Genomic DNA, 55,984 nt, shown 5'->3' with positions numbered 1-55,984 from the left:
ATATTTTCCGGGCATTGGGGAGGATGCTTCGAGATAAGGAAATCGATTTGTTGAAGGAGGACCTTAGTGGTATTCATACACTATGCCTGCTTATTTGGGGAAGGCATGACCGAGTGGTGCCTTTGAGTATTGGCGAAAGGCTCCATGAAGACCTTCCTAATTCCGAGCTTGTTGTCATTGAGGATTCCGGGCACCTCCTTCCAGAGGAGAAACCGGAAGAAGTGTATCAATTAATTAAGGGGTTTCTTGGGGTGGCCACCCTAACGTAAACTCACGAGTAAAACAGCAAAACTCTCGAGTAAAGAGCAAAAAAAAACCGTAAAAAAGGTGCCCCTGATTTCTGGGTACACCCTTTGTCACCTTTAGATCGAACAGCTGGCATCATTCTTAATGATCAGCAGCTTTTGAGCAATTTCCAGGCACTTATCCATCTGAACGGATTCATCGAACGAGAACTCGTAAATGGATTTTATCTTTTCCGCCAGTTCCTTTGGATCATCTATATTCCGGATTGCTACGACCGTATCGGCAATTTCCGGCTCATATAGATCCCATCCTATCTTGAAAGGGTCCCATTCTTGCAAAACGGCAACCAATGCTAAATTCATTTGCTGTGTATCCATAAAATCATCACCTGCTCAATATTTTCAAAGAACATGATATCATAGTATCATAACAACAGGCTTTTCGCGAAGACGACAAATTTTATTCGGTGGTGGATATTTTGAACAAGTCAATATTTGAAGAACAAATCAACAGGGAAAATTCAGGGTCTGCAAAATGGGATAAAAACTTCCTCACATCCTTATATGGGCGCGAGGATGTTCTGCCAATGTGGGTTGCCGATATGGACTTCCCATCTCCTGAGGGCATTCAAAAGGCATTGATGGAACGCTTGAATCATCCGATTTTCGGTTATACCGTCCCTTCTGAAACGGTCTTCACTGAAATCCAAGGCTGGCTTAGAGACCGGCACTCCTGGCAAATCGATAAAGATTGGATTTCATTCAGCTCCGGCGTAGTTTCCGCAATCGGTACAACGATCCAAGCATTCACGAACCCGGGCGATAAAATATTGTTACAATCTCCCGTTTATACACCATTTTTTGATATGATCAAAAATAATGACCGGGAAGTGGTCAATAGTCCCCTTATCATTGAAAATGACCGCTTTGAGATCGATTTCACTGATTTTGAGGACAAGCTGAAAAGCGGAGTGAAACTATTCCTTTTTTGCAGTCCGCATAACCCCGGCGGACGCGTTTGGACAAAGGATGAACTCTTACGGATCGGGGAGCTATGTGAAAAATATGATGTAGTCATAGTCAGTGATGAGATACATGCTGATTTATTCCATACAACATCAAGGCATTATCCGATCGGCTCGCTTTCAGAAAAATTAGCGGACATAACCGTTACATTGATGGCGCCAAGCAAAACATTCAATATTGCCGGCCTTCAGGCTTCATTCCTGATCACAAGTAATGAAAAATTGCAGAAGCTTTTGCAAAAGGCTCAAACGAAACTGGCCTTCCATGGTCTTAACATCTTTGCCTTAACAGCAATGGAAGCTGCGTATCGGGAGGGCTTGGAATGGCTTGAAGACATGATTGGCTACATTGAGGAGAATATAAAAGTGGCAGAGGAATTCATTGCAGCCGAAATTCCTTCACTGCATGTCATGCATCCGGATGCCTCTTACCTTTTATGGATTGACTGCCGTGACCTTGGATTGACCGACAAGGAAATCAAGGATCGACTTATCCATCAAGGGAAGCTCGCATTGGAGCCTGGTTCTAAATACGGACCTGGCGGAGAAGGTTTTGTCAGAATGAATCTCGGTTGTTCACGCAGCGTTCTGATGGATGGGCTAAACCGTTTGAAATTGGCTTTTTCTTAAATAAAAAAAGAACCAGGCTTAGAATCCTGGTTCTTCTTTTTCAATCTTTTTCTTCATCCACATAAGGATCATGCTCATATCGGGGCAAATCCCCAAATGAGGTTTGGATATTTTCTTCAAAAAGTTCTTCCTTCAATTCTTCATATTGCGAGTTCGGATAAACCGTTATCTCTTTACCGTATATATCCACACCAACGAAATTTTCATAATTTTCGACATAGCCGACATTTTCCTCGGACTCCACATACATATCTTCATAATCGTTTGGCGGATTTACAAAATCGGAAGGCGATTCAGATGTTCCATAACTGGCAACATCCTGCCAAGAATCCTCCGCGTCGTACGCAACTGATTCGTGACGGTCGTCAAAATCAAACCTTCCAAACGGCGGTCCCAAAACTTCCTCTTCGACCGGCCGATTGTCCGAAGTTTCCTGTGATGGGGTATGCTCGACACAATAAGTCGTAGTAGGGATGGCGTTCAAACGTTCAAGAGGTATTTCCTTTGAACAAACCTGGCATTTTCCATAATCACCTGTCTTGATGGCAGAAAGCGCCCTTTCAATATCCCTTATTTCATCCCGATCATGCTCGGAAAGGGCCAAATCCTTTTCCCGTTCATATAACTCGGTTCCTTCATCTCCGGGATGATTATCGTAACTCGATAACTCACCAGTCGAATCCTCCAGGCTTCTTCTTAAATCATAGTTGCCTGAATCATTTAATCGCTCTTCCAACTCTTGCTTCGTTTGCTGCAATTGCTGTTGAAATTCTTTAAGCTGCTGATTGGATAGCATGTGCAACATCCTTTCAAATCGTTCTTCCCTCTAGTATTTCTCTCTTCCCGCCATTCCATAAAGGTACTTTTTACCTTAGGAATAATTTAATTCAGATAACAGAAGCTAAATTAGAAATTTTAATTTCAAGGAGGGCTTCCATTTGTATTTCTATAAGGAAGATTTAATCAATATGATCGTTCCCGATAAGCCTGATCCGAATGCAGCAAAAGTACTTCAGGAAACACTTGGAGGCCAATTCGGTGAAATGCGGACGATGATGCAGTATTCTTTCCAAAGCGCCAATTTCCGTGGCAAGGCTAAACAATATCGTGATTTACTCCGTGGTGTTTTCTTGGAAGAAATCAGCCACGTTGAACTTGTCCAATCAACCATCAACCAGCTGCTGAATGGTGCTGGCGGGGATATGCCTGGAGATGTCGCTACCGACGGCGCCCCATTGGATGAAGTCATCAAAGGCGGCGCAAACCCTCACCATTTCATCATCGGAGCAAAAGCCTCCCTACCTGTCGATGCTGGCGGCAATCCATGGAATGGATCATGGGTTTATGATCACGGTAATCTTGTGGCCAACCTTTTGAACAATGTCATGCTTGAATCTACTGGTGTCCTGCAAAAGTCCAGGATTTATGAAATGAGTTCCAATAAAACAATGCGCGAAACACTGGCATTTTTAATGGTTCGCGACAATGCCCACCAAAATGCATTTGCCAAGGCATTGGAAACACTTGGGGTCGACTGGGGGAAAATCTTCCCTGTACCTAATTATGATTTGAACAAATATCCTGAATGCCGCAAATATGTGGATTTAGGCTACCATAATGCCCAATTCAATTTCAGATTGGATCCAACTCAAATCGGCGATATTTTCAAAGGGGAAACACCGAGCCGAAATGGCGGAAACCTTGCTGTTACAGAGCCGCCAAAAGGATTCCCGGTCCCTGAAATGCCGGATATGCCAAATGAACATAGCCCTGGCTTGAGTGATTTGAACAATTAAAAAAGAAGGCGGACACATCATACTGTGTTCGCCTTCTTTTTTAATTATTGATATATTTTTCAAAAACAAAGCCAAAATCTTTCACATGGTACTTTTTCCGGCTGTCCATCAACCATTCGAAAGCTGCGGAATTAATTTCCTTGAAGCTCGCAGCCATTTGGCTTCCATCAGTGCGAACCTGGTTCAAAGTGGAAGAAGCAAGGTTTACGCTTTGTTGGGCGTATTGAAGGGCAAACTCATTCTCATGGCAAATTTCCGATATTTTCACGAGTGATTTGAACAAGTCCTTTAATTCTTCTATGAATTTCTTATGAACATCAATGGAGAAAGTCTTTGCACCGATCGAAAACTTAATTTCCGCATCCAAATCCACGGTCCCTGCGGTTTCAAGCGTGGCATTTGATATAGTATACTGGCTGTAGCTATATCTTGTAAGTGTACGCTTTTTGCTTATCGCACTAGTGCCGTCCAAATGTATGAACGCTTGATTCGTAAAACAGTACTCATCCGTTTTTGATTTAATCAGGAAATAAATTTTTTCCCCATCTTCATGCATGATATAGTCATCTGCATCTACCTTGTCATAATCAGCAGGACTAATCACACTTCCAATATCACTAAGACCAAGGGCATCTGCCGCCATTTTCTTGAACATCCCTATTCCCCCTATCAATATCCAGGTGAATTACACCTTTTTATAAGTATTTCTCCAGTATTATCTCGTCTCGGATCGGAATTCCATCAAAACTGTAAAATGGAATCTCCGGCTTGATTTTCCGTGATTCTTCCACGGCATTTTTAACGACTTCCGATATGACATAACCACGCTTTTGAAAAAACTTCAATGCCTTTAAATTATCGTTCGTTGTAATCGCTTTAATAGTATGGCAATTTTTTTCCTTAGCGATATTTTCCATCACATAAAGCAATGATGAGCCAACACCTTGATTCTCATGCTCACTGTTCAAAGAGATGATCTGACATACATGGTCGGATAATTTGTAAGTTCCCAACCCCGTGATTTTTTCATTCTCGTCCATTACCCCAAAGCCCTCAAGTTCCGCATAATGAAACAAGCCTCTTGAAAAAACGACTTGGGTCGTCTCCCAGTGCTGAATGAAAAAATCCTTGACCGTATCTGCCGCAATCATTCTTTTAGCTACGATTTGCATAACCAATTACGCCCCCAAAATTTCTCTCTATGCTTATAGTATAAAATGCTTATGCTGATAAGGGAACATTTAATTCTTTACGCCCTTCTAACAAAACATAATACCATTCATATTCAGATAATCAATATTCAAAAAACGGGGCACCCTAGTGATGCACGGCATCTTCCGGGTTCAAGAGATGGTATCATCCTTTAAACGCTGGTTCCTTTTGGTGACCTCATCTTCGAATTGCTTCGTTTTCATTTCTTCCTTCTTTGAATATCTTATAATTGCCCTCATCGTAAAAACGGCTGCCACTAAAAAAATGAAGCAAGTTATACCAGCTGAGATATATTCAGTCTTGTCTTCCGGAAAGTAAAGAAACAAACCTAGTAAAGCATGATTGAGAAAATCCATCCGATACATCCTTCCTGATAGGGAATTAAACTGCATTATCCCATTATATCAATTACCAGAACAATCCACTAGTGGGCTTAATCCACTAAACCCCGAAAAAAAAGAGAGGCACTGAGCCCCTCGCTTCTCTTTTATTTATAAAATGGTGATCCCTTTTATGACCACGTCCACTGCAGGCTTGTCTCCCGCAACTGTCTCCACGTTAGCAATCGTATCAACAACGTCCATGCCTTCGACCACTTGTCCAAAGACAGAGTGTTTATGATCCAGCCATGGTGTGCCGCCTTGCTCCATATAAGCACTGATGATTTCTTCCGGATAACCGGCTTGCTTCATTTGCTCACCCATCCTGCTGTCTACATGCTGGGCTTGTACGACGAAGAATTGGCTGCCGTTTGTTCCCGGGCCTGCATTTGCCATGGAAAGAGCTCCGCGCAAATTGAATAATTGCATGGAGAACTCGTCCTCAAATGGAGTTCCCCAGATACTTTCTCCACCCATTCCAGTGCCTGTCGGATCTCCGCCTTGTAGCATGAAATCCTTGATGACACGGTGAAAGATGATTCCTTCGTAATAACCGTTTTCAGCATGTGTCAAGAAATTCTCCACTGTCTTCGGAGCCAGTTCAGGGAATAGTTTAATTTTAATATCGCCCATCGTCGTTTGCATGATGACCGCTTTTTCATTTTCCAAAACTTCACTTGTTAATTGTGGAAAGTTTGTCATTGTTCATAACCTCTTTCTTTTTAAAATTAAATGGCATGAAACACCATTTTTCATCTTCATTTGTACACTTTACACGATTTTCATAAAAAAAGCATCTTTACGAAATTGAACAAATTCGCTGTGAAAAATCGTCGTTCTTATGTATCATGAAGGAAGTTAAAAGAAAGGTGGTAGGGAAATGTCAGAACAGGATTTTAAAATCGGCGATAAGGTTACCGCCATATATAAAACTGGAAAATACATCGGGGAAGTCACCGATATCAGACCTGCTGCATATCTTGTTAAAGTGTTGGCTGTCTTGAAGCATCCCATGCAAGGAGATCTTCATAACCCGAAGCAAACGGAAGTGTCCATGTTCCATCAGCGGCGTGCTCTAGCTTACCGGGAGCAAACCAATGTACCAAAGAATATGGTCAGGAACTTTAATGAGGAGATTCCTGAGTATAAGGAATCCTTAAGAGAAGCTGTTGAGAAAATGAAAGGCACTTTAAGCGAAGTCCAAACAGAATGGAATGATAAAAGCTTACAGTTGCTTGAAGATCTAGAGACGGATTATTTTAAATAAAGCATGATAAAAGCCAAATCAGTAGTATATGATTTGGCTTTTATAACGCTAAATGATTCAATACTTTTGATAAATCAATGCGATCGCCAATTGTCGTCGGTTCATGATTTTTCATATAACTTTTATCTTTCTCCACTAACTTAAAGATATTATATGTCGTAATCGCATCATCCAGCGCCCGGTGATGCTTGCCTGTCCCTTCTTTGCCATAGGCCTGTACAGCTTTCCAAAGCCCGGTTTGATTTTGATCCCCGAAAAAGCGTTTATACTCCAGGCAAAGATCACTTTGTTTCCCTGAAAAAGGGAAATCCAATCCTGCTTTCTGACAGTTCTGGCGAAGTACCTTCATATCCATATTTCCCCAGGTAACAATCGTCGTCGGGTGCTTCTCATCTATTTTCTTCAATAAATTAACCAACTCTTCAAATGAAATCCCCTGGTCCACCTGATCCTGGGTAATGTTCAAGAACTTTTTGCATCTTCCCGTTAAGACTGGAAATTTCATTGGGTTAACAAAAGATGAGAATTGTTCCTGAATGGTCTCATTAATGACGGTGACTAAGCCCACCTCAATGATTTCCGGATAAAACCCTACTGGATTGGCTTTTCCTTCCGGCATCGTAAATTCAAAATCAATGAATACATATTGCTGTTGTTCCTCCATTTTTATGACCCCCTTCATATTCGTGACATCAACATATAAACAAAAAATGGTTTTTTTCTCATAGACTATTATAACAGAAGATTTAGAAAGTTTTTCGTAACACACCATCCGGATAGCTATTGCCTAACACCTAATTTACCCAAAACTATTTATTGTCTACCTTATTTGGATTATGATGGATGAATGAACCAAAAGTACCATTTTTTCATTCCTTCAATCCTAGGACATACTAAAAATATATTAGTTAGGAAGTTGAACTATGCGCACGTATCTTGGTTATATCACGATTTCCCTCTTGATTCCCGTCTTGATCCTTTTCATTTTCCTTTCCTATCAGGAGTGGTCCTTAGCGCAATCTCCCTATCATGTACTCGACGAGCGAATTCCCATTGAATCGATAGAACTGGCTCAGGATAGTTACATAAAGGCCGCAAATGGAAAGGTCATCAGTGAAATTTCCACTGGTGAGAAACGGACTTACCTTAAACTTGAAGACATCCCCCTATTCCTGGAAAATCTATTCATCGTTACAGAGGATCAGAAATTTTATGATCATGCAGGCGTTGACCTATCCGGCATAAGCAGGGCGCTTCTTATCAATTCGCAAAATAAAACAATCGAACAAGGCGGCAGTACCATTACCCAGCAGCTGGCCAGGAATGTTTATCTTTCACATGATAGGACGTATAACCGAAAACTCAGTGAACTCATTTACGCCTATCAGATAGAGCGAAAAAAATCAAAACCGGAAATCATGGAGCTGTATTTGAATGCCATATATTTCAGTAATGGAGCTTATGGAATCGAAGCTGCTTCCCAATATTATTTCAGTAAAGCGACTGAAGAGTTATCCAAGGCGGAACTTGCCTTCCTGGCCGCAATCCCTAATAATCCGGAAAACTATAACCCTCTTAAACATTTCGATGAGACGAAAAAGCGCCAGGAAAGATTACTGAAACAAATGGTGGCCGAAGGTGATTTAGAGCAGGCCGAGTACGAGAAGCTTATCAAAAGTACGATTAAATTAGACTTGTCCACCCCGGTCGACTTATATCCCGATTATGTGGCATATGTTCATCAGGAATTGAAAAACCTGGTGGCATCCTCCGAGGGTCTTGATAAATCTCTGCAAAGCCCTGAAGTCGCCATCCGTAAGAAAGCGGAAGCTGAGCTGGATAAAAAGGTCAAAAAGCTTTTGAATTCCGGTGTAACCATCCATACCGCACTCGATACCAAGCTGCAATCACAGTCAAAGACTGCCTTACAATCAAAAATCGGTGTCAATGATATCGAGGGAGCTTTAGTGGTTATACAGCATCATACGCACGAGCTTGTCTCTTTGATTGGGGGAAAAGATTATAAAAAAAATTCTTTCAACCGTGCATACCAAAGCTATAGGCAGCCAGGATCAGCCATTAAGCCGCTTCTCGATTATGCTCCATATTTGGAGGAAACGGATGCTGACACCAATCAGCTAGTTAGCGGTGCAAGCTATTGTCCAAAGAATTATAGCGGTGACAGCTACGGGATGGTCACACTAAGAACTGCCTTCGCTCAGTCCTATAATACACCTGCCATAAGAATTTTTGAAAAGACGGGGGTGGAAACGAGTTTCAAGTACCTCGATGCTTTCGACTTTAAAAAGGTGAGCAAAAAAGACCACCATACGAGTTCGGCCATAGGCGGATTCGAATATGGCATGAGTCCCCTTGAACTGACAAATGCCTATACTTCCTTCAATGAAGGAAACTATCAGCCGGCCCGCGCCATTATTAAAGTCACCGATCAAGAAGGTAAAGTCCTTTATAAATGGAAAGAGCGCCCCAAGGAGATTTGGAGCCAAAGCACTGTAGCCAAGATGCGGCAGCTGCTCCATGAAACGATCATTTCCGGGACAGCTCGCAAAGCCTACTTTCCTACAGAATATGTCGGCGGTAAAACCGGTACGACCAATGATGTGAAAGACATGTGGTTTGTCGGCCTGACAGCAAACTATACAACGGGGGTTTGGATTGGAAGGGACAAGCCATCCAATCTACAATCCATTTATTCACATACACCCCATGTATTGATTTGGAAAGATATCAGCCAGACTGCCGAGTGAAAAAAGAAGGTGCCGCAATGGCACCTTCTTTTTTATGGCTATATGGGAATGCTTGCAATGACGCTGTTATAAAGCTTCAATCCTGCATAAGTGACTATTGAAATCAGTGCCGTCCAAACGAAGATTGGAAAGAAAACCAATCCCACTAACCTCGACAAGTTCAGGCTCGGGCTTAACTTATTGACAAAATAAATTAAAGCAACGACATTCGTTGCGATAAAGATGGACCCAAGCCCGATGATGAACTGAACACTGAACAATGAACAGGCACCGCCAATCACATATATGACAGACCCCTTTCTTACACTGTTCAGGGCTTTACCTTCAGAATCCTTGGAAAAGAATAATAAAGACAGCTCCAATATCGTATCTGAGATCAGCTTCAATGCGGCAAAAACCATAAAGAATAATAAGAGCAATACGATCAGCAGCGCCAGCTTAATGCCGGTTTCAGAAAAAAACTCCAGCATCCCTTGGTAGATTCCCAAATTTCCAAATAAAGAGAGCATTTGCATTTCCCCATAAATGGCAAAGGAGAGGCTGAATAGTAGAATTGAAATGATTGGTAAATAGCTAAGTAAATATGTGTTTTTCATGATTTCTCCATCCACGCGTCTTTTATCCTATATTATGCAAGATAATCCATCATTTCACAATGAATACTCTACTAATTCACCCTGGAAAAACTTTTTTCAATAAATTTTTCAGGTCGGTTTCCCCTCCTTTTCTACCTATATATAAAACATCATTCAAGTTGGCCTTCACCGTTTTTAATGCCATGCAAACCCACATAAATTGCGTTATACTTTTAAGCGAGACAAGCATTCGATAATAAAATACATATTCAACGAAGATTTCCTAACGTCTAGGATTGCGCGAAAAAAGCATAATAAGACGACTGACTTCGTTTTAAAAAAGGGGGGAGTTTATGTCTTTACTTCATTGGGCGGTATTATCACCGTTTCTATTAGCACTTATTGTACCGATATTGTACAAACTATTTCGACAAATACATACAGGATGGTTTGTTTTGATTTTACCGATTCTCCTTTTCACCTATTTTTCAAGGTTCATTTCCTTGACCAAACAAGGGGATATCATTATGGAAAGGGCAACATGGATTCCTTCTCTCGGAATTCATGTTGATTTCTATGTAGATGGACTAGGGCTTTTGTTCGCCTTGCTCATTACAGGTATAGGTTCACTCGTCGTTCTGTATTCAATTTTCTATTTATCGAAAGTGAAAGAAAAGCTGAACCAATTTTACGTCTTCCTTTTACTTTTCATGGGAGCAATGCTTGGTGTCGTCCTATCCGATAACCTAATTGTCCTTTATTCGTTTTGGGAATTCACGAGTTTATCATCTTTTCTATTGATAGGATATTGGAATGAAAGGGAGCGTTCGCGTTATGGAGCGCAGAAATCCCTGCTGATCACTGTGCTTGGAGGCTTAAGCATGCTTGGTGGCATCATTCTCCTTTCCGTTATGGGGAACACATTCAGCATACGTGAATTGATTGCCCAAAGCGGGGAACTTATGGACCACTCGCTCTTCGTTCCTGCACTTTTGCTTGTGCTGCTTGGCGCGTTCACTAAATCCGCACAGTTTCCTTTCCATATCTGGCTTCCTGACGCTATGGAAGCCCCGACACCGGTCAGTGCTTACCTTCATTCCGCCACAATGGTCAAGGCCGGAATTTATTTGGTTGCCCGATTAAGCCCTGTTTTTGCAGAATCAGGATTATGGTTCTGGCTCGTTTCGATCGCCGGATTGATCACCCTGTTCTGGGGTTCATTCTCTGCTATCAAGCAGACTGATTTAAAGGGGATTCTCGCTTTTTCCACCATCAGTCAGCTCGGATTGATCATGTCGCTTTTGGGACTTGGTGCGGCGGCCCTTCACTATGAGTCTTTAGGGGAAAATATATACTTGGCAGCTACTGTTGCAGCAGTATTCCACTTGATTAATCATGCGACCTTCAAAGGCAGCCTTTTCATGGTTGCAGGCATCATTGATCATGAAACCGGTACACGTGATATCAGAAAGCTAGGCGGATTGATGCAGTTGATGCCGATCACTTTCACCGTCGCTGTCATAGGTGCTTTTTCAATGGCTGGACTTCCGCCCTTCAATGGTTTTTTAAGCAAGGAAATGTTCTTGGCCAGCATGGTGAATGTGTTGGAATTGAATATCTTCAATATGGAGACATGGGGGGGCCTGTTCCCTGTGGTGGCATGGGTAGCCAGTGTATTCACTTTTATTTATAGCATGATCGTCGTGCTCAAACCCTTTACAGGCAAACTTCAGTTACAACTATTGGACAAGAAGCCCCACGAGGCGCCGATTGGGATGCTGATATCCCCGATCATCCTTGCTTCGTTGGTCATCGTTTTCGGTATTTTTCCAAACTTGCTATCTTCATCAATCATTAAACCTGCGGTAGCCGGCATACAGCCAAGCTTGGCGGGACCGGACTTCCAAGTCCATATCGCCTTCTGGCATGGATTCCAACCTGAAGTATGGATGACCATCGGCATCATAGCAGTTGGAATCCTTTTATACAAAACGCTTCCAAAGTGGCAAAAGATCACCCAGTGGATTCCTGAACGTATATCCCTGAATGCGTTGTATGATAACGGGGTTAGAGGGCTCGAACGCTCAGCTTCCATCGTCATGAAAGTGTTAATGACAGGTTCGATTCGGACTTATCTGCTTTCAATCTTCCTTTTCTTCATTCTTTCCTTGGGCTTTTCGCTCTATCGGAAGGATGCATTTAAATTGGATACAGGGAATTTTGCCCCGATCGGCATATATGAATTGGTATTAGCTGCGATCATCGTGATTGGCTCGATCGCCATTCTGTTTGCAAAATCCCGTTTAACTTCCATTATCATCTTAGGAGCCGTCGGTTATACGATTTCCCTATTTTTCGTTTTGCTGCGGGCACCGGATTTAGCCTTGACTCAACTAGTCATCGAAACGATTTCGGTATCGCTGTTTTTGCTCTGTTTCTTCCACCTTCCGTTAATGGCAAGCAGAAAGGAAGAACGGATGACATTCAAGTTGAATAATGCCCTGATATCCATTGGTGTAGGAGTCATCGTGACATTGATTGCCTTATCGGCACATAGCAATAAACTATTTGATTCCATCTCCAGTTACTATCTTGAAAATGCTTATAAGGAAGCAGGCGGGAAAAACGTCGTAAATGTCATTCTCGTTGACTTCCGCGGACTTGATACGATGTTTGAAATCAGTGTCCTTTCCATCGCTGCGCTCGGAATATTCGCGATGATCAAATTGCGTTTGACAGGGGGGAAAGATAAATCATGAAGCAAAATGACCTGATTCTCCAAACGGTTACGAAAGTCGCCGCCTTTGTTATCTTGCTGTTTGCGGTGGCCATCTTTTTAGGCGGGCATTATTCGCCAGGTGGCGGGTTTGTCGGCGGTTTAATGACTTCAGCCGCCATAGTCCTGCTGTTGCTCGCTTTCGACATTAAAACCGTCACCGGCATCTTGCCGATTGACTATAAATTAATGATCGGGTCAGGCTTGTTCATATCAAGCCTGACCGTGGCCGGCGGGCTGGTGTTCGGGGTGCCCCTCATGACACATGTTTATCATTATGTTGATTTACCGCTTCTTGGGCATATCTCGCTTCATACCGCGGTACTTTTTGATCTGGGTGTTTATCTTGTGGTTGTTGGTGTAACGATGACCATTATTCAAACGATAGGGGAGAGTGAATAATGGAACTTTTAATGGCCATTGTCATTGGAATACTATTTATGTGTGCGACCTATTTAATGCTTTCCAAAAGCATATTAAGAATCATAATCGGTACAGGGCTTCTAAGTCACGGCGCCCACCTTTTGATTTTGACGATGGGCGGTTTGAAAGGCGGTTCCGTTCCATTGCTAAGTGATGAAGCTGCATCCTATGTCGACCCGCTTCCGCAAGCGCTTATCTTGACGGCGATCGTCATCAGTTTCGGAGTCACATCATTTCTGCTGGTACTTGCTTATCGGACCTACCAGGAACTCGGTACGGATGACATGGAAGAAATGAGAGGTACGGAAGCGAATGAATAATCTTACTTTCCTGCCTGTTTTATGGCCGCTTTTCACAGGCATCCTTCTCATTTTCTTTGCCAAAAAAATCAAGCTGCAAAGAGGGATATCCCTTACTTCCTCTCTTATCGGGATTGTGATTTCCCTATATCTAGTATTTACGGTCCATACTCAAGGGATCCTGACTTTAGGTGTCGGCAGCTGGGATGCGCCATTCGGGATCGTGATCGTCGCAGATATGCTTTCTTCGCTGCTCGTACTGACCACGAATGTCATTGGATTTGCAATACTGCTTTACTCGTTTTACTCCATAGGGGAAGAACGTGAAAGACATTATTATTATCCTGTATTTCAATTTTTACTGATTGGAGTGAACGGTGCCTTCCTAACGGGGGATCTTTTCAATCTATTCGTATTTTTCGAAGTCATGCTGATGGCTTCCTACGTGCTGCTGGTACTGGGAGGTACGAAAATCCAGCTGAGGGAATCATTGAAGTATATCATCGTCAATGTACTATCCTCTTCCTTTTTCGTCATTATGGTGGCGTATCTTTATTCAGTTCTAGGCACATTGAACATGGCTGACATCAGCCAGAGGATAGCGGAAGTCAACCAGCCTGGTATCATCTCGGTGATAGCGATTGGGTTTCTGATCGTATTCGGTTTGAAGGGAGCCATTTTCCCGCTCTTCCAATGGCTTCCAGGTTCCTATTATGCTCCGCCCATTCCAGTAATGGCCCTATTCGGGGCATTGCTGACAAAGGTCGGGATCTATTCCATCTTCAGGACCTATACACTCATGTTTTATCATGACCAGGATTTCACCCATACTTTCCTTGCGATACTTGCTATCTTGACCATCATCATCGGTGTCATTGGTGCGGTAGCCTATTGGGATGTAAAAAAAATCATCATTTACAATATCATCATCGCAGTCGGGGTTATCCTATTCGGCATCTCCGTCATGAATGAACAGGCTTTATCGGGATCCATTCTATATATCATTCATGACATGCTGATCAAGGCTGCACTCTTCCTTCTGGTTGGCATCATGATCAAAATCAGCGGATCGGATGATCTACGGAACATGGGCGGCCTGATCAAGCAATACCCGGCCGTCGCATGGACCTTCTTCATAGCTGCCATATCATTGGCGGGAATTCCGCCGTTCAGCGGTTTTGCCGGCAAGCTCCTGATTCTTCAGGGAGCAGCAGAAAATGGGGCCTACTTAGGAATGGCCGTTGTCTTGCTTTCGAGCTTGGTGGTCCTATATTCCGTCATGAAAATATTCATGAATGGCTTTTGGGGAACTCCAAAAGCTGATTATGCCTTAACTAATAAAACGGTAAATAAAATGCTGGTTCCTGCCGTACTCCTTGTCATCATTTCCGTTTTATTCGGAGTAGGAACAGAATCAATATACCCATTCATAACGCAAGCTGTAGATTCATTAATGAATCCCGAAATCTATAACAAAGCGGTTTTAAAGGAGTAGTGCCAGATGTCATTCCAAATTTTACTGAATGTGTTCCTTGCGGTTATCTGGATGTTTTTGAAAAATGAGTTTAACGGGAGCACTTTTATCATCGGATATATATTGGGGCTCGGCATCATGTTCGTCTTCCGTCATTTTTTCAATGATCGTTTTTACTTGAAAAGGGTGAATGCCGTCTTTATATTGCTGCTCATATTCGCAAGGGAACTCATACTTTCCAACATTAGCGTCCTTAAGGCCGTGCTTAAACCGAACCTGGATATGAGACCCGGCATATTCGCATTTGAAACCGTGCTGACCAAGGATTGGGAAATTACGATACTATCGAATCTAATTACCCTGACACCAGGAACACTTGTCGTTGAAGTATCGGAAGATAATCGGATTCTTTATATCCACGCGATGGATATTGCCGACAAAGTCGAGGCCGTGGACAGCATTAAAAATACATTTGAAAAAGCGATTATGGAGGTGAGCAAATAATGTTCGATCTAATGCTTAAAATCGCGCTGCTAGGTGTTTCGCTTTCCATGATTGGATTCTTATACCGTTTAATCAAAGGGCCTTCCGTACCGGATCGGGTCATCGCACTCGATGCAATGGGAATCAATCTTATCGCAATCGTTGCACTTGCCTCCATTGTCATGGATACAAGCGCATATCTGGAAGCCATTCTTCTGCTCGGAATCCTATCTTTCATCGGAACGGTCGCTTTCGCCAAATTCCTTGAGAAAGGGGAGATAATCGAAGATGACCGCAATCGCTGAAATCCTATCGGCCCTATTCCTATTAATGGGAGTCTTTCTCTTTATAGTCTCGGCTTTCGGCATCATCCGGCTGCCCGACGTCTATACAAGAAATCACGCTGCCTCAAAAAGTTCGACACTTGGAATCATGTTCATCCTGATCGGCACCTTGTTATATTTTTATTATAAACATAGCCATTTCGATTTCAGGGTCGTGCTCGCAATCATCTTTATCTTCATGACCAGCCCTGTTGCCGGACATTTAATCATGCGCTCGGCTTATCATACTGGCGTAAAAATGTGGGATCGGAGTGTACAGGATGATTTAAAGGAAACCCGGTGATTCCTGCCATTGCAAAAGAGCTGCCCTGATTACAGGAGCAGCTCTTTTCTGCCTCAATCCTTTAAAAATACCTCATCGCCAACTCTGATTTCACCTGTTTGCATGACCGAGGCATATACGCCAAAATGATTTTTCCTTTCCTTGACCACAGTTTTCAAAAGTGATGGATCTCTCTGGGAATCGCTTGGATCGACAGTTATGATCATACAGCGTTCACAATGCCTTTTGATCTCCAATTCCACTTCATTTCCGATTAGAATCCTTTTTCCGAACCATTTCTCTTCTACAAAGGGCGTTTTGTTCACTAGAGATAGCACTAAATTTTGCCTGAATCTCCTGCCATCCAGTTCTTTTCCCCAAAGTTTTGTCAATTCGCCAATCGAGGCATCACTGACAAGCAGGATGTTTTCTTCTTCAATCGCTCCTAACGGAATATGTGCAGGGTGATAAACAACGGGTGCTGCCTCCTGTTTCAACAATCGGTCCATTTCCTCCTGAAAGGCTCCCTCTCCCCATGTCAGCACGTTTCCTGAAGGAGTCTTCACTTTGATTTCCGGATATTGGCCAAGGGTTTCCTCACCAGAAAAAACAGCTTGATAACGGACCATTTCCGGGACTTGGGTTATCGTCAGGAACTTCCCATTTTTATCTTTAAAGGCATGACTGCGATCTCCATATAGTCCATAGTCCATCACCTTCGTTTTCTGTACCTGTTCACCAGTGAATGATTTTACAGGATGACGGGTGATTTCTTGTATATGACCCACCAGCATAGAAAAACCTCTTTTCATACAATAGTCTACTGCCATCTTATACTTAAACCGGACACTGTAGAATCATTGCGTCCCTTTATTGAAATCGTCCTTTTGATTCACTTTGGCTTTGGTAAGTCGATAACCGCCAATGTACAGCGTGAAATGCAGATAAGATGATCCTCTTCATCACGGATTTTCACGTCCCATACCATCGTCGTCTTCCCGCGATGCAGGATGTTCCCTTCTGCGGTAACAACACCGGAACGGACGCCCCTAACATGATTTGCATTGATTTCAAGGCCGACGACAGCTTGTTTTGTACTATCTACCAGCATCATTCCTCCAAAGCTTGCAACGGATTCCGCAAGGGCAACGGACGCTCCCCCATGCAATAAACCATACGGCTGCCTAGTCCGTTCATCCACAGGCATCGTCGCAATGACTTTCCCCTCGCCGACTTCTTTCATTTCAATCCCAAGCGTGCCTATCAATGACTTTTCAATATTTCTCTCCATCCCATTACCCCCGACTCTCATGTTTTTTTACCAAAAAATGAATCGCTATTCATAATAGTATACATAAAAAGGATGACCCAAGTCTATCAAGTCATCCGTCAATAATGTAAATGTATTATTTGGAGAGGATTTCTTTTAATTCAAACCAGCTTGTCAGTCTTGGAATATCCAATTCCCTGTTATAGGAGTTATCCATTGCATACACTTTCGTTGGAATATCCAATAACGTTTCCAGCACCGCCGGTTTATCATCAAAATAATAATCCAATTCCAATTTGCGGATCGTATCAATTTTTTCATGATCCTTCATCCCACAGTAAAAATGGTCATCCTTAACCGGAAAGCCGTTTTCAATCAGCCATTTTTTCGTCCGTTCACCATGCTCCGCTTTTCTGGCGGTAATGTAATAGATTTCATGGCCATCACGCTCAAGCTCCTGCAGCGTTTCCACTGCGCCCTCGAAGGCTGGACAGGATGAATAATACACTTCATCGGCAAGGCTGTTCCACATTTTGCCCCCAGCCTCTTTATCAAGCCCGAAAGCTTCATGGATCTCCAACGTCTTTAAAGCTCTGAATTTCGTTAACTCTATATTCGTCTTAAGCTTTTCATTATAAAGATGGAACGCGAACTCCCTCAAGTTAATAAGGGTATCGTCAATATCAAAACCGAATTTCATATCCTTCACTCCTATTCAAACATAAGCTGCGGCAAACTGTGATGCGAAGGACATTTCCTTGTCCACCTGAATGGCCTGTAATCTTTCAATCTCGGCTTTTCTTTTTGGCTCAGCCATTTTAAGTCCAAGGAAGCCAGTATCCCCCTGCAGGATGCAGCCAGAAATAAGCTCGGCCAATATATCGGCATCCTTCATGGCACAATTGAGTCCGAACGCACCTGTAGGTGTCATCGTATGGGCTGCATCACCTAATAGAGCAACGCCATCCTTTGTCCACGTTTCACAATAGCTGCTGTAAACATCCAATAAAATGAAGTCCTGCCAAGAGCGGATATTTTCATACACAACCTTTTTTAATTCAGGGAAGGCAAAAAGCAAATCTTCTATGAACGGTTCAAAATGCTGTTTTCGCAAATGGGGATATGAACCATGTTCTATATTCCAGCCAATTTGGATGAAACCTCCAGCCTGGGTAAAGAGGGCAACCTGGGAGCCATTGACCAATGCCATCTTGATCGAAGGCTTCCACCCCTCCGGAGCAGGAATTTTTGCCCACAGTAAATCATAGCCATGATTTTTAATCACTACTGGTATCTCCGCTTTTTTTCTAACGATGGAAAATCTGCCGTCCGCTCCGATTATTAATGAACTTTGCACTTCCAGGTCATTTCCGCCATTTCGAGCCTTGACTCCCGTAAAACGGCCCATTTCATCCTGTATCAAGTCAGTAACCTTCGTATTCATCATCAATTTAAAAGAGTCCAGCTTTATGGCTTGATTCAATATAGCTGTAAGCAGATGATTTTGAGGGACATGTATCCCAACATGATCGACCGGCCATTCAGGGAAAATCCTTTTGAATATTTCGCCGTCATGCCAATATTCAATTTGTTCCATCCTTAGCAAGCCAAGTCTTTCCACACTCTCGAATAAACCGTGCTTTTTAAGAATGCCCTCTCCTTCATCGTTCAAGAACTCGCCCCTGAACTCCCTCGAAACCTCAGAATGCCTCTCAAGCAAAACGACTGAAATATCCTGCTTGGCCAATAGGTAAGCCAGCAGCGCTCCACCAGGACCTGATCCGACTATGCATACATCTGATTTAACCAACATGCTTCTTCACCTGTTGTCTATTTTTTATTTAGGATAAGCCGTGATGCGTATGTCCTCACCAAACGTTTCCACGCCAGAGAAGGAAACATCCATCGCTTCATCCATCGTATCCACATTCATTCCAGTAAACGGTGTTAGTGAGTTTCTTCCGCCCAATAGTTTAGGGGCTATATAAATCAAGAATTTATCGATGAGCCCTTCCCTAAGGAATGAGGCATTCACTTCGCTTCCGCCTTCCAGCAAGACATCCGTAATCCCCTTTTTATACAGCTCTTCCATCAAAGCCCTTAGATTTAGTCCCGTCTCGTTTTTGGGGACGAAAATGAATTCGATCCCTCTTTCACGTAGAAGGTCCATTTTATCCGCAGGTGCATTTTCCTGCGTCACGATCAAGGTTTTCGCATCTGATGCTTGTACAACATTGGCATCCAAGGGAACCCGTAATTCACTGTCTAAAATGACTCGGATCGGATTTTTCCCTCCACCCGCCGGAAGTCTGGTCGTCAGTGATGGATCATCGGCCAACACAGTCCCGATACCAACTAGAATGGCATCCACCTCATCACGCAGCAAATGAACGGAGTGACGTGATTCTTCTCCTGTTATCCATTTTGAATGACCTGTGTGGGTTGCAAGTTTTCCATCGAGCGTCATCGCATACTTCGATATGACAAATGGACGATTCGTCAGCATATTGTGAATGAAACGCTCATTCAGCCTTTGAGCTTCCTTTTCCAGGACGCCAACTTCCACTTCAATGCCCGCATCCTTTATGATCGATATCCCCCTGCCGGCTACTTCCGGATTCGGATCTTGAGTAGCCACGACAACCCGCCGGACACCTGATTCTTTCACCAAATTTGCACAAGGAGGTGTCTTTCCATAATGGGAACAAGGTTCAAGAGTCACATATAGCGTTGCACCTTCTGCATACTCACCCGCCATTTTGAAAGCATGTACTTCCGCATGCGGTTCACCCGCTTTACGGTGAATCCCTGTCCCGGCTATCACACCGTCTTTGACTATGACTGCACCGACCACCGGATTCGGATTCGTCTTTCCTTTAGCACTGGCTGCCAAATCCAGTGCCAGCTTCATGTAATATTGATCATCATTCATACTATAGCTCTCCTTATACAATCAAAGTTGGCTTCTTTTGAGGAATATGTCCAGACTTCTTAACTTTTGTATCGAGATAGAAACTATTATCTTCCGTCAAACCGCCCCAAAGCGGAATATGGTCCTTTGCCGCAAGTCCATGCTTCATGAGGGCATCCAGCTTTTTGGGGTTGTTCGTGATTAAAGTCACAGGATCCTTGCGGAGTTCCCTCAACACGCGGATGGCTCCCTCGTAAGATCGCGTATCATCCTCGAATCCTAAAGCCTCATTCGCCTCGACCGTGTCATAACCTTCCTGCTGAAGCAAATAGGCAAGAGATTTTGAAAACAGGCCGATCCCTCTTCCTTCATGGTCCGCAAGGTAAAAAATGGCCCCGCACCCATGCTCGGCTATCATCTTCATAGATTGGTGGAGCTGGTAGCCGCAATCACAGCGTTTACTGCCGAAGATATCACCTGTGTGACAGATGCTATGCATCCGGACAAGTGCATCCTCCGACTTTTTAAAGTCACCATATACCAATACGGAGGATTGCTGTCCGAAAGCGAGGTTGGCTTCCGAGAGCGAATCAAGCACCGCTTCCTTGCCATTATCCGCGCCATCAAGCTGTAGCCATGTATACCATTGGAAAACCGTTGAGAAATCTCCTTGCTCAACAGGCAGGTTCACAGGCCCTACAAGGCATATATCAGCTTTTCCCGGTGTTTTTATGATATTCATTTTATCTATTAAAAGGTTTTTTGTTTCCTCGGTTATTTTCATGTTAACATCACCTATTTTTAATTTATAGTGTGCCTTCTCCTTACTTTAGGTAAGTAAGTATATTACTATACACTATACCTGTCAATGAAGCAGTTTACAAATAATAGTGTGTCTTTGATCATAATTTTCAAGAAGTTTATTTGCAGAAGAATGGTCAATCCCAAACCGCTATCATATCGGCTGGCCTTTATACATATTTTAACGTATAACGAAAACGTGTCTATAGACAGACTTAAGGAAAGGAAGAAAACCTTTTGGAGGATTTCCCTTATTTTTTATACGACCCTATCCTGTTTCCGCCTCACGCCAGAGCAATGAATATGAATCGGGAACGGGAAGGAACTCTGCGTCCCTACTCGGCAACCAATCCGGATCTGCTAGTTAAATCGGCAAAGACCTCGCAATCCCTAATGGTTGATGTAAAAAAAGTCATGGATACTTTAGCCACATCCAAACCCTTCTCGAACCGGTTGATGACTGCTGCCCAAGCATCACAAAAAAATGTCGTGATCGATATGATCCGAAAGATAGGAATTAAGAACGAACCTGATATCACATATAACCCCGATGGAATCCGTTTTGATTTCTATCCTAAAGCAGGGGAAGAAAATTGCCATATCATCGTCAGCTTAAAATGGAGGGATGTATAACGTTCGTCCAACACCTTTTTGGTAAAAAAACCGAAGCCTATTTTCGGCTTCGGATATTTGGGTTCATCTTGTTTTCTTTTCAAAGGTTTCGACCAATAGTGCAAGCGTGCGTGCCATGACACCGGTAGCCCCCGCCGTGCACAATTCAGAGCTGCTCGAGGTAGTGGATGTTCCGGCAATATCCAGATGGACCCACGGAGTGTCTTCGGCAAATTCGCCGATGAAGGCCCCGCCCATGATCGCATGTCCTGCCCCTCCAGGTGAATTATTCAAATCCGCTATTTTACTGTTGCGTACCCGCTCTTTATCCTTTTCTGTAATCGGCAATCTCCAAATGGGCTCCCCGGCCTCCTCTGAGGCTTTGACCACTTGTTCATAGAATTCCGTGTCATTTGTCATTGCTCCCGTCATATCCATGCCCAGTGCGGTTATGACACCACCCGTTAAAGTGGCAACGTCAATAAGATAGTCTGCACCATGATGTTTTGCGTATGTCATGGCATCCGCCAAAACCAGCCGGCCTTCCGCATCCGTATTCAATACCTCTATCGTCTTGCCGCTCATGGCAGTGATCACATCATCCGGCTTGAATGCATCACCGCTGATCATATTATCAGTGGAAGGAATGACAGCCACGACATTTTGGTCCGGTCCTAATTCACCGATTATTTCCATTGCACCTAAAACAGCTGCCGCACCGCCCATATCCGTCTTCATTCCAACGATTCCGGCCTTCGTTTTCAATGAGTATCCACCCGTATCGAATGTGATGCCTTTACCTACCAACCCGATAACATCCTTCCATTCATCCTTACCTTGATACTTCAGGACGATCATTTTCGGAGGCTCGACCGAACCTTGATTGACAGCAAGGAGTGCACCCATTCCCAACTTAAGCATATCCTCCTTCTCGAGGATCTCCACTTCAAAACCATAACGTTCACCCAAGGCAGATGAATAATCCGCCAAATCCGTGGAAGTCAACAAATTGCCTGGCGTGTTGACCAATGTTCTCGCTGAATTCGTCGCCCTTCCGAAAATTCTCCCTACATGAAGCGCGGCACCGACCTCTTCTTGATCATATTCACTGTATACCGTAATCGATTCAAGGCTTTTTTCGACCTGGTTCGATTTTTGCTTGTATCCGTCAAATTTATAGGAAGCAAGTTCGAAAGCCTCGGAACATGCATGCGCTGCATCCAACGCATCCAGATTTTCAGTCGTGAATGTATCCAAAGCGATTGAAAGTGTCGTAATCTTGGATTCTTTTATCGTCTTACGAGCTTTTCCCAACGCTTCGCGGAGCGTTTCAAAGGATAGCTCCTTTTCCTTGCCCAACCCTACAAAAATCAATCTCTTTATGCCTAATTTACCTAATGTATGTATTTTGACCACTGATTTTTTCCTGGAAGAGATTTCCCCCTCCTTCACTAACTCTGTTAGCTGGCCGTCCAATCGTTCATCTGCTTCTTTTCCTATGCCTGAGAATTTTACGGGTCTGTCAAATACGCCTAAAATCAGGCATTCGTCAATCAAATCTATATTCAAGGAATCTTTTACTGTGAACATTCTGCTACCTCCTCCATTCGATTACATTCATTATAACGAAATCTTCAAAAATTTTCGAATAAGGCCCGCAAAAATAATAATAACAAGTGATATTGTTTAGAATGAGTGACTTTAGAGTAATAGTATAAGAAAGATCATATTTATACTTATACCAGCAGGGAATCGACAGGACTGAATGGAACTAATAATAAGGGCCTTATTCCGAGCAGGATGTAATTACCCATATATGGTTTTCATCTTTACTTATAACTAGAAAGAAGGCTGATACTCTTGGAATTATTACTCAACTTCCCTTTAATCGCAGCATTGATTGCCATTTTCTTTGCTCAATTCATTAAAGTGCCCATCCACTTCATAGCATTTCGTAAAGTAAACTGGTCACTCATTAACTCAACAGGCGGTATGCCAAGCTCCCACTCAGCGGCCGTGTCAGCCCTAACCGTAGCGGTAGGGATCGAAACCGGTATGAAATCCCCTGTATTTGCCGTTGCCGCGATTTTTGCAGTCATCACGATGTTCGATGCGACAGGTGTGAGACGGCAGGCAGGAGAACAGGCGGCCGTCTTGAACCAGCTCGTTACGGACTTCAATACATTTGTCGAGCAAGCAAAGAACTGGCAGAAAAAAGCAGATAAACAGAAACAGCAACAATTAAAGGAACTGTTGGGACATAAGCCAATCGAGGTATTTTTCGGAGCCTTGACCGGAGTATTCATTGCGCTGGCACTTCACTTTTTCATCTTTCAAGGGTAGGTGTTCAATTTGAAAATAATCTCTCTTTGCCCCAGCAATACGGAACTCTGCACATATCTAGGGATTGAAGATCAGCTGATCGCCATCGATGACTACTCTGATTGGCCTGAAACCTTACAGCACCTTCCTAAGGTGGGGCCCGATTTATCCATTGATATCGATCATGTAGAATCACTAAAACCCGATTTGGTGTTGGCTTCACTAAGTGTACCGGGCATGGAAAAAAATATTGAGGGGCTAAAAGAACGGAACATCCCTCATATCATCTTCAACCCGCAATCACTTGAAGATATCGCAAAAGATTTACTGACCTTGGGCGATGCCATGAATCTTAAGGAAAAAGCAGAGGAACAGGCTGCCAAATTCCGTGATGCCATCCTTCAATACAAAAACGTCGCAGACAAAATCGAAACAAAGCCGTCGCTGTATTGGGAATGGTGGCCTAATCCCTTATTCAGCCCCGGGGGAGTTAATTGGTTATCCGAGATCAGCACGCTTGCGGGAGGATATAACCTTTTCGAAGATGTCGACATGGCAAGCATTCAAGTCACTTCCGAAGAGGTCCAAAAAAAGGATCCCGACCATATTTGCTTAGCTTGGGTCGGTGTCCCTTTACGAAAAGTAAACCCGGAGCTGGTCAAGAAACGGAAAGGGTGGACTGATATGAAGGCAGTCCGGAATAACAATATTCACATAATGGAAGAGCCTTTATTCTGCCGCCCCTCCCCGCGATTACTGGATGGGCTTTCCAAATTGGCAAAGACTCTGCATCCTGAAGCCTACAAAATCATGGACTAAGGCGTCCCGAACGGAAAACAGACAATCAAAAAGGCTGCCTCAATTGAGGCAGCCTTTCGCTTTCACCTTTGTCCATCATTAAAAAGCAAAGGAAGCTACATTATCGTTCAATGTTTTCTGAGCGATTTTAGGCTTGAATACCTGCCTGATCTTGGTTTCATTCAACTTGCTTAACTGTTCTTCGGATAACTCGCCGTTCCCTTTTTGGACAACATATACTTCAAGGGTTTTCTTCCCCCAATTCTCATATACATCTTGTACCGTTTCATAGTATAGATCCAGGTGGTTTCCTTTGATTGCACCACCCTTGTCCGCTACAACCCCATATCCATAGCCCGGAATCCATAGGATGGTTCCAAGAGGGAATACGGTAAGATCGGCGGCAATGGTGGAAAACAGATCCCGTTTCACCTTCACCCCTGAATAAGTGATACCATAGGATGGGCTTTCCGGGTACTTTCCGGTAGATTCATACCCTGCTGTATATCCTGTAGCCAAGACTTCATGCTTCGGATATTTCGAGAGCTCGATTGCCTCCGCTATCGTCACGGGACCATCGCTTGTGGATGCGGATGCCATTAGCGTCGCCACTTGACCTCCACTATGGATGGCTTTATATTCGAGACCAAGCATTCGATGCTTTCTCATCACCTCTTCAAAAGGATGATCCACAGGCACGGCCCCAAAAACATGAGTTAAGGTCGAATCGATGGCCAAGATAAATAATATGATAATAGCAACCCTCAAAAATAACGCCTTGACAATCTTCATATGTATTAGTTCCACTCCTCTCACAAGGATATTTGTTCCCCTTCCAGAGTGAAAGTATTCATAAAGCATGAAAAGATCTAATTTTTCTTACAAAAAAAGGCCCGTCCATAAATGACGGCCCTTCTCATTATTAAAACATTTGATATCCTTTATTCCTTAGAATCCTGATGACCACACCAGCTAAAACCGCGCCAAGCAGCCCACTTGATAAAATGATGATGTCTGCCGTATGCAAGGAAGTGAGGTTCGTTCCAAGATTTGAAAAAGAAATTCCCGGATTTCTAAAATATTCTATTAGCTTTGTTTCATTGACAATGATGATGAAGACAATTGGAAATAAGATGACCATGATCCACGAAGAACGAAAGAGCATATTCAGCAAAAAGCCAATTCCGAAAAACAATATGAAAAATAAGAGTATTGAGATAATTAAAACAGGCAATGGCATGTTATTCTTGACCCTCCTTAAAAACCGACACCTTTAGTTTACTGAAAAAATAATTGCTGCGTCAACGACTTATACCAAATAATTCCGAAGAAAAGATAATTACCCAAATTACATGAATAATTTATATGATGTATACCCAAATTGATCTCCCGGGTTCAATCCGTCAAGCATCGTCTGCATTCTCTCCTTTTTAAAAGCTAAAAGCTGTTCCAATAGTAATGATTGCTTCCCTTCCTGCATGAGTAAATCAGGGTCATAAAATTTAGCTTCATATAGTTCATCCAACTGAGCGGTTACTTCAAAACTGACCGGTTTAAGTAAAAATATCAACATATTATCACTAATATTCCCTTTAATGACTCCGCTTCTCACTCCTACAATGCCTTCAATTTCTGTATGAATACCCGTCTCCTCCAACACTTCCCTTACGACAGCTTCATCGACGGTTTCATCACTTTTGACAAAACCTGCCGGAAGCGACCATTGCCCTTTCAATCCGCCATACCTTTTATTCACGACCAGCCATTCACCCTTATCAGATATCACAAGGCCGGACACTGCAAGCCAAACATTTTTGCATCGTTCCACCAAGAACCACTCCCCCCTATATTCATAGTAAACTTCAAACAGCAGAAGACCATACGATTAAGCTTCGTCATCCAAACCCCATTATATTCCACATAAGAACCGTGCATACTCCGATTGATGGCACGCTCACCCATTGTTGGGATGTCAATGAAAAAGCCATTCAGGGAAATTCCCCAAATGGCCTTTATTTATATATAGAAAAAATTAAAGGACGTTGAATTTACCTTTTTTAGCAACAAGGGAAGCTCCGCCAATCATTAACAACGCTCTGTTATCAACCATCTTCTTCAGGAATGATGCAGTCTTACCTGTAACTTTCTTGCCGAATACAACACCAATCGCGTTGTCTTCACCAAGTGAACATACCGTTCCTTTGTTTTCGAAAGTGAACGTTTCAAGGTCACTTTCGTTACGAACCAATTTAGTCAGGTTCTTCGCAATGACCTCACCTTGCTGCATCGCGATTTGTGCGGTAGGTGGATATGGACGGTTTATTTCCTCGTTGATGATCAAAGCGCAGTCCCCTACGATAAAGATATCGTCATGACCCGGTGCCCGCATGTCAAGGTTCACTTTAATACGTCCGCGCATAGCTTCAAAACCGGAAGCCTCTATCACGGAGTTTCCTCGTACGCCAGCTGCCCACACTACGGTTCCCGCTTTGATTTCTTCCACTTCATCTTCGCCTTTTGCCACGATGATGCCTTCAGGAGTCGCTCCCTTGATCGGTGTTCCGATTTTGAATTCGACACCTTTTTTCTCAAGGTAAGATACTGCATAATCCACCAATTCCGGATCGAAGCCAGGGAGGACGGCTGGTGCTGCCTCCACACAATACATACGAACCTTTTGGAAATCGATGTCGTATTCTTTACAAAGTTCAGGGACACGGTTAGCCAATTCGCCTAGGAATTCGATTCCCGTAAATCCTGCTCCTCCAACAACGATCGTCAAGCGGTCTTCATTCTTTTCGACCTCAGAACTGTACGTAGCAAATTGCAATTGGATATGGTCACGGATTTTACGTGCCGTGTTCACGTTAGAAATAGAGAAAGCATATTCTTTTAGCCCTTGGATTCCGAACGTTTCCGATTCAGGTCCAAGTCCAATCACTAAGTAATCATAAGAAATTTCGCCGTTTTCAAGGATGACTTTTTTGGTCTCTGTTTTCACTTCCAAAACAGAATCCTGGATGAATTTAACTTTGTTGTTAATGACACTTTTGATAGGATACCGCACACGATCATGATGAAGCGTTCCAGCCGATGCTTCATGCAGCCATGTTGTTTCATAGTGGTAATCATTTTTGTTAACTAATACGATTTCTGCTTCATTTTGACCTAATGCCTTCTGTAAGCGAGTAACAGTCATCAATCCACCATAACCTGCTCCTAAAACAACGATAGTTGGCTTTTTCAAAAGTATTCTTCCACCTTTACGATATTTTCTTGTGATGCTTTCCATAACTAAAATATATTGTCTATCTTATTAATTTCCATTATAAAAAGCACTCTTATACATTTGTGACGTATTTCACGTAACACTTCGTAATTGTCATGAAAAATTCATAAAAATTTTACCTAATGATGTCTAAGTAAATATTAGTCTTTTTCCATACCTTTTTCAAGTAACAAACCGAACTTTTTAGGGTTAAAATCACGCCGAAAAACGTTACTTTTCACCCGGCTGCTATCCATATTTTTACGATATGCTAACATTGGCAAAGGGCAATTTTCCCCACTTTTGAAAGAGGATAAAGAACATTCATCATTAAACCGCCTGTATATAGTCAAAACTTTCTCACTTTTCTAACATTCTCCGTTTTTTCAAAGACCATCTATGTTAAAATAAGAGAATAAATTTCAGCAAACCTAGTATATCGGAGGGATAACGTTGGAAGTTAATGAAAAAGTTTATGATATTACCATCATTGGCGGAGGCCCAGTTGGATTATTCACTGCATTTTATGGAGGAATGAGACAGGCATCCGTAAAAATCATCGAGAGCCTGCCACAATTAGGCGGACAATTGTCTGCCCTTTATCCTGAGAAGTACATCTACGATATCGCTGGTTTTCCCAAAGTGCGGGCTCAGGAGCTAGTGAATAACCTGAAGGAACAAATGGCAAAGTTCGAGCAGGATGTTGTCCTGGAGCAAGCCGTTCAAAAAGTGGAAAAGCAAGCTGATGGAGTTTTCAAGTTAACGACTGATAAAGAAATCCATTACTCCAAAACGATTATCATCACAGCTGGAAATGGGGCTTTCCAACCCCGCCGCATCGAAATTGATGACGCAAAAAAATACGAACGCGGCAACCTTCACTATTTCATCGACGACCTCAACCATTTTGCCGGCAAAAAAGTGGTGGTCTTCGGAGGTGGGGATTCAGCAGTGGACTGGGCCCTGATGCTGGAGCCTATCGCCGAGAAAGTGAGCATCATTCACAGAAGAGATAAGTTCCGTGCCCACGAACATAGTGTAGAAACACTTAAAAATTCAAAAGTTGAAATAAAGACTCCTTACATACCTTCAGAGTTGATTGGTACAGACGGACGGATCCATACAATTGTCATCAAGGATACGAACGGTGAAGATACAGAGACGATGGAAGTGGATGCTGTCATCGTTAACTACGGCTTCGTTTCTTCTCTTGGTCCCATCAAGGAATGGGGACTTGATATCCAGAAAAACAATATTTTGGTGAATTCCAGAATGGAAACGAATATCCCCGGAATTTATGCAGCAGGTGACATTGCAACATATGATGGCAAAGTAAAATTAATTGCAAGCGGTTTTGGTGAGGCACCCACTGCCGTCAATCACGCCAAACAATATATTGACCCAAAAGCAAAAGTTCAGCCGATGCATAGTTCCTCCATGTTTTAAAAATTACGCAAAAACCCGACTTTCATAGCCGGGTTTTTTGTTATCCCCAATTCGGTTAATGTGGATAACTTTTTTTCATTACTTATCCACAGCGCTTACCCTTGTCATTCTAAGGGTAAAGAGTAGGGGAAGCCATGAAAGGAGAATGCATAAATGAATATTTTAATTGCTGGAGCCAATGGAACGACAGGAAAGCAGATCATTGGGGAATTATCAAAAAATCCGCAAATGACTGTTTACGGAATGATCCGGAAAGAGGAACAGGCCCAAACAATAAAAGCACTCGGCGGGCATCCAATCCTTGCCGATTTAGAGGGAAATGTGGATAAAGCAGTGGATAACATGGAGGCCATCATTTTTGCAGCCGGATCTGGACCAAAAACAGGGCCCGATAAAACGACAGCTGTGGATAAGAATGGAGCCATTAAACTGGTTGATGCCGCCAAGAAGAAGGGAATCGAACGTTTTGTCATGCTAAGCTCTGTCGGTTCCGATAATCCGGAACAAGCCCAAGAAGGAATGCACCATTATCTCGAAGCAAAGCATGATGCCGATGAACATTTAAAAGCAAGCGGGCTGACATACACGATCGTCCGGCCGGTTGCTTTGACAAATGAACAAGCTATCGGAAAAATATTTGCGGATGAGAAAGTGGATCATCCTGACAATTCCATTCCAAGAGCCGATGTCGCCGCCGTTCTTGCCAAATCAATCACAGAAGAAAAAACATTCAATAAAACATTCGAGATTTCCAGCGGCACCCTCCCAATCACGGAGGCCCTGCACAATATTTAAAGCAGCAAATAACCATGAAAAAGGGCACTTTTTTTAGTGCCCCCTTAGACCTTAGACTGTAGTCAAATTTGATGTTTGCCTGGTTTTTTCTTTAATAAGCGCTCCAGCTGTTTTCAGCTGGAGCGTTTATTCGGCCGTCCTCGTACTTTATTCGACCTTCACGGCACTTTATTCGACCTTCACGGCACTTTATTCGACCGTCCTCTCACTTTATTCGACCTTCACGGCACTTTATTCGACCGTCCACGTACTTGGACCCTGTTTTAAAATCATGGTTCGGGATGAGACCATTCCAAATCCCTTTTTCCAATAATAAGGGGGCACTTGTTAAAGTGCCCCCCCTTTTCTCAATGATAAGATTTCTTAGCAGTTTTCCGGCGTACCGGCGTTTTTAGCCGTTTTGAAGGAAGACCCGCAACCGCATGAAGCGATAGCATTTGGGTTTTCGATCGTAAAGCCTCCACCCATCATCGTTTGTTTATAATCAATTACCGTTCCATTCAATATATCTGCATCTTGGGCATCAACAAGGATCTTAATTTCAAACTGTTCCAGCTGGCTATCTTTTTCTCCGGGCTCTTGTTCAAAACCCATTCCGTAGGATAATCCACTGCAGCCTCCGCCTTTAACGGCCACTCTTAAAAAGGAACCCTCTTCACCATTTTGTTTCATCATTTCTTTTATCTGAAAAGCGGCAGCTTCCGTTATTTGAACAACTTCACTCACAATAAATCCCTCCTTCTTCTGATATGTGAGATAGAACTATTACTCTTTATAGTATATACCAAAGAAATTCCCACGCTCAATTTTCCAGCTTGAAAAAATTCATATTCCCCCACCTATTTTACCAATAAAAATTAGATCGAAGGCATACACCCTCTATAAGATAAAAGCATGGAATGCCTTTTATGCAAGCAAAAATCAAACACAAAAAGGTACGGTCGCGTTTTGTAAAAGTTGTTAAATATGACACGGACTTTTGCCCCGTTATGTTGATTCAGCCGTTAACGCACTTTACTATAATATCTTTGTTTGCCCTCACTGAGGCTTTTCGTATTCGGAGGATTTCTCCCGGTACTTCCCCCCACTACAATGGAAATCATTATGGAAAAAGTAAGCTCCCAGTGGGTTCCCCACCATTTTAGCAATGAGAGATCCATTAAAGATGCGATCAATACATACAAGCTGGCGAGTTATTGCGGAGCTTTAAAAAAGGAAAATCATATAATCCTTGCCGGAATCTGTTTACGGATAGCATGGTTATATAGGATCAACAAAAACAAGGAACAAGAAGAAAGATTTTTGAGGTTCGCCCTAAGGAATATGAAGCACATCCTATTCAACAGGAGACTTCAGCGGCACCCAGGTATCCGAAGCCAGAATCCTATATCTCGCTGGCGACATCTCAAGGAAGATAGGAAATGAAAAGGCAGCCATCAAGTATTTTTCATTAGTATTCGAAGGTCAAAACAATGACCGGGTAGCCTCCATCATCCAGATGGCGGGACCGCTTTCAGGAACTCAAGCAGCAGCGAACACCCCACTGAGTTGCTGCAGCACTGATATTAAAAAGGCTGTCCATTAAGGAACAGCCTTTTTATTCACCGTTGATGATTAAAACATTTCAAATTCATCAATGTACTTATATATTTTATCAACCAATTCATCCGTTGTATCACCAAAAACCACTTCACCGTTTACAAGCGCATATAAGTTACTGGAGCATCTGCCGCAATAACCCAGACAACCATATTCTATGATATCCAAATTTGGATCCCGCTCCAATCTTTCCAGAGCCTCCTGAGCGCCGCTGGCCAGATTGCTTACACAAAATTCAATAATCGGGTACATTGTTTCACCTCACAGTTACTAACAAACCATCTTAATACTTTTCCCTTTTACAGTCAATATTTACGCATAAAAAATCAGCCGATTTCAAGATATCGGTTGTGATTTCCTTTTATATTCGTTATACTTTTGTCGGGGTACGTAAATAAAAGAAAATTATCTAATTTTTTATTCTTGCTACTAATTGGGGTATATATATTTAATTAAACTTTAAAGGGGACCATTTGGGGGAATCCTATAGTTAAATGCTAGTCAAATTTTTCAAGAGATCAAATAAAGGGGAAAAATCATATGAAGAATCTAGTCATACTTGGTGGCGGGTATGGTGGTATGCGCATGTTGCAAAGATTGCTGCCTAATCAGCTTCCTGAAAATGTGAGCATCACGCTTATCGACCGTAATCCTTATCACTGCTTAAAAACGGAATATTATGCTTTAGCAGCAGGTACCATTCCAGATCAGCACATCCGTGTTGCATTTCCTGAACATCCTCGCTTGAAGAACGTATACGGAGAAGTACTTTCCATCGATATGGAAAATAAACAAGTCATTATAGAAAATCAAGATCCTGTCGTTTATGATGATTTAGTCATTGGCCTTGGCTGCGAAGATAAATACCACAATATTCCTGGTGCAGACACACATACCTACAGTATCCAAACAATCGATAAATCACGCCGCACATATTCAGCCCTGAATAATTTAGGTGCCGGTGCAACCGTTTCTATCGTTGGTGGCGGACTGAGTGGTGTTGAGCTTGCAAGTGAATTGATTGAAAGCCGTTCAGATTTAAACGTTAAGCTATTCGACCGTGGACCGCATATTCTATCTGCTTTCCCAGAAAGGTTAAGCACCTTTGTCGAATCATGGTTCGATAAACATACAATCGAAATCGTCCATCATTCAAATATAACGAAAGTTGAGCCAAACATTCTTTATAATGGTGACGAGGCCGTTCAAAGCGACGTCATCGTATGGACAGCTGGAATCCAGCCAAGTAAGATCATCCGCGATATGGATATAGAAAAAGACCGTCAAGGAAGAGCCGTTCTGACTCCTCAGCATTTCCTTCCTAATGATGACAGCATCTTTGTCGTCGGCGACTGCGCGAGCCTGCCTCATGCACCTAGTGCTCAATTAGCGGAGTCCCAAGCTGAGCAAATCGTACAGGTTCTTGTAAAGAAATGGGCAAATGAACCACTTCCTGAAAGCTTCCCGACAATGAAATTAAAAGGGACATTAGGTTCTCTTGGGAAGAAACAAGGTTTCGGTCTTGTTGCAAATCGCCCAATCACCGGTAGAGTGGCACGCCTGATGAAATCAGGCATTCTCTGGATGTACAAATACCATAACGGTTGATTCCAACCCATCTATACTACATTTTATATTAAACTGGCCCAATGAGCTGCATGCAGCTCATTCATGGGTCAGTTTTTCTTATTTCTTCCATTATATATCACTCTTGTATTGTATACCCGTATTTTTCCATCGTTTCCACCACTTTTTTGAGACGCACATTTCCTTCTGCGATGATTTCTCCTTCGATGAGGACCAGTGGATAAAATAAATCTTCCTCGATCATCTTCGCGGCAAAGCCCTTTTGCTTTTGCGTTTCTGGAGGATTATACAAATCTATATAGGATATTTTGAATTTCTGCTCAGGAAACTTCCTCGTTAAAGCGGCTTCAAGCCACTCGCAGGTATCTTTCGAAGAAGGGAGATTAACACAACTCGCGCAAATTTGCTCCGCACCATATACTTCTATCTCAATTTCTTTCATTACCTACTCTTCCTCCTTCATTTTGAATAATGTTTAAAAACTTCACCTGTTTCCATCATACCAGAATAATATAGATTATATTTCCGCAAAGTTACAGTTGGATTTTTTACTACCTTCGCTTTATAATATGATTAGGAAAGGAGTCGATTGCAATGTCTGAACAAACAATGGAAGTTCAAGTTCAAGAAGTCCTAGATAAGCTTCGTCCGTTTCTTCTTCGTGATGGCGGTGACTGTGAACTAGTTGACGTAGAAGATGGAATTGTAAAATTACGATTACTAGGAGCCTGCGGAAGCTGTCCTAGTTCGACCATTACGCTAAAAGCTGGGATTGAGCGTGCCCTTCTTGAAGAAGTTCCTGGTGTAGTGGAAGTTGAACAAGTTTTCTAATGGCCCTTTAAATAACATGCAGCGTATGGATGTAGGCTCACTTCATCTATACACGTTCAACCTTTTTATACAGGCCGGAATCTTTTCTGGACTGCAATAAAAATAAAGCTGACTCGGCTTTTGCCCTATCAAATTGATACGGCTTGACGCGAGTCAGCTTTTTTATATGGACAATGAATGAAGCATGGCTCACGATTTCAAAAATTTCAATTCCTTTTTTTCCTGTTCTGAAAGGGTTGCCGTATAACTGCCTTCATTATCGATTTCCAATTCTTTCACAAGAAATTCCGGAAATGTTTCCTTCAATACTGTGAGTAAACTTTCACTATTTTCTGCGGATGATAAGCATAAAACAGTTGGACCTGCTCCGCTTAGAGCCGCACCAAATCCGCCTTCATTGAGGACAACTTCTTCAATAAGCGCTAAATGAGGGACCAACTCTGCTCTAAATGGTTGATGGAAACGATCACTTTGCATCATTTCACCAACAAGCTTCCAATCTTTAGATAGAACTCCTGCCAGCAAAACATTTGCGGCTGCACTTCCGCTTATCGCCTCTTTATAGGAAAGCGAATTCGGAAGGACATTTCTTGAATCCTCTGTAAGCAATTCAAAATCGGGAATGACAGCAATCACCTTAACTCCCTCGATTGGAAAAGACACAACATCCGTTCTTTCCTCCGTATGCAGGCCCACAACCAATCCACCATACACTGATGCCCCCGCATTATCCGGATGCCCTTCAAAGAGGGAAGCATGCCTATTCTTTTCCTCTTCGGATAATTGAAGTTCACCAACGATGTTCGCCAATTCAATCCCCGCCACAATGGCAGAGGCACTGCTGCCAAGCCCACGCGCCAGTGGAATTTCACTAGAGACGAAAAGCCGGCATGGGGAAAGTTCCTTTCCATAGGATGCCGCCGTTTCCTTGGCAATTTGGACGATATAATTACGATCATCCGTTGGAAAAACAGACATTTCCTCTGAAAGTGGAACGACTTCCCAATGATCTGATGAAGATCCGTGTATTTCCAAGTAAAGTCCTAGCGCCAAGCCGATGGAATCGAATCCTGGTCCTAAGTTGGCCGTACTTGCTGGTACACGGATCAAGAACATCTCTGATTCCGCACTCATGCCTGTTTCACACCCTGCAGATGTTCTAAAATGACCTCTTCATCCATTGGCAGCAATGTCGGCTGAATCGTGCTTGTATTGACTGCCACATTCGGATCTTTCAATCCATTTCCAGTCAAAACGGCAACAATCTTACTTCCTTTTTTGATTTCACCGCTTTTTAATTGTTTATAGATGCCTGCAATGGAAGCACAAGATGCCGGCTCTGCAAATACCCCTTCTTTTTTAGCAAGGAAATGATAGGCTTCCAGAATTTCTTCGTCTGTCACCTCATCAATTTTGCCTTTGGATTCATTTGCTGCTTCCACAGCAAAGCTCCAACTTGCAGGATTCCCAATCCGGATGGCTGTTGCAATCGTTTCTGGATTTTCAATAATGCTATCCCGGACAATTGCAGCCGCACCTTCAGCTTCGAACCCTCTCATTTCAGGAAGACCCGTTTGTTTCGATTCGTTATATTCTTTAAACCCTTTCCAGTAAGCCGTTATATTACCTGCATTCCCGACTGGAAGCGCCAAAATATCCGGTGCGGATCCGAGGGCATCACAAATTTCGAAAGCCGCTGTTTTCTGCCCTTCAATCCGGTATGGATTGACCGAATTCACAAGAGTTATCGGTGAATTCTCACTAAGTGAACGGACGATTTTTAGAGCCTGGTCGAAATTCCCTTCGATCGAGATGATTTCCGCCCCGTACATGACGGCTTGGGCAAGCTTGCCCATGGCTATTTTACCTTCCGGGATGACAACGATGCAGCGCAGGTTGGCACGGGCCGCATAAGCGGCTGCAGCTGCCGATGTATTCCCTGTGGAAGCACAGATGATCGTGTCGCTGCCCTCTTCTATCGCTTTGGCGACGGCCATGACCATTCCGCGGTCTTTAAACGACCCAGTTGGATTCGCCCCTTCATATTTTACATGTAAGTCGATTCCCCACTCTTCGGATAATCGATTCAGTTTGATTAAAGGTGTATTACCCTCCAAAAGGGTTAGTGCAGGTGTGTTATCATTAACGGGTAAAAATTCTTTATACGTGCTTATAAGTCCTTGCCAGCTCATTTGATGTCCTCTCCTTCAACTCTGTATGTACTTTTCACTTCTCTTACCATATTGTAATCATGTAATTTCTGTATTATTTGCTCAAATGCAGCCTTTGTGGCAGTGTGCGTAACCAATACAATTTCGGAAGATTCCTTTTCATCCAGAGGCAATTGAAGGATTTTATCGAATCCTACTCCATGCTCGGCAAATAAATTCGTGATTCTGGCTAAAACACCAACTTCATCTTGAACATGTAAACGAATGAAGAACTTAGCGAAAATCTCAGTGGCATCTTTTAATTGTTTCGGATACTGAGGAGAAACCGCACTGCGGCCATTTACGCCCAGCCTCATATTCTTGATGACCGTCACCATATCCGAAACGACTGCAGTCGCAGTAGGAAGACTACCGGCCCCCGGTCCGTAAAACATCGTTTCCCCTACGGCTTCCCCATAAACGTATACAGCATTATACTCATTATTTACCGATGCTAACGGATGTGCTTCCGGAAGAAGTGCAGGCTGGACACTTACTTCGACCCTATCCCCTGCCCTGGAAGCGATGCCGATCAATTTCATTGTATAACCAAGCTTTTTACTATATCTCAAATCCTCTTCGGATATCTCGGTAATGCCCTGTACCTCAACATCATTCAAACCAATGTTCATTGAGAACCCGAGTGTTGATAGGATCGCCATTTTACGGGCCGCATCCAATCCGCCTACATCGGCTGTCGGATCGGCTTCAGCAAATCCCAGCTCCTGGGCTTCCTTCAATACGTCATCATAAGCTCTGCCTTCCTTGCTCATTTTCGTTAAAATGAAGTTTGTCGTTCCATTGACGATTCCCATCATTTTCGTGATGCGGTCAGAAGATAATCCATCGACAAGACCGCGTAAAATCGGAATTCCCCCTGCAACACTTGCTTCATAGAATAAATCACATTGATTCTCGGTGGCCAATTCCAGCAGTTCCGGTCCATATAAAGCCATTAGGTCTTTATTGGCCGTAACGATATGCTTTTTATTTTTTATAGCTTCTATTAGATAACTGCGTGTTTCTTCGATTCCACCCATCACTTCTATTACAACATCAATCTCGGGATTCGAAAGGATATCCTCAGGATTGTCAGTTAACATTCCTTTATCGACCTCGACAAGCCGCTCCTTCGTCGTGTCTTTGACTAGTATCTTCTTAACAGATATGGAACAGCCCACTTGATGCATGAGCTTGTCCTGATGACTTTCAATGATTTGTACGACTCCTGAACCGACTGTACCTAACCCCAATAAACCGATCGAGATGGCTTTCATATTTTGGTTCCCCCTTAAAAACTGTTTGCCTGAAGAAAACATTTGTATTTGTATAGTAGACATTATAAGTTTAATTCAAATAATTATCAATAGTTAGAAAAGATGGATGCACGAACTTTTTTCGCCCATCCCTTGAACGAGTAAGAACGGGTAAAGCTAATTTTTTTTATAGGAAAACCATTTTGCTGATTATTACTTAACGCTCTTCAATGAATCATTTGTACCCATTGCAATATGTGGTTTTTGCACGGGATCCATCCATTTCAGTAAACTGAGGACATTCTTTTCGGCTGTGGCTGTACATCCCGCAGTCGGCTTTGTATCCCCTCTCCATACATGAAGAAAGATTGCACTGCCTTTTCCTTTTATGATGGGATTCGTATTATAATTTATGACCGCGCCATACTTATAGAGTTCATGATTCATCCTTTCGAAAGACTTCCATTTAACTGCAGGATTTCCTTTATAGGTTTTCCACTTGTTATAATCATTGGATGTCTGATCGTCAATCCAGTAGTCATATTTGGTCGTTTTCTTATAACCCATTTTCATTCCGGTTGGCTTCGTTCCACTTCCAAAAGACGTACCGAATGAATAAATTCCAACCGGGGATTTTCCATCACCCTCTTTTTTGCTCTTCGTGAAGCCGTTCTTTCCAATGACACCCTCCATCTTCTTCAATGCCCGGCGCCATTCCCCTTGTTTCTTTTCATACGTTTGGATCGTAACCTTTGTATCACTCATCGCTTTTCCTGTCACCGATACAACTTGGTTAACGCCTTTTCTACTATCGAATTTCTTTAGAAGGGCTTTTTCACTGGTACCGAAAACCTCATTAGCATCTGCCAAATTGATATATGCTGTCTTTTTCGAGTGACAGACCTTATACCAGTTTCCAGTTCTTCCACTTGCCGATAATTCTTTGTTTTTCTTATAAGTTATTAATGTTTTGCTTGCAGCCGACGCCTTTTCCTTCACATCCGCAGCAGACTTCATGACAATCTTGAATTGATTTGCTTCGCAACTTGTTTTCGTTTCAGCCTTTGCAAGATTTGTCGTTTGGATGATTAATAGAGCTAAAAGGGCGGCCATCATCAATCTTTTCATGGTTCCATCCTTCCGTAGTGATTAAATATCTAATTATTCTAAAAAATCTTGTTATCATCATAACATAGTAAGTAAGGATGAATCATATTTCTTTCCCGTTTTTATCTAAATCCAGTCAATTTTAGGCAAATCATATTGCTTGGCCGGGACCTCCGCCAATTCATAAAAATGTTTGAGGAAGGACTCATATTGTTGTGAGGATTTCGTGATGGAAGATATTTTATCCTCCAACTCATTCGACCTTGATTCCGTCGTTTTTGAAAAATACTCTTCCACAGTTTCAAAATAATGAATGGGAAATAGCATCCTCGAATATAACAACCGGGCTGAAAAGCTGGAGAATGGTTCTATGGATTGATATTCGTGAAAGAATTGGCCAATGCCCCGTTGATGGGTATGCACATTTTGAAAATAGTGTTCCCTCACCCATTCTGCGACATCCCTGGTTCCATGGTCGAATACCCAATCGAACGGATTTTTCATCCACTTATTGCTTTTCCACGTATCATGTAAAAAACGTTCATAACAAACCGTTCCACTATCGACAATTTGCGGGGTATCATCAATTTCCGTGTCGACTAAATATTGAATCGCATTTTCACCCAGGACCATATAATAGGGAAAGGTTTCTATAAATAATTTTTCAAACTGGTTATCAGGATGGGCGTTGAGCTTATCCCGCCAAATCTTTTCTAACTGATCGATCCTTTGTTCCCATAGTTCTTTCCATTTACCGATCCTTGAACATGTTCGAATCGTTTCATTAATATTTCTCCCACGCTGATGAAATCTTGCCAGGCGTCTTCCTGGATTGAAATTTTTCGGACCTTCCAATGCCTGATTGGCAAGAAGGATGAATAATTGTTCATCCGCTTCCGAAACATAACTTCCATGATTGGCAAGGACAAAGGCGGATACGTGACGATCTCCTTGTGAAATCAGATGTTGAGACATTTTATACCGTTCCACTAATTCCTCCTGCTCCATATTTTCAATGGGAACGATGCTGTAAACCATATTTCCTGAACGGAAGCTTGGAAACCTGCTATTGGCTTCTTCAAGCTCCACCTGTATGCCATAATTATTAAAAATGATTTCTTCTATCATGGAATGGCCCCCTTCATCAAATGGATATAATAGAAATATTGGACATCATATACTTATATATATGTGGAATAACCCGTTTTCTGAATGATTATCGAAACCTTATTAGAAATTCGGATCAAAACATCCTTCATGGCTTTTCATTTTAATCAAATCAACCTACCTGCATTAGAACTATCCCTTTAAAATATAGAGAAATGGGTGATGACATGGCTAATATTGAACAATCAATGTCTGAAAAAACGGCTCGAAGATGGCTAATTGAACGAGGAGTGAAATTGGAGGATATCGCTGAGCTAGTCATGTATTTACAATCTGGCTACCATGAAAATCTCCAAATGTCCGATTGCCTTCACAATGTCGAACGGGTCCTTTCAAAACGCGAGGTCCAAAATGCCATCCTTACCGGCATTCAGTTGGATATTTTAGCTGAGAAAAAACTGCTCGAGGAGCCTCTGCTGAGTATAATTGAAATAGATGAAGGTCTATATGGGGTCGATGAAATATTGGCTTTTTCAATTGTGAATGTTTATGGATCGATCGGCTTTACCAATTATGGTTTCATCGATAAACAAAAGCCGGGGATCTTAAAATATCTAAACGATAAAAGCACAGGTAAGGTGAACACCTTTTTAGATGATATCGTTGGAGCGATTGCAGCTGCCGCTTCAAGCCGGCTTGCCCATAGAACCGAAAATGCAGAATAAAACGACATGAAAAAAACAGGACTGCAATCGCAGGCCTGTTTTTTTTCATTCGAAGCGCCATAAGTCGAGTGTGTCCACCACATGCGTAGGCTGCTCCTTATATTGCTTTAGGCGTTCTTTTGTCGTCACGCCAGTATGTACAAGCAGTGTATCGATCCCTGCGTTAATGCCGGCAAGGATATCCGTATCATAGTTATCGCCAACCATGATTGTCTCTTCTTTAGGTACCCCTAATACTCTTAGTGCTTGCTCCACTATGACGGATTCAGGTTTTCCAATGAAAATCGGCTGTACCTGAGTCGAAACGGAAACAACGGATGTCAAGGAACCATTCCCAGGCAAAAGGCCTTGCTCAGTTGGAATGGCAATATCACCATTGGTCGAAATGAAAACAGCCCCATTTCTAACAGCAAGACAGGCTTTTGACAACTTTTCATAATTGATGCCGCGGTCGATGCCCATTACCAGAAAATCTGGATGCTCTTCGACAAGCTTCATTCCTTTTTCCTTAAGAGCCTCGATGATGCCTTCTTCACCCACCACATAGACCGATGCATCCTTCTTTTGTTCGGCTATGTAATTGGCAGTGGCCATGCTTGTCGTGAAAACCTGTTCATCCTCTATTGAGATGCCGATGCTTCTTAACTTATCCGCTACCTGTGCCGGAGTCCGGGATGAATTATTGGTGACGAATAAATAAGGGATATCCCTTTTCCTTAGGTCATTGATAAACCCTGCCGCTTCCGCAATTTGTTCAGTTCCGCGATACATGGTGCCATCTAAGTCAATTAAATATCCTTTATACGACTTCATTTGAATTCGCCTTCCTAACGCTGCTAGTTTTTAAAAGCTGATACAGGTCCCAATTCATTTGTTAAATAGTTCCTCACCAAATCAGGGAATTGCTTGAATGCCTCGATATTTTCCGAAAATACGGCATGCAGTTCTTTGTGATTCACTTCAATGAAGTCTTGAACCAGCATTTTCCTTAATGGCAAAACCTTTTTGAATTGTATCGCTTTTTCTTCTGAAATCACTTTTTCATCTTGAAGGATATCGATAATATCTTCATAACTTCCTGGATCACGCATAATGAAACCATCAATTACCGCATTTCCTACATCCAACACGGAATCGATGGAAGTTTGTATGAGCCTTTCTGCGATAAGTTCCGATAGGTCTCCATCCCAATTATCATGCCCTTCAAAAAGTCCAAGCTGCTTTTCAAGAAAACCTAATATTTGTTCAATTTTTTGGCGGTCTACAAAGTACATTATTTCCAGATCCTTTCTGATCTAAGATGATATAGGGAATCATTGGTTGAATGAGCGGCATAGATAAGACCGAACCAACCTTATTCCTTGATAATACCATAGCTTCTCCCTTACTCTCAATTCCTTCAACCCCAACCATTGTACAATCCAATTACTAACAGGTGCATTGATTTACACATTGCCTTTTCACAGGGGGGCATTTTCCGACGTCCACTCCAAGAAAACCAATTCATGATTCCATTTATATTCTTAACCACTTTCATCTAATCGATGAACGCAATGATTGCTCGAGGTTCTGAAGCATCATGGGGAGGGATTAATTTCTACAGTCGGCAGCCCAGAAAAATGTCTGTTCCCCTATTGAAGTCACTTTGTTATGATGGAAATACAAATGTGAAGATAAGAAGGGAATGAGACTATGGAAGATCGTTTTTATTTATACAATGACGTCGTTGATTCAAAAACCCGGTTCATAAGCTTCATGGGAGAGGAATCAAGATTCGATTTGGCCATTACGACTACCGATCGGTTTTATGGAAAGAAGCTTGTTTTGAATATGCAGAGTAACCGTTTCGCGATTATTGGGCCTGATGATTTAGAAGAGGAAGGCTATCTTGAGCACGCCTTTCAGTTGTCAGAAGCGGAAGCCGAGGAACTGCGTCACTTTTTAATGGAAATCGTCTGAGTGCTGAAGTTTTTTTCTTAAACGGGAAAACCTACTGAATGTAAGATCGATTACATGAGGGGGGATTATCTTGGACAAAGAAGAATACCACGATTTTTCCAATGTCGAAAAACAGAGGGATTATTTAATTCCTGAAGAATTTCCCGAAGGACCTTTTGGATCAGCCATTGCAAAAGATGCACCAGTCCAGAATAAAAACACACCGTGGCAGGAAGGGCAACGATATCAAAGTGCCTTCAATTATGAAAATAAATCGTTGCATGAAGGCTTACCTCGACAATATCCTGGTGCTCATCCGACACATGATGATCCAGAAAAAGATGAACAGCCTCCATATAAAGGATATGGTAACTCTTAACGTGGAAGGGCCAGAGTGAATTCTGGCCTTTTTATTTCTTTACTTTCTTCACGACGAAATAAGGACAGCCAAAATTGCAGTATTCATATAAATATTCACTAAGCGTGCTTATCTTTGTATCGAAGGTCGCTTTCTGATTGGAATCATCAAAAAATCCACGCAGCCTCAATTGTCCGTAACCCCAATCCCCTACTATATAATCATATTTCGTTAAAATCTCACTGTATCTGGCTTTAAACGCATCTTCGTTATAGCCTTCCCTTTCATCCTCAATTATTTCGTAGGTCATGTTATTGATGGTAATCATTGTTTTCACCTCTCATAAATACATTTCTTCTTTAAATTATAACTGATTCCCCATCAATTACTAAGCGAAAAATAGAGAAATATGTTCATCCTAAAGTTACGGGGGTGTTATTGATGAAAAAAACGATAATAACGATAGGTTTAAGCTCGATTATTGCACTAACCGGATGTGCTGATAAAGAAAAAGACCAGGGGCTCGGTGCAAAAAACAATGCAGGCAACCCAACAAACGTAAATAATCCAACTCAATATTATGATGAGGATTATCGTAATAATGACAACAAAAGTGATGATTTTGGTTTTACTCGCACCAATAGTGCAACCATTGACGGCCGTAACATTTCCAACAAAGCTGCTTCCATTGACCGTGAACAATTGTCTGATGTCATTTCAAAACTTAGTGTTCAGATTCCAAATGTCAATGACGCCGCTACACTCGTTACTGATGAGGAAGTACTTGTCGTATATGATACCAATGACAAGGATCGGACGGAAACCGCCGACCAAGTTAAACGTACCGCCATGTCCGTCGTGCCTCGCTACTATCATGTCTACGTCAGTGATGATTATCAAAACCTTGCCCAAGATGTCGAAAATTTCGCTACAGTGAAATCCGGCAGCAAAGGGATTGACTATACGATCGAACAAACGATCAAAGAAATGCTGAAATCGCCTCAAGGATACAAAATGAGTGACACAGAAAATGAAAATGGAGAAATGGTTAACGATAAAAGAGATCATCATGATAACATCCATCAAAAAATGGATAACCGTTGAATAAAAAAGGACCGAATTTTTTTCGGTCCTTTATTTCTCTATTTCAATAATTCTTCACCTTTGTTTTGCTTATGTTTAGCCGCAGCATTAACTTGTTCATCAGCATGGTAGGATGAACGGACAAGCGGACCGGATTCACAATGGCTGAAGCCTTTTTCCAATGCACGTTCTTTCAGTTCGGCAAATTCCTCAGGCGTATAGTATTTCAGCACCTTTAAATGTTTTTTAGTCGGCTGTAAATACTGGCCGATTGTCATGATATCGACATTATTAGCCCTTAGGTCATCCATGGTCTCAAGGATTTCCTCCCGCGTTTCACCCAGACCTACCATTAAACTGGATTTTGTCGGGATTTCCGGATACAGTTCCTTGGCTCTTCTTAAAAGCTCCAAAGAACGTTCGTACTTGGCCTGAGCCCGTACACGGTCGGATAAACTTCTGACAGTCTCTATATTATGGTTAAGGATATCTGGTTTAGCATCCATCAATGTCTTGATATTTTCAAACACCCCGCCCATATCAGACGGTAATACTTCAATAGAAGTAAATGGATTTTTGCGACGGATCGCACGGACTGTTTCAGCGAAAACTTCAGCGCCTCCATCCTTTAAATCATCACGGGCAACAGCTGTAATGACGACATGTTTTAAATTCATCAAAACAACGGAATCGGCAACACGCTCAGGTTCAGCCCAGTCCAATTCATTCGGACGTCCAGTTGTAACAGCACAAAAACGGCATGCCCTTGTACAGATTTCACCTAAGATCATGAAAGTAGCCGTTCTTCTCACTGCCCAGCATTCGTGAATATTCGGACATTTAGCCTCTTCACAGACTGTATGAAGATTTTTCTCACGCATCATATTTTTTAAACCGAGGTAATTTTCGTTTGTATTAAGCTTTATTTTCAACCAATCTGGTTTACGAAGAATTTCTTTATTTGTAGAAGACATGAAAATGCCACTCCATTCTATAGAAATTAACACACCCTACTTTAACAATAAAAAAGCATTTATACAAGTTATAGTTGGTTTCCCATTATTTATTTTTCATGTTTATAGCTAAATCAGTAAAACTATAAAAGATGGATGGACTGATGTATTTTAATTACGGAGAATGTCATGAAAGGAGCCTGCCCCGTTGAATAAATTATTCCTTCTTACCATAACTTGTTTGTTAATTTTGAATGCACCAGGCCAAGTGGCTGATGCTGCCGATACCCCAGATGCTTATCCCGGGAGAATGGAGCTATATAAAAATATGGAGGCTACTCTCCAAATCCCGTGGTATTACCTTGCTGGAGCAGATCAATATGAGCATAGCCTCAGGGCTGCACGAAGGGACTTAGAGCCGGCAAAGGGTTTAATAGGCATCCACATCGAGCCTTCAAAGTGGAGCGGGGCCCTCAATCCTGACTTAAATGACGTGAACCCGCTCACGATCACATTTTTTGACGGATTGGGCCAGGATGGAAATGGTGATGGAAAAGCAGATATCAATAATGATACCGATCGATTGTATGCTTTTTCGAAGCATCTCCAATCTTATGGTGCAGATGAAGATAATATCCGGATCGGCTTGTGGGATTATTATAAACGAGATAAAGCAGTCAGCATCATTATCGGCAATGCCGAGATTTATAAGAAATATGGCCGGTTGGATTTACATGAAAAGGCCTTCCCTGTTCCAGTACGGACTCATTATACGTACTTGAATACATGGGGAAGCGCTCGTGGATGGGGCGGAAGGAGAATCCATGAGGGCACTGATATTTTTGCCGATTATAGCCTTCCCGTTCGTTCCACCAGCTATGGAATCATCGAGATGAAAGGCTGGAATAAATTCGGCGGTTGGAGGATAGGGATACGGGATTTAAATAATACCTATCATTACTTTGCCCATTTAAGCGGCTTTGCCAAAGGGTTGAAAGTCGGACAAATCGTCGAGCCCGGACAAGTCATCGGAGGTGTCGGCAGTACAGGTTACGGTCCTCCGGGAACTTCGGGAAAATTCCCTCCGCATCTTCATTACGGGATGTACAAAGACAATGGAATCACAGAATGGAGCTTTGATCCTTACCCTTATTTAAAATTATGGGAAAGGAAAGATTTGGCTAAAAAGCGAAAGTGAGCGGCGTGAATTTTACGCTGCTTTTTTTTGATTTCAACATAAACCCCTGAACTTGATGCATAGGTATTAGTAAAGGGGGCTAAAGCGTGTTCCGAAAAAGATTTCGACCGAAGAAATTCCGAAAAAAGGGGCCTCTTCCCACCCGAAAAGTATTTCTCTATTCATTCATCCTGTTTATCATATCAAGCATCATGACTCTTTGGTACGTGGACAAATCAATCGAACCCGTGATCATGAGTGTAGCCGAATATGAAATCAAACGGATTGCAACGGAAACGATTCATGAATCGGTTGATGAAAATATAGCCAAGGTCGATATGAACAAAATCATCACCAACAATAAGGGTGGTAAGGACTCCAGTTCCTCCTATAGCTTCAATCCGGTCATATACAGTGAATTGCGGGCTAACATAACGAAGGATATTCAAAAGAAACTTGGCATCAAACAGGGAAATCCTTTTAAAACAGGTTCAGCCAAAATAAACGATGAACAATATAAAAGTGTGGTCTATTATATACCATTTGGTGTTGTGACCGGGAATAACCTCCTTTCCAATTACGGACCAGAAATCCCAGTGAAAATGTCGGTCATCGGGAATGTTGAATCGGATTTGAGGACAAAACTGACAAACGCAGGCATCAATAATGTTTATTATGAATTGATTGTGGATTTTGATGTCAATATTCAAATCGTCATCCCCTCTTTCACAAAGGAGACCAAGGTGAGTCAGGAAGTGACGGTCGGAAGCCTGTTGATCGAAGGTGATGTTCCAAGTTATTTTAGTAACGGCAACGGTTCGGTGGCACCTGCGATCATGAAGGAAAACAAGGAATGACAAAACCAGCTTATCCTTGGGGTTAGGCTGGTTCTTGTATATTTAGACATTTCATGATAAGCAAATGCAGGTTTTTATTCAAGTCCACTTCATAGGGCTCTTTTATCCGCTCCCCATCTTCTTCCAGTATCCTTATCATGGGGCGGTCCCCAATCCCCTCATTTTGAGCGGATACTACTCCTTTCCTTCCATCATTCAATTCTACTGATAGACCATTAGGATAAATGGCAACCGCCCGGCGGAAAGCCTCGATGATCGTATTGTCGAACTTTTTCCCGACTCCGGCATAAAGAACTTCCAAACCCTGATGCGGCAGCATGGCCTTACGGTAAACCCGATTGGAAGTAACGGCATCAAACACATCGGCAACGGCAATGATCTTGCCGAAATAATGGATTTCATCCCCCTTTATCCCACGGGGATATCCAGATCCATCTAACCTTTCATGATGCTGATAGGCACAATTCGCAACTAAAAGTGAAACGGTATGAACATTTTTGATTAGATGAAATCCGTAATCGGCATGTTTTTGGATTTGTTCAAACTCCTTTTCCGTCAGTTTGCCGGGTTTATGGAGGATTTCCAAAGGCACGAGCATTTTGCCGACATCATGTAAAATCGCCCCCAGCCCAAGAATTTCAAGATTCTTATTATTGATATTCAATTCCATCCCGATCGCCAGGGTATATAAGGTCACATTGAAGGAATGAGTAAAGATATAGTCATCGTATGTATAAACGTCGGCCAATAAAGTCATTAACTCCTTATTCCTTTTCAGCTCGTCCATGATGTTCCGGACTATTTGAGTGAACTTGACGTTAGCCTGCTCTATCGTGAATGATCCATCAAGGTTCATTTTGTTCTTTATGTCCAGGAAAGTGGTTTCAATCGTATTAACGGCTTCTCTTCTAAGTTTCCCGGACACTGGGGGCATTGGAATGATGTCATCCGTCCTGGAATCTTGAATGTAAACAAAGGGTATATTAAGGGACACCAGTCGATTGATCATTTTCTGCGTTAATGTAAGGCCCTCGCACAATAGGACATGGCCCCGCTCATTATAGATGTTTTTACCGAGCCTTGCTCCAGGGCTTAGGGACTTTGTAATAGCTAGCCTCATACTTGTACCCCATCTCCCCATTAAATATTTGTAAATCGAACCGTTTCTTTCCTTTATAAAGATTATCGGAAAATATTTTGATAAATGAATCTGTTTGAATATATTTATTGAAAAAATATCAGCATTTTAAAATAAAAAAATAAGGCCCCCTTCTAAAAAAAAGAAAGCCCACCTTTTCAAATCATTTTGATTAATGCCTCTTTACCAATCATTCCCGGATGAATGCCCTTTTCCACAGCCTCCCAGGTAACCGATTCAAGCGGCGCTTCCAATAACTCTTCAATCGATTTAACTCCTGTAGCCCTCCCTGCAAGGATTTTACGATGTTTCAATTTATCATTCAGCAGTCCAACATCTAACGCACCGCACATTATATACCCTTTTTCGGACGCGACAGCAAGTAAATTCGTTTTCGGCAGTCGGACAGAAATGGCTAGGAATGTATGATTATCAAGAATTATTGGGATCATGTTAATCAATTGGTTTCGCCCCTTCCTTCCCCATACTTTATGAAAAAAAGGGCAAAACCGTGATTTCGTATCAGGGGTTAGTGTATATTTTTTTCAGCTTCCATAAAAGGATATCCCGTAAGAATTCTGGCAGTAAGTATTCCTTGCGATTGGAGCGCTGGATACTTGGAAAGAAGTGCCCGAACGTGAACATATCAGGTATGGCCAGTTTATAGGACTTATCCGCCTGCAGTTTCTCTCCTTTTATAAGAATCCCTTTTACGATACCATTCTCCATTTCGTTAAATTCAATTTGATCATAATGCATGACTCCCATTATGTTTCCGCGGAAACCGAAACCTTTCACCTGAATATGTGGCCATTCCGCATTTCTCGATTGCATTAAGATTTCTTTTAATTCATTCCCACTAACTTCAACGACGCAAGGGTTGATGGGATGTGGACAGATTCTGTGAATATCCCCTTTTGTGACAGGACCGTCCGGCAGCCCTTCAAGCAGGAGGCCTGCATTCAAAAAGGAACAATCCGCCTGACTCCACTCCCTTAGGGCCTCCCCTAGGATTTCCGTCAAAGGACTTACTTTGAACCAATCATTATCCAGTGCTTTTGGTAAGTCCACTTCAACCTGTTTTAGCGTTTCCCCTCCGGCCTGGTATAACTCTTCAATCCATGACCGTTCATTCTCCAATTCCAAAAAGTCATTGGTATCATAAAGAATGGCACTCTTCTGGCTAATTTCCCTTTCCTGATTGACGGTCATTTCCACCTGTCCAACAAAGAAGCCATATTTCCCGGCACCGCAAAGGAGTGTGTCATTGATCAATCTCCCCTGGTGGAGAATGTGGTGAGTATGCGCGCCAAGTATGATGTCAATCTCCGGAAAGTCCTCTGCCATCCTCTCATCATCATGGATGCCCAGGTGGGAAAGGATGATGATTACATCCGCCTCTGTTTTGACCCTTTCAAGCTGTGCCTTTAACTCCACGAACGGTTCTGTTATTTCCCAGCCCATCGCAGAGTAAAACTTTTGAAAAAAGGCTGTCAAACCTATCAGGGCGATCTTGGTACCTTTTACCGTTGTATGTATCCAATATGGCAGCGCCCATTCCGGCCTTTCATTATCACTGTAATAAATATTGGCTGCCAAGACCTTGAACCTTGCATGATCATATAAGGAGTCTAACGCATCATGAGGTAAAGTGATCCCTTCATTATTGCCGATGGTCACATATTGGTAGCCCGCTTCATTCAGCAGCTCAATATTGCCTTTACCTAACGTACCTTCTGTATATGGATGCCAGCGGTCCACATGATCGCCTATATCCAGTATGATCGCTTCTTCTCCCGTTTCTTGATGAAGTTTTCTTCTTTCTTTAAGAAACTTATCAATACGAGGCCAATTCTCAAAATGACTATGGAGATCATTGGTGTGATATAAATGAATGATTTCTGACATCATTTCTCCTCCTCGTTTATCCTGTAATACCTTGGTATATAAGACGTAAACCAATGATTATCAGCACTATTTTCAACATATTTTCCAGCGACGCACTCTTTAGGCGCGTATTGATGAATGCGCCCAATTTAGCACCGAACCATGCACCCGGAATCAGGGCAAAAGCATATGGCCAATTAACATTTCCAAGGGAAATATGGGTAATCGAATTAGTGATGGATGATAAAAATACCATGAACATCGAAGTCGCTACAGCCATATGCGGAGGGAAGAAGAAAAGTAGCATCATGACGGGAACCATTAAGGCCCCACCGCCAATTCCAAATAATCCGGAGCTGAATCCCACGACAAAGGAAATCAATACAGCTAACATGGGGTGATAACCATAAGAAAATGAATGTCCATTTTCAGTTTCATACGTTTTCACCATTTTCCCTTTTCCAGGCTTGAAAAGCATTGGCTTCAAACGATTTTTCACTAATAACACAATGGCCATGAAAACCATGAAAATACCAAAATACAATGAAAAAGCTTCGGCGTTAAGATTTTTATTCACATATGCCCCTATTATTCCACCAGGCGCACTGCCAATAAAAAAGATTAAGCCGGCCTTATAATCCACCACTTTATGTTTTAAATAAGATAAAGTAGAAGATAAGCCGGTAAAAATCATGATTACGGTTGAAACACCTACAGCGACCTGAGGAGTCAGCTCATCGATAATATTTGTAGATGTACCTAAATATAAAAGAGAAGGCACAATGATGATGCCGCCTCCAAGACCGACAAGAGCGCCGATCGCTCCCGCAAATAATCCAATACCCACTAATACTAACCATACCATGTAGAAATCCGCCTTTACCTGTTTGTGAGGATATAACCTCTACTAGTTGTCACAATATCTCTTTATTTAATTATATATATCCTCTTAAAACAAACCAAGCTGCTTAGGAGCCAGTCCTTCATATTCTATACCAAGCAACTCAATCATTTGTTTGGCATTATCGGAGGCATCTCCGCCTGAATTATTATTGAACAGGACATATATATCCTTGGATTCCTTTTCCAATATCCTGATTTTCTCCACCCATTCAGTCAATTCCTGCTGATTATATCGATATAAGTACCTGACCTCACGCCAATTATCACCCGAAGAAGGCCTTTGCCAACCATGCAGGTTACGGCCATGAAAGCGTATCAGGGTTTTATCTTTATCGGTGGCCTGCAAAACGACTGGAATGGATCCCTCTCCAGCCTGAGGCTCATCGCATACAGTATGGATCCAGCCTTCCTTTTCGATAAAATCCAAAGTTTGCTGGACTACGTTAGATCTGTACCAGCTTTGATTCCGAAATTCTATGGCCGCTGGGATATCGCCCATTTCAGATTTGCACCATCGCAGGTAATTTACATTTTCACGTTTACAATCAAACCATGGCGGAAACTGAAATAAGACCATCGCGAGCTTTCCGGACTTCTGATAAGCCTCCAGAGAGTCGCAAAATGCCTTGAACATTTCCTTCTTACTTTCAAATGGGATTTCCCCACGCTGATGTCCTGTCATCCCTTGATAAGCTTTAACGACAAACTGGAATGATGCAGGCGTCTCGGATACCCACTTTTCACTGTTCCTCTTTGGCTGGACTGCATAAAAAGAGGCATCCACCTCCACAATGGGAAAATGAGCTCCGTACTCTTTAAGCTTATCACGTTGGGACACACCACCATGATACAAACTATCATGATCTCCCCAACCGGTCACACCAACATAGATCATCTGCATCATCACTCCTTCGGGACTGGCCCCATTTCCTGACTTCTATTGTTATTTTTACCCTTATTGAGCCATATCTAATCTTTGGTATAAAGGTGACGGAGACGGATGTCAAAACAAAAAGCCTGCCAGACAGACCCGGCAGGCTTTTGTATGAATGGTTATTCTAAATCGCCTTACAGGCAGGCCAGTCGGTCATTATCCGATGGAGCCTTCCATTTCGAACTTGATCAGACGGTTCATTTCAACCGCATATTCCATTGGAAGTTCTTTTGTAAATGGTTCGATGAAGCCCATTACGATCATTTCCGTTGCTTCTTGCTCAGAAATTCCGCGGCTCATCAAGTAGAACAATTGTTCTTCTGATACTTTGGAAACCTTCGCTTCGTGTTCAAGGGAAATGTTATCGTTCAAGATTTCATTGTAAGGGATTGTATCGGATGTAGACTGATTATCCATGATTAATGTATCACATTCAATGTTGGAACGAGCTCCATCCGCTTTACGTCCGAAATGAACGATACCACGGTATGTTACTTTACCGCCCTGTTTAGAAATTGATTTTGAAACAATCGTTGAAGATGTATTTGGCGCTAGGTGAATCATTTTTGCTCCAGCGTCTTGGTGTTGGCCTTTGCCGGCAATGGCAATCGATAATGTCATACCTCGTGCACCTTCACCTTTTAAGATGACAGCAGGGTATTTCATTGTCAGTTTGGAACCGATGTTACCATCAATCCATTCCATTGTTGCGTTTGCGTCACAAACGGCACGTTTCGTAACCAGGTTAAACACGTTGTTTGCCCAGTTTTGGATCGTCGTGTAACGGCAGTAAGCATCTTTCTTGATGACGATTTCGACAACGGCACTATGAAGGGAGTTAGTTGTATAAACAGGAGCTGTACAACCTTCCACATAGTGAACGGATGCGCCTTCATCAACAATGATTAGCGTACGTTCGAATTGACCCATGTTTTCAGAGTTGATCCGGAAATATGCTTGAAGCGGAGTATCCACTTTAACGCCTTTTGGTACATAGATGAAAGATCCACCTGACCAAACTGCCGAGTTCAATGCCGAAAATTTATTGTCAGTTGGCGGAATCGTTTTTCCAAAGTGCTCACGGAAGATATCTTCATTTTCACGAAGTGCTGAGTCCGTATCTTTAAACACGATACCCAAGTCTTCCAATTCTTCTTTCATGCTATGGTAAACCACTTCTGATTCATATTGAGCAGATACGCCAGCAAGGTATTTTTGTTCAGCTTCAGGAATTCCCAATTTATCAAAAGTCTGTTTGATTTCATCAGGAACCTCATCCCAAGACTTCTCTGATTTCTCTGATGGCTTAACATAGTATGTGATTTCATCAAAGTTAAGACTCTGCATGTCGCCGCCCCATTGAGGCATTGGCATGTTGTAAAAATGCTCCAATGATTTCAAACGGAAATCAAGCATCCATTGCGGTTCATCCTTCATTCGAGAAATCTCTTCCACGATTTCTTTTGTCAGACCACGCTTTGAACGGAAAATGGAAACATCTTTATCCGCAAAGCCATATTTATAATCGCCGATATCAGGCATTTTCTTTGCCATAGCTCGTATTCCTCCATTTCAAATGGCTGAATTACAACAGCTCATTTTAATTTAATTATTCCTTCAATCCCTTTTCCATGGCTTTCCAAGCCAGAGTAGCACACTTGATTCGTGCAGGGAATTTGGAAACGCCTTGAAGGGCTTCGATATCCCCAAGGTCCATCTCATCGTCGTATTCTTTTCCCTGAATCATTAAGGAAAAAGTCTCGGACATAGCTAGAGCAGTATCAACGTCTTTGCCCTTAATGGCTTGAGTCATCATGGAAGCTGAACTCATGGATATCGAACAACCATCACCATCGAATTTAACATCGCTGACCTTGCCATCTTCGATTTTCATCGTTAACCGAATCCGATCGCCGCAAGTTGGGTTATTCATATCGATTGTCATGCTTCCATCTTCTAGCATGCCCTTATTACGCGGTTTCTTATAGTGATCCATAATGACTTGACGGTAAAGTGTATCTAGGTTATCAAAAGACATTACTGAAATACTCCTTCGTTTTAACAAGCCCGGACACAAGCTTATCAATATCTTCTTCCGTGTTATATAGATAGAAACTTGCTCTTGCTGTCGCTGATACGTCAAGCCATTTCATTAATGGCTGTGCGCAATGATGACCGGCACGAACAGCAATTCCATCTGCATCAAGAACGGTAGCGACATCATGTGGATGTACGTCATTAATATTAAAGGTAATTACACCCGCACGCTTTTCCGCATCTTTAGGACCGTATATGGTCAGCCCTTCAACTGCTGACATTTTCTCCATTGCATATGCGGCGAGCTTATGTTCATGCCGTTCAATATTATCCAAACCGATTTCTTCCAAGAAATCAATTGCAGCCCCCATGCCGATTGCACCGGCAATGATTGGGGTACCGCCTTCGAATTTCCACGGGAGTTCTTTCCATGTAGACTCATACAAACCTACAAAATCAATCATCTCTCCGCCGAATTCTATCGGTTCCATTTTTTCAAGAAGGTCTTTCTTGCCATATAATACGCCGATACCTGTTGGACCGACCATTTTATGACCTGAGAAGGCAAAGAAATCACAATCCAAATCACGGACATCCACTTTTAGATGCGGCGTGCTCTGTGCCCCGTCGACTACCATAACAGCATTATGATCATGGGCAATTTTTGCAATCTCCTTCACAGGATTGATAACACCAAGTACATTCGAAACCTGCATGATGGATACGATTTTCGTTGCTTCCGTAATTGTAGCCCTCACATCGTCAAGGGAAATCGTGCCATCCTCTTGAAGCGGAATATACTTCAATACAGCGCCCTTTTCTTTGGCAAGCTGCTGCCACGGAATGATATTACTGTGATGCTCCATGTAAGAGATGACGATCTCGTCACCCTCTTTAATATTTGCACCACCGTAACTTCTTGCTACAGTATTCAAAGCAGTCGTTGTGCCTCTGGTAAAGATGATTTCTTCTGTAGAAGAAGCATTAATGAATTTACGTACCTTTTCACGAGCACCTTCATACGCATCCGTAGCTTTTGTTCCTAGTGTATGCACTCCGCGGTGAACATTCGAGTTGTATCCGCGGTAATATTGCTCAATCGCTTCAATCACTGCAGCCGGCTTTTGAGAGGTTGCAGCACTATCTAAATAAACTAATGGCTGACCATTGACTTCTTGATCTAATATTGGAAAAAGCTTACGAATTTCGTATGGGTTCATTACTGTACTTTCCTTTCAATGACCGCTACTAATTGTTTTTTAACTCCCTCAATTGGAAGCTGGTTAACAACAGGGGCCAAGAATCCGTGAATGACAAGTCTTTCTGCTTCTTTCTTTGTAATACCACGGCTCATTAAATAATACAGTTGAAGCGGGTCGACACGGCCGACGGAAGCAGCATGACCAGCCGTTACATCATCTTCATCAATCAAGAGAATCGGATTGGCATCTCCGCGTGCTTTTTCACTTAACATCAAAACGCGTGACTCTTGTTCGGCATTGGCCTTTGTAGCACCATACTCTATTTTCCCAATTCCATTAAAAATGGAGGATGCGGCGTCTTTCATTACACCATGCTTAAGGATATAGCCCTCAGAGCGTTTGCCATAATGAATGATGGCAGTCGTGAAGTTCTGCTTTTGTTCCCCGCGTCCGACTACAACTGTTTTTGTATCTCCGTGAGATCCATCGCCCATTAGATATGTTGTATTATCTGAAATCGTATTTCCGTCGTTCATAAGGCCAAGCGCCCACTCAATACGAGCATCACGTCCTGCCACTCCACGGCGGTTAACGTATGTCGTGAAGCCTTTTGAAAGGGTATCGACCGCTCCGTATTCGACTTTGGCATTCGCATTTGCAAATACTTCCGTTACGATGTTGGCAATCCCTTCGTTAGACTCAACGCTTGAGAAGTAATTCTCTACATATGTGACAGAGCTATTATCTTCCGCTACGATCAAGACATGGTTGAAAAGTGTAGTATCAGGATTATCCAACAGGAATACCGATTGAATCGGCTCTTTGATTTCTACATTTTTCGGAACATAAAGGAATGCCCCCCCATTAACTAATGCAGCATGAAGTGCCGTTAAACGATGTTCATCTATTTTAA

67 protein-coding genes (2 of these 67 running past the window's edge) are annotated in these 55,984 nt (G+C 42.4%); 27 read left to right on the top strand and 40 right to left on the bottom strand.

All coding sequences use genetic code 11. The annotated features are described in order from the left end of the window. A protein-coding gene (locus tag ACQKMF_RS13760) for an alpha/beta fold hydrolase (protein WP_427573676.1) crosses the window boundary here: on the top strand, positions 1–269 show its 3' end. The gene continues 574 nt to the left of window position 1, outside the view; the window shows 269 of its 843 coding nt (coding positions 575–843); its start codon lies off the left edge, out of view; the stop codon is at positions 267–269. A gap of 93 nt (positions 270–362) precedes the next feature. Here the strand turns inward: ACQKMF_RS13760 and ACQKMF_RS13755 are convergent, their stop codons facing one another. Then, positions 363–623, bottom strand: a complete 261-nt coding sequence (locus tag ACQKMF_RS13755) for a DUF1871 family protein (protein ID WP_101223607.1) — start codon at positions 621–623, stop codon at positions 363–365. 101 nt (positions 624–724) lie between these two features. Here ACQKMF_RS13755 and ACQKMF_RS13750 point away from each other — a divergent pair, with 101 nt between their 5' ends. Next, the gene (locus ACQKMF_RS13750; protein ID WP_427573673.1) at positions 725–1,900 is read left to right on the top strand and encodes a MalY/PatB family protein; all 1,176 of its coding nucleotides are present in this window, start codon (positions 725–727) and stop codon (positions 1,898–1,900) included. Positions 1,901–1,940: 40 nt separating this feature from the next. Here the strand turns inward: ACQKMF_RS13750 and ACQKMF_RS13745 are convergent, their stop codons facing one another. Beyond that, complete coding sequence (locus ACQKMF_RS13745) at positions 1,941–2,696, bottom strand: TraR/DksA C4-type zinc finger protein (protein ID WP_101223609.1); 756 nt, start codon at positions 2,694–2,696, stop codon at positions 1,941–1,943. Positions 2,697–2,838: 142 nt separating this feature from the next. Between ACQKMF_RS13745 and ACQKMF_RS13740 the strand changes: the two genes are divergently transcribed. After that, positions 2,839–3,696, top strand: a complete 858-nt coding sequence (locus ACQKMF_RS13740; RefSeq protein ID WP_230176213.1) for a manganese catalase family protein — start codon at positions 2,839–2,841, stop codon at positions 3,694–3,696. 40 nt (positions 3,697–3,736) lie between these two features. Here ACQKMF_RS13740 and ACQKMF_RS13735 read toward each other — a convergent pair whose 3' ends face one another. From ACQKMF_RS13735 to ACQKMF_RS13720, 4 genes are all read right to left on the bottom strand, one after another. Continuing rightward, positions 3,737–4,351, bottom strand: coding sequence for a PH domain-containing protein (locus tag ACQKMF_RS13735; protein ID WP_048687662.1), 615 nt, complete (start codon positions 4,349–4,351; stop codon positions 3,737–3,739). 40 nt (positions 4,352–4,391) lie between these two features. Further along, the gene (locus ACQKMF_RS13730) at positions 4,392–4,868 is read right to left on the bottom strand and encodes a GNAT family N-acetyltransferase (RefSeq protein ID WP_101223611.1); all 477 of its coding nucleotides are present in this window, start codon (positions 4,866–4,868) and stop codon (positions 4,392–4,394) included. 171 nt (positions 4,869–5,039) lie between these two features. Beyond that, positions 5,040–5,264: a hypothetical protein gene (locus ACQKMF_RS13725; RefSeq protein WP_101223612.1), complete on the bottom strand. Its 225-nt coding sequence runs from the start codon at positions 5,262–5,264 to the stop codon at positions 5,040–5,042. A gap of 135 nt (positions 5,265–5,399) precedes the next feature. Next, on the bottom strand, positions 5,400–5,990 hold the full coding sequence (locus ACQKMF_RS13720; RefSeq protein WP_098371439.1) for a peptidylprolyl isomerase: 591 nt from the start codon (positions 5,988–5,990) through the stop codon (positions 5,400–5,402). A gap of 178 nt (positions 5,991–6,168) precedes the next feature. On the opposite strand from ACQKMF_RS13720, the gene ACQKMF_RS13715 reads away from it, so the two are divergent. Continuing rightward, complete coding sequence (locus ACQKMF_RS13715) at positions 6,169–6,555, top strand: kinase-associated lipoprotein B (protein ID WP_101223613.1); 387 nt, start codon at positions 6,169–6,171, stop codon at positions 6,553–6,555. Positions 6,556–6,595: 40 nt separating this feature from the next. Here ACQKMF_RS13715 and kapD read toward each other — a convergent pair whose 3' ends face one another. Next, positions 6,596–7,219, bottom strand: coding sequence for a 3'-5' exonuclease KapD (gene kapD, locus ACQKMF_RS13710; RefSeq protein WP_260358701.1), 624 nt, complete (start codon positions 7,217–7,219; stop codon positions 6,596–6,598). Positions 7,220–7,478: 259 nt separating this feature from the next. Here kapD and ACQKMF_RS13705 point away from each other — a divergent pair, with 259 nt between their 5' ends. Beyond that, entirely contained in the window at positions 7,479–9,323 is a 1,845-nt protein-coding gene (locus tag ACQKMF_RS13705) for a transglycosylase domain-containing protein (RefSeq protein ID WP_427573667.1), read from the top strand. Between the two features lie 38 nt (positions 9,324–9,361). Here ACQKMF_RS13705 and ACQKMF_RS13700 read toward each other — a convergent pair whose 3' ends face one another. Continuing rightward, positions 9,362–9,919 (bottom strand): DUF5366 family protein, encoded by a 558-nt coding sequence (locus ACQKMF_RS13700; protein ID WP_427573665.1) that lies wholly within the window; start codon positions 9,917–9,919, stop codon positions 9,362–9,364. Between the two features lie 332 nt (positions 9,920–10,251). Between ACQKMF_RS13700 and ACQKMF_RS13695 the strand changes: the two genes are divergently transcribed. Genes ACQKMF_RS13695 through mnhG form a run of 7 tightly spaced genes read left to right on the top strand, consistent with a single transcriptional unit; the run spans position 10,252 to position 15,980 of the window. Further along, positions 10,252–12,657, top strand: coding sequence for a Na+/H+ antiporter subunit A (locus tag ACQKMF_RS13695; protein WP_427573663.1), 2,406 nt, complete (start codon positions 10,252–10,254; stop codon positions 12,655–12,657). Then, complete coding sequence (locus ACQKMF_RS13690) at positions 12,654–13,076, top strand: Na(+)/H(+) antiporter subunit B (protein WP_098371445.1); 423 nt, start codon at positions 12,654–12,656, stop codon at positions 13,074–13,076. Before ACQKMF_RS13695 ends, ACQKMF_RS13690 begins: the two co-directional genes overlap by 4 nt. Continuing rightward, a complete protein-coding gene (locus ACQKMF_RS13685; RefSeq protein ID WP_076368129.1) occupies positions 13,076–13,417 on the top strand; it encodes a Na(+)/H(+) antiporter subunit C in 342 nt (113 codons plus the stop codon). Before ACQKMF_RS13690 ends, ACQKMF_RS13685 begins: the two co-directional genes overlap by 1 nt. Then, positions 13,410–14,891 carry a Na+/H+ antiporter subunit D gene (locus ACQKMF_RS13680; protein ID WP_427573661.1) on the top strand — a complete coding sequence of 494 codons (1,482 nt, stop codon included), beginning with the start codon at positions 13,410–13,412 and terminating at the stop codon, positions 14,889–14,891. The genes ACQKMF_RS13685 and ACQKMF_RS13680 overlap by 8 nt, the downstream gene beginning before the upstream one ends. Before the next feature lie 6 nt (positions 14,892–14,897). After that, positions 14,898–15,374 carry a Na+/H+ antiporter subunit E gene (locus tag ACQKMF_RS13675; protein WP_101223618.1) on the top strand — a complete coding sequence of 159 codons (477 nt, stop codon included), beginning with the start codon at positions 14,898–14,900 and terminating at the stop codon, positions 15,372–15,374. Between the two features lie 11 nt (positions 15,375–15,385). Continuing rightward, positions 15,386–15,658 (top strand): Na(+)/H(+) antiporter subunit F1, encoded by a 273-nt coding sequence (locus ACQKMF_RS13670; protein ID WP_370023645.1) that lies wholly within the window; start codon positions 15,386–15,388, stop codon positions 15,656–15,658. Further along, positions 15,642–15,980, top strand: coding sequence for a monovalent cation/H(+) antiporter subunit G (mnhG, locus tag ACQKMF_RS13665; RefSeq protein ID WP_427573658.1), 339 nt, complete (start codon positions 15,642–15,644; stop codon positions 15,978–15,980). Before ACQKMF_RS13670 ends, mnhG begins: the two co-directional genes overlap by 17 nt. A gap of 53 nt (positions 15,981–16,033) precedes the next feature. On the opposite strand, the gene ACQKMF_RS13660 is transcribed toward mnhG, so the two are convergent. The 6 genes from ACQKMF_RS13660 to ACQKMF_RS13635 all read right to left on the bottom strand — a co-directional run bounded on the left by ACQKMF_RS13660 (position 16,034) and on the right by ACQKMF_RS13635 (position 20,924). Then, a complete protein-coding gene (locus tag ACQKMF_RS13660; protein WP_101223620.1) occupies positions 16,034–16,753 on the bottom strand; it encodes an MOSC domain-containing protein in 720 nt (239 codons plus the stop codon). Positions 16,754–16,851: 98 nt separating this feature from the next. Beyond that, complete coding sequence (locus tag ACQKMF_RS13655; protein WP_427573656.1) at positions 16,852–17,250, bottom strand: hotdog fold thioesterase; 399 nt, start codon at positions 17,248–17,250, stop codon at positions 16,852–16,854. A 115-nt stretch (positions 17,251–17,365) separates the two neighbouring features. Then, positions 17,366–17,929 carry a 5' nucleotidase, NT5C type gene (locus ACQKMF_RS13650; protein WP_101223622.1) on the bottom strand — a complete coding sequence of 188 codons (564 nt, stop codon included), beginning with the start codon at positions 17,927–17,929 and terminating at the stop codon, positions 17,366–17,368. Between the two features lie 15 nt (positions 17,930–17,944). Then, positions 17,945–19,042 (bottom strand): FAD-dependent monooxygenase, encoded by a 1,098-nt coding sequence (locus tag ACQKMF_RS13645; RefSeq protein ID WP_101223623.1) that lies wholly within the window; start codon positions 19,040–19,042, stop codon positions 17,945–17,947. Between the two features lie 24 nt (positions 19,043–19,066). Next, positions 19,067–20,161 carry a bifunctional diaminohydroxyphosphoribosylaminopyrimidine deaminase/5-amino-6-(5-phosphoribosylamino)uracil reductase RibD gene (gene ribD, locus ACQKMF_RS13640; protein ID WP_402943775.1) on the bottom strand — a complete coding sequence of 365 codons (1,095 nt, stop codon included), beginning with the start codon at positions 20,159–20,161 and terminating at the stop codon, positions 19,067–19,069. Positions 20,162–20,174: 13 nt separating this feature from the next. Then, positions 20,175–20,924, bottom strand: a complete 750-nt coding sequence (locus ACQKMF_RS13635; RefSeq protein ID WP_101223625.1) for a GTP cyclohydrolase II — start codon at positions 20,922–20,924, stop codon at positions 20,175–20,177. Positions 20,925–21,178: 254 nt separating this feature from the next. Between ACQKMF_RS13635 and ACQKMF_RS13630 the strand changes: the two genes are divergently transcribed. Then, the gene (locus tag ACQKMF_RS13630; protein WP_230176205.1) at positions 21,179–21,574 is read left to right on the top strand and encodes a hypothetical protein; all 396 of its coding nucleotides are present in this window, start codon (positions 21,179–21,181) and stop codon (positions 21,572–21,574) included. 63 nt (positions 21,575–21,637) lie between these two features. Here ACQKMF_RS13630 and ACQKMF_RS13625 read toward each other — a convergent pair whose 3' ends face one another. After that, positions 21,638–23,143 carry a leucyl aminopeptidase gene (locus ACQKMF_RS13625; RefSeq protein ID WP_427573653.1) on the bottom strand — a complete coding sequence of 502 codons (1,506 nt, stop codon included), beginning with the start codon at positions 23,141–23,143 and terminating at the stop codon, positions 21,638–21,640. A 270-nt stretch (positions 23,144–23,413) separates the two neighbouring features. On the opposite strand from ACQKMF_RS13625, the gene ACQKMF_RS13620 reads away from it, so the two are divergent. Then, positions 23,414–23,896 (top strand): divergent PAP2 family protein, encoded by a 483-nt coding sequence (locus ACQKMF_RS13620; protein ID WP_101223628.1) that lies wholly within the window; start codon positions 23,414–23,416, stop codon positions 23,894–23,896. Beyond that, positions 23,897–24,694, top strand: a complete 798-nt coding sequence (locus tag ACQKMF_RS13615) for a cobalamin-binding protein (RefSeq protein ID WP_427573651.1) — start codon at positions 23,897–23,899, stop codon at positions 24,692–24,694. A 78-nt stretch (positions 24,695–24,772) separates the two neighbouring features. On the opposite strand, the gene ACQKMF_RS13610 is transcribed toward ACQKMF_RS13615, so the two are convergent. The 4 genes from ACQKMF_RS13610 to ACQKMF_RS13595 all read right to left on the bottom strand — a co-directional run bounded on the left by ACQKMF_RS13610 (position 24,773) and on the right by ACQKMF_RS13595 (position 27,920). Next, the gene (locus tag ACQKMF_RS13610; protein ID WP_397315667.1) at positions 24,773–25,327 is read right to left on the bottom strand and encodes a 3D domain-containing protein; all 555 of its coding nucleotides are present in this window, start codon (positions 25,325–25,327) and stop codon (positions 24,773–24,775) included. Positions 25,328–25,595: 268 nt separating this feature from the next. Continuing rightward, positions 25,596–25,913 carry a YuiB family protein gene (locus ACQKMF_RS13605; protein ID WP_063234052.1) on the bottom strand — a complete coding sequence of 106 codons (318 nt, stop codon included), beginning with the start codon at positions 25,911–25,913 and terminating at the stop codon, positions 25,596–25,598. A gap of 108 nt (positions 25,914–26,021) precedes the next feature. After that, positions 26,022–26,501, bottom strand: a complete 480-nt coding sequence (locus ACQKMF_RS13600) for an NUDIX domain-containing protein (protein WP_241592845.1) — start codon at positions 26,499–26,501, stop codon at positions 26,022–26,024. Between the two features lie 204 nt (positions 26,502–26,705). Beyond that, positions 26,706–27,920 (bottom strand): NAD(P)/FAD-dependent oxidoreductase, encoded by a 1,215-nt coding sequence (locus ACQKMF_RS13595; protein ID WP_101223631.1) that lies wholly within the window; start codon positions 27,918–27,920, stop codon positions 26,706–26,708. Positions 27,921–28,394: 474 nt separating this feature from the next. On the opposite strand from ACQKMF_RS13595, the gene ACQKMF_RS13590 reads away from it, so the two are divergent. Both ACQKMF_RS13590 and ACQKMF_RS13585 read left to right on the top strand, forming a co-directional pair. Then, positions 28,395–29,387, top strand: coding sequence for an NAD(P)/FAD-dependent oxidoreductase (locus tag ACQKMF_RS13590; RefSeq protein WP_402943727.1), 993 nt, complete (start codon positions 28,395–28,397; stop codon positions 29,385–29,387). A 153-nt stretch (positions 29,388–29,540) separates the two neighbouring features. Further along, entirely contained in the window at positions 29,541–30,182 is a 642-nt protein-coding gene (locus tag ACQKMF_RS13585; protein ID WP_427573648.1) for an SDR family oxidoreductase, read from the top strand. Between the two features lie 363 nt (positions 30,183–30,545). Here ACQKMF_RS13585 and ACQKMF_RS13580 read toward each other — a convergent pair whose 3' ends face one another. Continuing rightward, on the bottom strand, positions 30,546–30,908 hold the full coding sequence (locus ACQKMF_RS13580; RefSeq protein ID WP_101223634.1) for a HesB/IscA family protein: 363 nt from the start codon (positions 30,906–30,908) through the stop codon (positions 30,546–30,548). Positions 30,909–31,274: 366 nt separating this feature from the next. On the opposite strand from ACQKMF_RS13580, the gene ACQKMF_RS13575 reads away from it, so the two are divergent. Continuing rightward, on the top strand, positions 31,275–31,607 hold the full coding sequence (locus ACQKMF_RS13575) for a DUF2225 domain-containing protein (protein WP_402943723.1): 333 nt from the start codon (positions 31,275–31,277) through the stop codon (positions 31,605–31,607). After that, positions 31,564–31,767, top strand: a complete 204-nt coding sequence (locus ACQKMF_RS13570; protein WP_402944056.1) for a hypothetical protein — start codon at positions 31,564–31,566, stop codon at positions 31,765–31,767. Before ACQKMF_RS13575 ends, ACQKMF_RS13570 begins: the two co-directional genes overlap by 44 nt. Before the next feature lie 29 nt (positions 31,768–31,796). On the opposite strand, the gene ACQKMF_RS13565 is transcribed toward ACQKMF_RS13570, so the two are convergent. After that, positions 31,797–32,033, bottom strand: a complete 237-nt coding sequence (locus ACQKMF_RS13565) for a YuzB family protein (protein WP_063234046.1) — start codon at positions 32,031–32,033, stop codon at positions 31,797–31,799. Between the two features lie 288 nt (positions 32,034–32,321). Here ACQKMF_RS13565 and ACQKMF_RS13560 point away from each other — a divergent pair, with 288 nt between their 5' ends. After that, the gene (locus ACQKMF_RS13560) at positions 32,322–33,389 is read left to right on the top strand and encodes an NAD(P)/FAD-dependent oxidoreductase (protein WP_402943721.1); all 1,068 of its coding nucleotides are present in this window, start codon (positions 32,322–32,324) and stop codon (positions 33,387–33,389) included. Between the two features lie 97 nt (positions 33,390–33,486). Here the strand turns inward: ACQKMF_RS13560 and ACQKMF_RS13555 are convergent, their stop codons facing one another. Beyond that, a complete protein-coding gene (locus ACQKMF_RS13555) occupies positions 33,487–33,810 on the bottom strand; it encodes a YuzD family protein (protein ID WP_402943718.1) in 324 nt (107 codons plus the stop codon). Positions 33,811–33,962: 152 nt separating this feature from the next. On the opposite strand from ACQKMF_RS13555, the gene ACQKMF_RS13550 reads away from it, so the two are divergent. Then, entirely contained in the window at positions 33,963–34,199 is a 237-nt protein-coding gene (locus tag ACQKMF_RS13550; protein ID WP_034310199.1) for a NifU family protein, read from the top strand. Positions 34,200–34,388: 189 nt separating this feature from the next. Here the strand turns inward: ACQKMF_RS13550 and thrB are convergent, their stop codons facing one another. From thrB to yutH, 5 genes are all read right to left on the bottom strand, one after another. Beyond that, entirely contained in the window at positions 34,389–35,333 is a 945-nt protein-coding gene (thrB, locus tag ACQKMF_RS13545; protein ID WP_101223637.1) for a homoserine kinase, read from the bottom strand. Further along, positions 35,330–36,391 (bottom strand): threonine synthase, encoded by a 1,062-nt coding sequence (thrC, locus tag ACQKMF_RS13540; protein ID WP_101223638.1) that lies wholly within the window; start codon positions 36,389–36,391, stop codon positions 35,330–35,332. Before thrC ends, thrB begins: the two co-directional genes overlap by 4 nt. Further along, positions 36,388–37,686, bottom strand: a complete 1,299-nt coding sequence (locus tag ACQKMF_RS13535; protein ID WP_402943714.1) for a homoserine dehydrogenase — start codon at positions 37,684–37,686, stop codon at positions 36,388–36,390. Before ACQKMF_RS13535 ends, thrC begins: the two co-directional genes overlap by 4 nt. Positions 37,687–37,878: 192 nt before the next feature. Next, positions 37,879–38,793, bottom strand: a complete 915-nt coding sequence (locus tag ACQKMF_RS13530) for a L,D-transpeptidase family protein (RefSeq protein WP_230176200.1) — start codon at positions 38,791–38,793, stop codon at positions 37,879–37,881. Between the two features lie 105 nt (positions 38,794–38,898). Further along, positions 38,899–39,900, bottom strand: coding sequence for a spore coat putative kinase YutH (gene yutH, locus ACQKMF_RS13525; RefSeq protein ID WP_402943708.1), 1,002 nt, complete (start codon positions 39,898–39,900; stop codon positions 38,899–38,901). 206 nt (positions 39,901–40,106) lie between these two features. Here yutH and ACQKMF_RS13520 point away from each other — a divergent pair, with 206 nt between their 5' ends. After that, positions 40,107–40,604: a phosphatidylglycerophosphatase A family protein gene (locus tag ACQKMF_RS13520; protein WP_063234039.1), complete on the top strand. Its 498-nt coding sequence runs from the start codon at positions 40,107–40,109 to the stop codon at positions 40,602–40,604. Positions 40,605–40,649: 45 nt separating this feature from the next. Here ACQKMF_RS13520 and ACQKMF_RS13515 read toward each other — a convergent pair whose 3' ends face one another. Both ACQKMF_RS13515 and ACQKMF_RS13510 read right to left on the bottom strand, forming a co-directional pair. Beyond that, positions 40,650–41,417 (bottom strand): TIGR01457 family HAD-type hydrolase, encoded by a 768-nt coding sequence (locus ACQKMF_RS13515; RefSeq protein ID WP_427573643.1) that lies wholly within the window; start codon positions 41,415–41,417, stop codon positions 40,650–40,652. 23 nt (positions 41,418–41,440) lie between these two features. Continuing rightward, positions 41,441–41,878 (bottom strand): DUF86 domain-containing protein, encoded by a 438-nt coding sequence (locus ACQKMF_RS13510; RefSeq protein ID WP_101223642.1) that lies wholly within the window; start codon positions 41,876–41,878, stop codon positions 41,441–41,443. Between the two features lie 418 nt (positions 41,879–42,296). Between ACQKMF_RS13510 and ACQKMF_RS13505 the strand changes: the two genes are divergently transcribed. Then, positions 42,297–42,563 carry a DUF3055 domain-containing protein gene (locus tag ACQKMF_RS13505; RefSeq protein WP_098371475.1) on the top strand — a complete coding sequence of 89 codons (267 nt, stop codon included), beginning with the start codon at positions 42,297–42,299 and terminating at the stop codon, positions 42,561–42,563. Between the two features lie 70 nt (positions 42,564–42,633). Continuing rightward, positions 42,634–42,921, top strand: coding sequence for a cytosolic protein (locus ACQKMF_RS13500; protein ID WP_397315510.1), 288 nt, complete (start codon positions 42,634–42,636; stop codon positions 42,919–42,921). A 31-nt stretch (positions 42,922–42,952) separates the two neighbouring features. Here the strand turns inward: ACQKMF_RS13500 and ACQKMF_RS13495 are convergent, their stop codons facing one another. Further along, positions 42,953–43,228 (bottom strand): YutD family protein, encoded by a 276-nt coding sequence (locus ACQKMF_RS13495; protein ID WP_427573641.1) that lies wholly within the window; start codon positions 43,226–43,228, stop codon positions 42,953–42,955. A gap of 113 nt (positions 43,229–43,341) precedes the next feature. Between ACQKMF_RS13495 and ACQKMF_RS13490 the strand changes: the two genes are divergently transcribed. Further along, positions 43,342–44,004 (top strand): YhcN/YlaJ family sporulation lipoprotein, encoded by a 663-nt coding sequence (locus tag ACQKMF_RS13490; RefSeq protein WP_101223645.1) that lies wholly within the window; start codon positions 43,342–43,344, stop codon positions 44,002–44,004. Between the two features lie 38 nt (positions 44,005–44,042). On the opposite strand, the gene lipA is transcribed toward ACQKMF_RS13490, so the two are convergent. Beyond that, positions 44,043–44,957: a lipoyl synthase gene (lipA, locus tag ACQKMF_RS13485; RefSeq protein WP_063234033.1), complete on the bottom strand. Its 915-nt coding sequence runs from the start codon at positions 44,955–44,957 to the stop codon at positions 44,043–44,045. A 187-nt stretch (positions 44,958–45,144) separates the two neighbouring features. Between lipA and ACQKMF_RS13480 the strand changes: the two genes are divergently transcribed. Together ACQKMF_RS13480 and yunB are read left to right on the top strand one after the other, a co-directional pair. Continuing rightward, on the top strand, positions 45,145–46,134 hold the full coding sequence (locus tag ACQKMF_RS13480; protein ID WP_397315513.1) for a M23 family metallopeptidase: 990 nt from the start codon (positions 45,145–45,147) through the stop codon (positions 46,132–46,134). Between the two features lie 86 nt (positions 46,135–46,220). Further along, entirely contained in the window at positions 46,221–46,970 is a 750-nt protein-coding gene (yunB, locus tag ACQKMF_RS13475; RefSeq protein ID WP_101223646.1) for a sporulation protein YunB, read from the top strand. A gap of 22 nt (positions 46,971–46,992) precedes the next feature. Here the strand turns inward: yunB and ACQKMF_RS13470 are convergent, their stop codons facing one another. The 9 genes from ACQKMF_RS13470 to sufD all read right to left on the bottom strand — a co-directional run. Next, positions 46,993–48,090, bottom strand: a complete 1,098-nt coding sequence (locus ACQKMF_RS13470; RefSeq protein WP_427573638.1) for an HD-GYP domain-containing protein — start codon at positions 48,088–48,090, stop codon at positions 46,993–46,995. A gap of 176 nt (positions 48,091–48,266) precedes the next feature. Continuing rightward, positions 48,267–48,569 (bottom strand): YunC family protein, encoded by a 303-nt coding sequence (locus ACQKMF_RS13465; RefSeq protein ID WP_101223648.1) that lies wholly within the window; start codon positions 48,567–48,569, stop codon positions 48,267–48,269. Positions 48,570–48,630: 61 nt separating this feature from the next. Continuing rightward, complete coding sequence (locus tag ACQKMF_RS13460; protein WP_427573636.1) at positions 48,631–50,016, bottom strand: bifunctional metallophosphatase/5'-nucleotidase; 1,386 nt, start codon at positions 50,014–50,016, stop codon at positions 48,631–48,633. 16 nt (positions 50,017–50,032) lie between these two features. Continuing rightward, the gene (locus tag ACQKMF_RS13455; protein ID WP_427573634.1) at positions 50,033–50,860 is read right to left on the bottom strand and encodes a sulfite exporter TauE/SafE family protein; all 828 of its coding nucleotides are present in this window, start codon (positions 50,858–50,860) and stop codon (positions 50,033–50,035) included. A gap of 84 nt (positions 50,861–50,944) precedes the next feature. Further along, the gene (locus ACQKMF_RS13450) at positions 50,945–51,793 is read right to left on the bottom strand and encodes a DUF72 domain-containing protein (RefSeq protein WP_427573767.1); all 849 of its coding nucleotides are present in this window, start codon (positions 51,791–51,793) and stop codon (positions 50,945–50,947) included. Positions 51,794–51,988: 195 nt separating this feature from the next. Next, positions 51,989–53,386, bottom strand: a complete 1,398-nt coding sequence (gene sufB / locus ACQKMF_RS13445; protein WP_034310152.1) for a Fe-S cluster assembly protein SufB — start codon at positions 53,384–53,386, stop codon at positions 51,989–51,991. A 55-nt stretch (positions 53,387–53,441) separates the two neighbouring features. Beyond that, positions 53,442–53,870: a Fe-S cluster assembly sulfur transfer protein SufU gene (gene sufU, locus ACQKMF_RS13440; protein ID WP_034310148.1), complete on the bottom strand. Its 429-nt coding sequence runs from the start codon at positions 53,868–53,870 to the stop codon at positions 53,442–53,444. Then, positions 53,860–55,089, bottom strand: a complete 1,230-nt coding sequence (locus tag ACQKMF_RS13435) for a cysteine desulfurase (protein ID WP_101223652.1) — start codon at positions 55,087–55,089, stop codon at positions 53,860–53,862. The genes sufU and ACQKMF_RS13435 overlap by 11 nt, the downstream gene beginning before the upstream one ends. Beyond that, positions 55,089–55,984, bottom strand: partial view of a Fe-S cluster assembly protein SufD gene (gene sufD / locus ACQKMF_RS13430; protein WP_101223653.1) — the 3' portion only. Its footprint extends 406 nt past the window's final position; the window shows 896 of its 1,302 coding nt (coding positions 407–1,302); its start codon lies off the right edge, out of view; its stop codon occupies positions 55,089–55,091. Before sufD ends, ACQKMF_RS13435 begins: the two co-directional genes overlap by 1 nt.

The organism is Peribacillus sp. NPDC101480 (assembly GCF_050277335.1).
In the GTDB taxonomy this organism is placed as follows: domain Bacteria; phylum Bacillota; class Bacilli; order Bacillales; family DSM-1321; genus Peribacillus.
Note: the sequence above shows the minus strand (reverse complement) of the source record. Positions and strands in the feature narration are given on the sequence as shown.

Excerpts from the sequence above, each read along its gene's own strand:
- ACQKMF_RS13610 (WP_397315667.1), bottom strand. The coding sequence starts at position 25,327 with ATGCTTGGTCTCGAATATAAAGCCATCCATAGTGGAGGTCAAGTGGCG.
- ACQKMF_RS13625 (WP_427573653.1), bottom strand. The coding sequence starts at position 23,143 with ATGTTCACAGTAAAAGATTCCTTGAATATAGATTTGATTGACGAATGC.
- ACQKMF_RS13510 (WP_101223642.1), bottom strand. The coding sequence starts at position 41,878 with ATGTACTTTGTAGACCGCCAAAAAATTGAACAAATATTAGGTTTTCTT.
- sufU (WP_034310148.1), bottom strand. The coding sequence starts at position 53,870 with ATGTCTTTTGATAACCTAGATACACTTTACCGTCAAGTCATTATGGAT.
- ACQKMF_RS13690 (WP_098371445.1), top strand. The coding sequence starts at position 12,654 with ATGAAGCAAAATGACCTGATTCTCCAAACGGTTACGAAAGTCGCCGCC.
- ACQKMF_RS13650 (WP_101223622.1), bottom strand. The coding sequence starts at position 17,929 with ATGAAATTCGGTTTTGATATTGACGATACCCTTATTAACTTGAGGGAG.
- ACQKMF_RS13735 (WP_048687662.1), bottom strand. The coding sequence starts at position 4,351 with ATGTTCAAGAAAATGGCGGCAGATGCCCTTGGTCTTAGTGATATTGGA.
- thrB (WP_101223637.1), bottom strand. The coding sequence starts at position 35,333 with ATGAGTGCGGAATCAGAGATGTTCTTGATCCGTGTACCAGCAAGTACG.
- ACQKMF_RS13720 (WP_098371439.1), bottom strand. The coding sequence starts at position 5,990 with ATGACAAACTTTCCACAATTAACAAGTGAAGTTTTGGAAAATGAAAAA.
- mnhG (WP_427573658.1), top strand. The coding sequence starts at position 15,642 with ATGACCGCAATCGCTGAAATCCTATCGGCCCTATTCCTATTAATGGGA.
- ACQKMF_RS13660 (WP_101223620.1), bottom strand. The coding sequence starts at position 16,753 with ATGCTGGTGGGTCATATACAAGAAATCACCCGTCATCCTGTAAAATCA.
- ACQKMF_RS13730 (WP_101223611.1), bottom strand. The coding sequence starts at position 4,868 with ATGCAAATCGTAGCTAAAAGAATGATTGCGGCAGATACGGTCAAGGAT.
- ACQKMF_RS13725 (WP_101223612.1), bottom strand. The coding sequence starts at position 5,264 with ATGGATTTTCTCAATCATGCTTTACTAGGTTTGTTTCTTTACTTTCCG.
- ACQKMF_RS13575 (WP_402943723.1), top strand. The coding sequence starts at position 31,275 with ATGGAAATCATTATGGAAAAAGTAAGCTCCCAGTGGGTTCCCCACCAT.
- ACQKMF_RS13700 (WP_427573665.1), bottom strand. The coding sequence starts at position 9,919 with ATGAAAAACACATATTTACTTAGCTATTTACCAATCATTTCAATTCTA.
- ACQKMF_RS13455 (WP_427573634.1), bottom strand. The coding sequence starts at position 50,860 with ATGGTATGGTTAGTATTAGTGGGTATTGGATTATTTGCGGGAGCGATC.
- ribD (WP_402943775.1), bottom strand. The coding sequence starts at position 20,161 with ATGAATGATGATCAATATTACATGAAGCTGGCACTGGATTTGGCAGCC.
- ACQKMF_RS13490 (WP_101223645.1), top strand. The coding sequence starts at position 43,342 with ATGAAAAAAACGATAATAACGATAGGTTTAAGCTCGATTATTGCACTA.
- ACQKMF_RS13460 (WP_427573636.1), bottom strand. The coding sequence starts at position 50,016 with ATGTCAGAAATCATTCATTTATATCACACCAATGATCTCCATAGTCAT.
- thrC (WP_101223638.1), bottom strand. The coding sequence starts at position 36,391 with ATGAGCTGGCAAGGACTTATAAGCACGTATAAAGAATTTTTACCCGTT.
- ACQKMF_RS13470 (WP_427573638.1), bottom strand. The coding sequence starts at position 48,090 with ATGAGGCTAGCTATTACAAAGTCCCTAAGCCCTGGAGCAAGGCTCGGT.
- lipA (WP_063234033.1), bottom strand. The coding sequence starts at position 44,957 with ATGTCTTCTACAAATAAAGAAATTCTTCGTAAACCAGATTGGTTGAAA.
- ACQKMF_RS13680 (WP_427573661.1), top strand. The coding sequence starts at position 13,410 with ATGAATAATCTTACTTTCCTGCCTGTTTTATGGCCGCTTTTCACAGGC.
- ACQKMF_RS13685 (WP_076368129.1), top strand. The coding sequence starts at position 13,076 with ATGGAACTTTTAATGGCCATTGTCATTGGAATACTATTTATGTGTGCG.
- ACQKMF_RS13715 (WP_101223613.1), top strand. The coding sequence starts at position 6,169 with ATGTCAGAACAGGATTTTAAAATCGGCGATAAGGTTACCGCCATATAT.
- ACQKMF_RS13645 (WP_101223623.1), bottom strand. The coding sequence starts at position 19,042 with ATGTTGGTTAAATCAGATGTATGCATAGTCGGATCAGGTCCTGGTGGA.
- ACQKMF_RS13505 (WP_098371475.1), top strand. The coding sequence starts at position 42,297 with ATGGAAGATCGTTTTTATTTATACAATGACGTCGTTGATTCAAAAACC.
- ACQKMF_RS13565 (WP_063234046.1), bottom strand. The coding sequence starts at position 32,033 with ATGTACCCGATTATTGAATTTTGTGTAAGCAATCTGGCCAGCGGCGCT.
- ACQKMF_RS13605 (WP_063234052.1), bottom strand. The coding sequence starts at position 25,913 with ATGCCATTGCCTGTTTTAATTATCTCAATACTCTTATTTTTCATATTG.
- ACQKMF_RS13755 (WP_101223607.1), bottom strand. The coding sequence starts at position 623 with ATGGATACACAGCAAATGAATTTAGCATTGGTTGCCGTTTTGCAAGAA.
- ACQKMF_RS13705 (WP_427573667.1), top strand. The coding sequence starts at position 7,479 with ATGCGCACGTATCTTGGTTATATCACGATTTCCCTCTTGATTCCCGTC.
- ACQKMF_RS13670 (WP_370023645.1), top strand. The coding sequence starts at position 15,386 with ATGCTTAAAATCGCGCTGCTAGGTGTTTCGCTTTCCATGATTGGATTC.
- kapD (WP_260358701.1), bottom strand. The coding sequence starts at position 7,219 with ATGGAGGAACAACAGCAATATGTATTCATTGATTTTGAATTTACGATG.
- ACQKMF_RS13530 (WP_230176200.1), bottom strand. The coding sequence starts at position 38,793 with ATGAAAAGATTGATGATGGCCGCCCTTTTAGCTCTATTAATCATCCAA.
- ACQKMF_RS13655 (WP_427573656.1), bottom strand. The coding sequence starts at position 17,250 with ATGGAGAGAAATATTGAAAAGTCATTGATAGGCACGCTTGGGATTGAA.
- ACQKMF_RS13515 (WP_427573643.1), bottom strand. The coding sequence starts at position 41,417 with ATGAAGTCGTATAAAGGATATTTAATTGACTTAGATGGCACCATGTAT.
- ACQKMF_RS13550 (WP_034310199.1), top strand. The coding sequence starts at position 33,963 with ATGTCTGAACAAACAATGGAAGTTCAAGTTCAAGAAGTCCTAGATAAG.
- ACQKMF_RS13560 (WP_402943721.1), top strand. The coding sequence starts at position 32,322 with ATGAAGAATCTAGTCATACTTGGTGGCGGGTATGGTGGTATGCGCATG.
- sufB (WP_034310152.1), bottom strand. The coding sequence starts at position 53,386 with ATGGCAAAGAAAATGCCTGATATCGGCGATTATAAATATGGCTTTGCG.
- ACQKMF_RS13495 (WP_427573641.1), bottom strand. The coding sequence starts at position 43,228 with ATGATTACCATCAATAACATGACCTACGAAATAATTGAGGATGAAAGG.
- ACQKMF_RS13675 (WP_101223618.1), top strand. The coding sequence starts at position 14,898 with ATGTCATTCCAAATTTTACTGAATGTGTTCCTTGCGGTTATCTGGATG.
- ACQKMF_RS13435 (WP_101223652.1), bottom strand. The coding sequence starts at position 55,089 with ATGAACCCATACGAAATTCGTAAGCTTTTTCCAATATTAGATCAAGAA.
- yutH (WP_402943708.1), bottom strand. The coding sequence starts at position 39,900 with ATGATAGAAGAAATCATTTTTAATAATTATGGCATACAGGTGGAGCTT.
- ACQKMF_RS13585 (WP_427573648.1), top strand. The coding sequence starts at position 29,541 with ATGAATATTTTAATTGCTGGAGCCAATGGAACGACAGGAAAGCAGATC.
- ACQKMF_RS13450 (WP_427573767.1), bottom strand. The coding sequence starts at position 51,793 with ATGATCTATGTTGGTGTGACCGGTTGGGGAGATCATGATAGTTTGTAT.
- ACQKMF_RS13745 (WP_101223609.1), bottom strand. The coding sequence starts at position 2,696 with ATGCTATCCAATCAGCAGCTTAAAGAATTTCAACAGCAATTGCAGCAA.
- ACQKMF_RS13520 (WP_063234039.1), top strand. The coding sequence starts at position 40,107 with ATGGCTAATATTGAACAATCAATGTCTGAAAAAACGGCTCGAAGATGG.
- ACQKMF_RS13695 (WP_427573663.1), top strand. The coding sequence starts at position 10,252 with ATGTCTTTACTTCATTGGGCGGTATTATCACCGTTTCTATTAGCACTT.
- ACQKMF_RS13555 (WP_402943718.1), bottom strand. The coding sequence starts at position 33,810 with ATGAAAGAAATTGAGATAGAAGTATATGGTGCGGAGCAAATTTGCGCG.
- ACQKMF_RS13635 (WP_101223625.1), bottom strand. The coding sequence starts at position 20,924 with ATGAAAATAACCGAGGAAACAAAAAACCTTTTAATAGATAAAATGAAT.
- ACQKMF_RS13535 (WP_402943714.1), bottom strand. The coding sequence starts at position 37,686 with ATGAAAGCCATCTCGATCGGTTTATTGGGGTTAGGTACAGTCGGTTCA.